A 57,671-nucleotide genomic window follows, 5' to 3' on the forward strand; every position below is an offset into this window, starting at 1 on the left:
AGGGTTACAGGCAGAAGCACAAGTGCCATAACTAGACATACTAGCAGTGTAATTAGGCCTCTGAGCTTTAATAGTGGTTTACCCCGACGTAGCTTGAGCTGTACATTTCCGATGGAACTCACCCCTTTCTACTTGATATTAAGTCTCAACAGTTCAACATGCCTATACAAAAATGGTTATGTATGTGTTTACGTGAAATAAAAAAAGGAACTATCCCGCAATTGCGGAATAGTTTCCTTTGATTCATGGTTGAAGCTCCGCGATTCCTAATTGGGCTTAGTCGCCTCGGAAGGCGCGCTTCACACGGTCAAAAAAAGACTGCTCATTCTCATGTGTCTGCTCTCCGCTAAGCGAAGAGAATTGACGCAGCAAATCCTTTTGTTCCTCACTCAGCTTACTAGGCGTTACCACAACGACCTTAATATGCTGGTCACCCTGACCTACGCCACGCAGTTTTGGCACACCTTTTCCTTTAAGACGGAAGTAAGTACCTGTTTGCGTACCTGCTGGAACTTTCAGCTTCACTTTCTCGGTCAACGTTGGGATCTCGACTTCATCTCCCAATGCTGCCTGTGAGAACGTCAGCGGAATTTCACAGTAGATATCGTCTCCCTCACGCTCAAAGAAGTCGTGCGATTTCACACGGAACACAACGTACAAGTCACCTGCTGGTCCTCCGTTGACACCGCCTTCGCCTTCACCGTTAATACGCATTTGCGCGCCGTCATCCACACCCGCTGGAATACGAATATGAATTTTACGTTGCTTGCGTACACGACCCGAACCGCTACAAGTCGTACATTTTTCTTTAATGATTTTACCGGAACCGCCGCAATTGGAGCAGGCGCGTCGATTAACCATACGACCAAACGGTGTATTCTGCACCACTTCTTCCTGTCCGCTGCCGTGGCAGACGGAGCAGGTTTGTGGTTGAGTACCCGCTTTGGCTCCCGTACCGTGACACGTATCACATGTTTCCGTACGTTCAATATGAATGTCGGTTTCTTTACCGAACACCGCTTCCTTGAATTCAATCGTCATCGTATATTGAAGATCGTTCCCACGCTGCGGTGCATTCGGATCACGTCGACCATTGCCGCCGCCACCAAAGAACATATCAAAAATATCGCCAAACCCGCCACCGAAGTCGGCGCCACCACCGAAGCCGCCTCCCATGCCCTGGTTCGGGTCTACATGACCATACTGATCGTATCTTGCCCGCTTCTGACCATCGCTGAGAACATCGTAAGCTTCTTTCACTTCTTTAAATTTAGTTTCCGCGTCCGCAGCCTTGTTCACGTCCGGATGATACTGACGCGCAAGCTTACGGTAAGCCTTTTTGACTTCTTCATCCGAAGCGCCCTTCGCGACGCCCAGCACCTCATAATAATCACGCTTATCAGCCAATGTTCCACCCCCATGCCTACAACGTGTCTGCACTACATATAAAAGGAAAGCCAAAGGCACGGGATGACCCGGCTTTGACCTTCCCATCATTTCAAGGCAGTACAACCCGTAATATGCTTATTTATCTTGGAAATAACTGTTACCCTTCGGCTAATTGTTATTTATCAAGGCAGCTACGCTGCAATTACTATTCAGTATATCATAACGCATCGGTGTACCGTAAAGCTACCACTACCCGATCCGTAGCTTAGTCTTTCTTCTGGTCTTCGTCAACAACTTCATAGTCCGCGTCAACCACATTGTCGCGGCCTTTGCTGTCTGCTGCGCCATCTTGAGCTTGTTGAGCCTGTGCTTCTTGAGCAGCTTGCTCATATAGCTTCACAGACAATTGCTGAACGATTTCAGTCAGTTCTTCAGTAGCTTTTTTGATGTCTTCCAGGTTGTCGGTTTCCAGCGTTTTTTGCAGATTTTCTTTAGCTGCATTTGCTTTTTCGACTTCGCCTGCATCCGCTTTTTCGCCCAGATCTTTAATCGTTTTGTCTACAGAGTAGATCAGTTGATCCGCAGCATTTTTCGCTTCTACCAAATCTTTGCGTTTTTTATCTTCTTCCGCATGCAACTCGGCATCCTTCATCATACGTTCTACTTCCTCGTCGCTCAAGCCGCTGGAAGATGTGATCGTAATTTTTTGGCTTTTGCCTGTGCCTTTATCTGTAGCGGATACGTTCACGATACCGTTCGCATCCAGATCAAAGGTAACTTCGATTTGTGGTACACCACGTGGTGCTGGAGGGATATCTCCCAATTGGAAACGACCCAGTGTTTTGTTGCCTGCTGCCATTTCACGTTCACCTTGCAACACGTGAATTTCTACGCTAGGCTGATTGTCGGCATATGTCGAGAATACCTGCGATTTGCTCGTAGGGATCGTCGTGTTACGATCAATCATTTTAGTAAACACGCCACCTGCGGTTTCAATACCGAGGGACAGTGGAGTTACGTCAAGGAGAACGACGTCTTTCACATCACCAGTCAGTACACCCGCTTGAACTGCCGCGCCCAAAGCTACCACTTCATCAGGGTTTACGCCTTTGTGTGGCTCTTTACCTGTCAGCTTTTTGATTGCTTCTTGTACAGCCGGAATACGTGTGGAACCGCCGACCAGAACGATTTTGTCGATGTCGCTGGCACTCATGCCTGCATCTTTCATTGCTTGACGAGTAGGTCCCAATGTACGTTCTACCAGACCTTCAGACAATTCTTCAAATTTCGCACGAGTCAGGTTCAACTCCAAATGCTGTGGAACGCCATCAGCTACTGTGATAAACGGCAAAGAAATCGTCGTTGTCAGTACGCCGGACAGTTCTTTTTTCGCTTTTTCCGCTGCATCTTTCAGACGTTGTACAGCAGCTTTATCTTTGCTCAGGTCGATGCCTTGATCTTTTTTGAACTCATTTACGAGGTAATCAATAATCACTTGGTCAAAGTCATCGCCACCCAGCTTGTTATCGCCGCTTGTTGCTTTAACTTCGAAGAAACCGTCGCCCAGTTCCAGAATGGATACGTCAAATGTACCGCCACCCAAGTCATACACGAGGATCGTTTGGTCTTCGGATTTTTCCATACCGTATGCCAATGCAGCTGCTGTTGGCTCGTTGACAATCCGCAGAACTTCCAGACCAGCAATTTTACCTGCATCCTTGGTTGCTTGACGTTGACCGTCATTGAAGTAAGCTGGAACAGTAATAACAGCTTGAGTAACCGTTTGTCCCAGGTAAGCTTCAGCATCGGATTTCAGCTTTTGCAAAATCATAGCGGAAATTTCCTGTGCGGAATATTCCTTGCCGTCAATGCTTTCTTTATGGTTTGTACCCATGTGACGTTTGATGGACATGATTGTACGATCCGGGTTCGTAATTGCTTGGCGTTTTGCCGTTTCCCCTACAGTACGTTCTCCATCTTTTTTGAAACCAACAACGGAAGGGGTTGTGCGTGCGCCTTCCGGATTTGGAATAACGACCGCTTCGCCGCCCTCCATAACAGCCACACAAGAGTTGGTTGTACCTAAGTCAATACCGATTACTTTGCTCATCGGACAATTCCTCCTTCTGTATATACGAGGCCCGCAGGCCAGAATGGTTGAATCAAAATGATGTATTTCTAATGTATATTGAAAAAGCTACATGCTCACTTTTACCATCGCTGGACGAAGCACCTTGTCCTTCAGCATGTATCCTTTTTGTACCTCTTCAACGACGATGCCTTCCTCATGCTCTTCGCTCTCCACCTGCATAATAGCCTGATGGAAATCCGGATTAAACGGTTGTCCCACCGAATTCATGGCCGTTACACCCTCTGCCTGAAGCACACTCTCAAACTGGCGGAAAATCATTTCCACGCCTTTGCTGAATGACTCAGACTCCGCTCCTTGCGGTGCTGTTGCCAGCGCACGCTCGAAGTTATCCAAAACAGGCACCAACTCGGTAACCAGCTTCATAGATGCATATTTGGCAAGGTCTTCTTTTTCTTTCAGCGTACGACGGCGAAAATTATCAAAATCCGCCTGAGCGCGTAAAAACCGCTGTTGATGCTCTTCCGCCTGTGCGCGAAGCTTAGTCAGCTCTGTTTCGCTTTCTTGGTCTTCCAGTGCTGCCGCTTCATTAACCGGCTCTTCCTGCTGGCTCGTTTCGGCGGCTTCCTCTGTGCTTACATTTTGTTGTTTTTCTTCTTGGAACGCTTGTTCTTCCTTCAAAATGTTTCACCTCCTTCAAGTCATAACTACCTTTACAAAAACACGCAACAATGCACCCGCGCAGGATACAAACCGTATCCCGGCGCGGAACATGTAGTACCGCAACCTATGCGGTCTTGTTCTATTTAAACCGTTGCGTTAGCATTGCGGTCAAATCCTTAGACAGGATACCCAAAATATTAATAACTCTCGCATATTCCATCCGTGTCGGACCCAGTATGCCTATAGTGCCCAACGCTTCTCCATCTACTGCATACGTAGCAGTAATCAGGCTGCAATTGGCAAACGCCTCATGATCATTTTCAGTGCCGATGCGGACTTGAATTTCAGGTGCCCCGGCAACAGGTGTCATTAGTTTAAGCAGCGTTGGTGTTTCCTCCAGCAGATCGAGAATATGTTTAACCTTTTCTACATCTTTAAATTCAGGTTGATTGAGCATGTTCGTCGCACCGCTCAAATACAAGCGCTGATCCGATTCATTATCCAGTGCTTTATCCAGCACCTTCATAGCGTCCTCAAAATGAGACACATGCTTCTCCATCTCCTGACCAAGTGCGGTGTAAAGGCGTGATTTAAGCTGATAAATCGGCACACCGACCAGCTTGCTGTTCAGTAAATTCACAACCTTCTCCATCTCGGAAATCGAAATTCCCGGTGGAATATCTACCGTTTTATTCTCCACCTGACCGGTATTGGTCACGATAATCGCTACAGCCGTCGTTTCGTTGAGCGGCAGCAGCTGAAAATGACGCAATGAAGTATGAAAAACCTCCGGCCCAAGCAGGATGGAAGTATAATTGGTCATATGGGACAAAATGCCTGACGCATGCTGGATCACTTGCTCCATTACATTCAGCTTTTCGGCGTAAAAGGCTTTCAGTTCCCGCATTTCCATAGGCTTCAGTGTATTCAGTGGCACCAAATGGTCCACATAATAACGATAGCCTTTATGAGACGGGATGCGTCCCGCAGAAGTATGGGGTTGCTCCAGATAGCCCTGTTCCTCCAAATCCGACATTTCATTACGGATCGTGGCCGGGCTGAATCCGACATCCTGCCTTTTGGATATGCTGCGGGAACCCACTGGCTCAGCCGAACGAATGTAGTCATCAATAATCGCATTCAGAATGAGCCTCTGACGTTCGGTTAACAAGCGAATCCCCCCTTGTTGTTTATCCATAATAGCATGATTGTTAAATGGAATCATTAGCACTCGTTCGCGATGAGTGCTAACCGATAATACAAAAATACCAAACCGACCTGATCATTGTCAAGTCAGATCAGTATTTTCAATAAACAAGATTTATTACAACAGTTTAGTTTACTGCAGCAAATGCAAACCGTTTACACTTTTTTGCGAAAAATCTCATTATTCATCGTATTAATACCGTATTTATGTATAGAGATTCATAAAACAGAAAATTCGTTCGAGACTATGTCTTCATACCGTTACATCTTCTTTGTCCTTGAGGAGGAATTATATTTGAGAACTAATCGCCGCAACCTTTTATACGCATCGACCGCACTTTTACCTACAATTTGTATGTTTCACATTTTAATCAAGTTGTTTCCGTATACAGGACTAGGAAGAATAGTGGCTTTGCCATTGGTTTTCACCCTGAATGCAGCCCTTATTAATTCAGCCATCCATTTAATTCGTAAATTAAGCCCCCTGTGTTGTGCCTTAATCTTGGTTCCTACAATACTTTTAAGCATATGGAATACCATTTTGTTTTACCCTCAAGAATTCAGTCCAAGTATTCCCAAGCAAATAAAATACAGTATATCGGCAATACAACATTACGATGATTTAACACTAGCCGATTGGGAAGGATATACATATAGTCCAAGCAGAAGCGGAGCGTCTGAAAGATATGTTGTCGCCTTGTATAAATATAAACACCGAGTTCCATTAGACGGCACTTCATACTTTTATAATGATACTGATTATCATAAGGACCATCCCATAAGAAGCCTGAATGGAATACCTTCCGAACTGGAGCCTCATCATCAATTCATTTGGTGGTTGCTCAAAGCATATGAGAAATGAACCAGGATTAAACAATGTAGGCTGTATAACAAACGCACGATTATGGCCTGATGAAAAAAGAACTGACCTCATTATTGACAGGTCAGTTCAGTACTTTCAACACTGCGATTTCATCACAATTGTTTTGTTTACTACAGTGAATGCAGTCGGTCCATACCTTTTCAGGGAAAATCTCTTTACTTACTACATCAAAACCGTTTTTTATAAAAAAGGAGACCTCGTAGGTCAATGCCATAATTTTAGGAATACGTTGCCGCCGTGCTTCTATAATAAGGCCCTCCACGAGCTTGGAGCCAATACCCATACCTTTATGTCCCTCAGAGATGCCAAGGGAGCGAATCTCTACCAGATCAGCGCCCAATTTGCATAAAGAACCACAACCAACAACTTCGCCGTCCACCTCTGCAACAATAAATAGCTCCAGTTGGCGCGTAAGCACTTCCCTCGAACGTGGCAGCATAATCCCCCGCTCTGCATAGCCGCTAATCATTTGATATAAAGGCTCCACATCCTCAGGAACCGCACTTCTGCACAATACATCTTTACACACTGAAGCCATCTTGCTCTCCTCCTGCCGCTTGCCGCATATAATGAATAAATATACAACATCACGCATAGAATCGCAATACTCCATTTACCCTGCTTTGACAGAATGTTGTTATAAAATGATTGTCCCAGCTTACGAAGTTGAAACGTACTGTATTGAAGCCTACGACTTACGACTTATGAATTTACCGTGATTGAACCGATGAACTCTGCAAATACATCATTTCCGAATAAAATGCCGCGTTCACTCAAACGATAACCGTCCTCAATTGATTCGATTAACCCCGCATTGAGCATTTTCCCGAGAGGAGCAGTAAACGTATCCTCCAATGCCTGACCGAATTGAGCTTCAAAGCGGGACTTGGATACGCCCTCTAGCATTCTCAAACCGACCATAAGAAAATCCTCCATGGCTTCCGCCGCCGGCACCTCAAAGCTATCCAGACGTGGTAAACCATTACGACTAGCCTCCACATAAGGGTTAATGCCTTTAATGTTCATATGACGCTCTCTGCCAACATATCCATGTGCCCCAGCGCCGAGACCGTAATAGTCCTCATTTCGCCAATAGGTCATGTTGTGCTTGCTCCCCAAGCCTGGTTTTGCGAAATTACTAATCTCATACTGCTCATACCCCGCTTCTTTCATGCGACGCATGAGGAGTAAATACATTTCCAGTTCGTCATCCTCATGTGGAAGTGGCAGCTGATTTTTCTGGTACAGCGTATGGAAGAGTGTGTTTTCTTCAACCTTCAAGCTGTAGATAGAGTAATGAGGAAGCTCCAGCTCTAGCGCTCTACTGACGCTTTCATGCAGCATCTCCACCGTTTGGTTCGGCAAACCGAACATCAGGTCAATCGACAGGTTGTCCAAGCCAACCTTACGGGCGTTTTCCAAACTGCGATATACGTCATCTGTACTGTGAATACGACCTATGCCTGTGAGTAGCTCATTCTGAAAAGCCTGTACACCAAAGCTGAGTCGATTGACGCCGCCTTCTTTCATCACAGAGAGTTTTTCAAAATCAGTGGTGCCTGGATTGGCTTCCATGGAAAACTCAATATCTTCCGCCCAATTTGGGAAATAGGTTCGGACGCTCTTCAGGAAATATTCCATTTCTTTCGGGTTTAGGGTAGTTGGTGTTCCGCCCCCGACAAAAATGGTTTTAATCTCTCCTGGCGGGTGAAGCTTGACTGTATGTTCCATCTCCCGTTCCAGTGCATACAGATATTCCATAACAGGTTGATCCTTGAGCACATAAGAGTTGAAATCACAGTAAAAGCATTTATTCGTGCAAAAAGGTATATGCAGGTAAACCGCTTGAGGCGCGGATGAATGTTCATGTTTTTGTATGGATGCGGTCATACCGATCCTCCTTGTCAATTCAGTGTGTGGTGATTGAAAAAAATGGCGAAGAGGGGGGAGAACGCTCCGTGGATGGATCATTCTTCCGATCGCTGTTACCCCCGGATTTTTTCTTTGTAAATAAACTTAATAGGGTAAAATCCGGGGATAAAGGCGAACGCTAACGCTTCTTCAGAACGATTCCATCCACTCTGCTGCTGCCCACCACCATCGGTCATTTTTTGTGATGTAGGTGTTGCAGTAAGAGTAAAGTATCTTTAGAAATACGCTAAAGATACTGTTGTTATACTATTTTTGCAACTGAGATAACAAATACTCCATCTCTGGATAGCTTGCTCAAATAAATAACGTCCATTCTCCATGCACGGCAAATGCCCCATGAAAGAATGGACGAATACTTCAAGCAGCTTTACTCATCTATTTTCAGTACCGCCATAAATGCTTCCTGTGGTACTTCTACGTTACCGACCTGCTTCATACGCTTCTTGCCCTCTTTTTGCTTTTCAAGCAGCTTCCGTTTACGGGAAATATCGCCGCCGTAGCATTTGGCCAAGACGTTTTTACGCATCGCCTTAACGGTTTCACGCGCCACGACCTTTGTTCCCACAGATGCCTGGATTGGCACCTCGAACATTTGACGCGGGATTAGCTCGCGCAGCTTCTCACAGATAATACGTCCGCGATGATAAGCCCGATCTCTATGCACGATGAACGACAGCGCATCGACCTGCTCGCCATTCAACAAGATATCCATTTTCACCAGGTTGGACTGGCGATAGCCTGAAATCTCATAATCAAAGGAAGCATAACCTTTGGTACTTGATTTAAGCTGATCGAAGAAATCATATACGATTTCAGACAGCGGAATTTGATACGTAATGGTTACCCGTGTCGTATCCAAGTATTCCATATTTACGTACTCACCACGTTTGGTTTGACAAAGCTCCATCACCGTACCTACGTAATCATTAGGGACGATAATACCTGCTCTTACATAGGGCTCTTCCACATGTTCAATCCGTCCGATTTCCGGATAATTCGATGGATTGTCGATCTGGATCGTTTCCCCATTCGTCAACTTTATGCGGTAAATAACGCTTGGTGCCGTTGTAATCAGTGGAATGTTAAATTCACGTTCAATCCGTTCCTGAATAACGTCCATATGAAGCAAACCAAGGAATCCACAACGGAAGCCAAAACCCAACGCGCTTGATGTTTCCGGCTCAAAACTAAGCGAAGCATCGTTCAGTTGTAGCTTTTCAAGCGCCTCACGCAGATCGTTATACTCCGATGTTTCGATTGGATACAGACCGCAATATACCATCGGATTAATTTTCCGATAGCCTGGCATCGGTTCTAATGTTGGATTTTTTGCATCTGTCACCGTATCCCCGACACGCGTATCACCCACATGCTTGATACCAGCAACGATAAAACCAACATCACCGATGTTCAGCTCGTCCACGATGCTCATACGTGGCATGAAGGCTCCTACCTCGATAACCTCAAACGTTTTATCGGTCGCCATCATTTTAATTTTGGAACCTGCCTTGATGCTACCATCTACGACGCGGACATACACAATAACGCCTTTATATGGATCATAATGCGAATCGAAAATAAGCGCCTTCAGCGGATTATTCGGATTCCCTTGCGGAGCAGGTACGCTTCTGACCACCTGTTCCAAAATTTCCTTGATACCGATTCCAGCTTTGGCCGATGCGTGGACAGTCTCGCTCGTATCCAAGCCGATAACATCCTCGATTTCCTGCTTCACCCGTTCAGGATCGGCACTTGGCAAATCAATTTTGTTAAGCACCGGCAGAATTTCCAGATTGTTGTCCAACGCCAAATATACGTTAGCCAATGTCTGTGCTTCAATACCCTGTGCCGCGTCTACAACTAGCAAGGCCCCTTCACAGGCCGCCAAGCTTCGGGAAACCTCATACGTAAAATCGACGTGTCCCGGTGTATCAATCAGATTCAAAATGTACTCTTCGCCGTCATCGGCCTTATAAGTGAGTCGCACTGCCTGGAGCTTGATTGTAATCCCGCGCTCCCGTTCCAGATCCATCTGATCAAGCACTTGCTCCTGCATTTCACGGGATGTGAGTGCACCGGTGTATTCCAAAATCCGGTCAGCCAGCGTGGATTTACCGTGGTCTATATGTGCAATGATACTAAAGTTCCGAATTTTACGTTGTCTTGCCAATATGTCAGTCATGCCTTACCCCCACACAATGCCTAGTGTCAATCAGCTTATTATAGCAGTTGTATAGGGGGTCAGCAATATTTCTATTCTGTCACTCCGTCAAAAACAGACACAACCCATCGAATCCCCTGTCTTGATAGGTTTTGCAGCAGCCCAGCCGTTTTGTCCGCCATGGTATCCACCGAAGCTTGTTGTCCCTTGACGGATAACAGTTCACGCGGTGTCTCCAGGTCCTGAGTATTGACATGCTGCGCAGTCGTCGAATACCACCTGGATGCCCCGAGTTCCGTCTGCTCCTCATTTTCTTCCCTTCCACTAGCTTCATTTATACCCGCTCCCGTTTTCGGCTCAACCTTAACATTTCCACTTGTGCTATACGTACCGCTATATGCACGAGCGTTAGCTGCGGGTGTATCCTCAATAACCGTCTGTTCATATCCGACTTTCTGTTGATTTGCCGATTGAATCGTATCCCCGTTCCATTCCGGTCCATACACTGAACGCAGGCCAGATCCTGCCAGTTGCATACCCAGTAGAATACCTGCCCCCATGAGCAATACAAATCCAAGTGCTTTCTTACGAAAATGTCCAGACATTACCTTTCCCCCTTACCGCTACCTCATTTAATTGCCGCTGTTGCTCTTTTTTGTATCCGATACGTTAGTGCCCGCTTTCTGAGCTTTCTGATCTTCCCAATACACTTCGCCGATCATGTCCGCCAAAACGTCTGAGGTGCGTTTCAACTCCTCCTCGGTGTTGTCAATACCCCCGATTTCAATTAAAATGCTATGCGAAGATAAGCTTTGATTGTATTCACCGTTGTTGCCTTTGCCACCATCTTTCCCCCATACACCACGTGATACGCCATGATACGATTTTTCCAGCTTTTCATGAATACGAGCAGCAAAAGCTTCATTTTCGCGCCAATTTTTGTTGTCATGTCCGATAATAAAATACACCTTGGCATAAGAGAGTCCATTAATGGTTGCTGTTGTTTTTCCGTGACGTTGTGAATCTCGATGAATATCAAGCAAATAAGTTAAACCTTTATTTCCAGCTAAAGCTTCCTTGACTGTTTCGCGTGAATATTTATAGGAATAGTTCCAATTGTAATTTTGAACTGTAGTGGCATAATCCTTGTTTACATGCAGTGTGGATATCCCTTGCTTTTCCAGCCTCTTCTTTACGAAGTCCCCTACCCTTGACACATTGGCTGATTTAGAACCTGAATTGGGGTTGGAACTGGTTTTGCTGAGTAGTGGGTTATATGCTTCTCTGGGATGAGAATGGTAGATTAATATACGCTTGTCCCCTTTGGCCGTATCACCTGGATGATCTTCACGTGCCGGATCTGTTTGCGGTGTTGTCGGAATATCCGGCGTAGTAGTCGGTGGGTTCTCAGATGCATCTGAGCCACCAGGGGCATCCGTCGTTCCCTGATCGGGCTGATAATCCGTAGGACCCTCTACCTTTGTGTTCCCCGAACCCTTGCGCAGCAAGACAGGCGCTCCCGCAGACATGCCAGGAATTTCACGAGAAATGAGACTTTTGGGATCCTGCGGATTAATACCTGTAAGCATCTGAAAAACAAAAGGCGACCATTGTTCACCCGACAACGAAGATTGCTGCTTCTTTTGTGCCAAATGAGGTACTTCCATACCTAGCATATCCGCAAAAAAACCGCTAGACACCGAACCTGCCAATCCTTTCATCGAAGAAACAGGAGATGTTTGTAGACGATTTTCTGCCAATCCCCCTAGCCCCAAAACGACAAATAAAAGCGCCGAGCCCATGATCAGCAGCACAAGCGTATGTCCCATCGCCAAAATTTCGATACCTTTTCTTCTCCATCTTCCGACGTTCCAGGTCTGAATTTTTTTCATGTGAGCCTTGTCCTCCTTCGTCCCGTCGAAACCCGCTTTATATTCTGAACATAGGGTTCCTATCTGCTGCGGAAATCTCTTATACTTCAACTCTATGAACGGAGAACAATTGCTAGAACACAAAAAATCTCTACCACAGGTATATCACCTCCCTTTTTGAAAGAGATTAGATTCCTGTTAAATAGAGACTTTTGGTATAAAATATGATTTTACCAACCCTTGATTAATGCGTATAGGCGGCGACATTGCCAGGATCAACAGCTTCATGCAGAGCAGCGTTCAATCCAGTAGCAATGATGTTCGCGATATCTTCAATAAATTCATCGATCTCTTTAGGAGTCACAATCAGATCATGCCCCAGCGGCTGCAGTACCTCTCTCACCAGCCCAAGTCTCTCAGGTTCTGAAATATCGTCCAACATCCCCAGGATTGCTTTTGTAGAAGCCTTTTCTTTGGTAAAATGTGTTTTCATCAGTTCGATTACGTTATTGACAATGGTAGAAGCGTAGCATACCGTCGGAACGCCGATAGCGATACACGGAACACCCATAATATCCTTGGTGATACCGCGCCGCTTGTTGCCAATACCTGAACCTGGATGTATCCCGATATCAGCCACCTGAATGGTCGTATTGACGCGCTCCAGTGAACGTGACGCCAGAGCGTCAATTGCAATAATCAGTTCTGGCTTTGTGCGATCCACGATGCCTTGAACGATTTCACTGGACTCGATCCCCGTAATACCCAGGACGCCCGGTGCAATTGCGCTCACATCTCGATAGCCCGGGTTGATTTGATCAGGTGTCAGTTCAAAAAATTGACGAGTCACCATCAAATTTTCAACGACAAGCGGCCCCAGCGAATCGGGAGTAACGTTCCAGTTGCCCAGACCTACCACCAGTACCTTTGCCGTATTAGAGATCCCTATTTTTTGTATAAAATGCTCCATTTCTTTTGCAAATGCAATAGCTACACGTTGCTGGAGCCCCGTGTCGCCTTCACGCAAGCCTGGTACTTCCAACGTGACGTAATGCCCTTGTACCCGCCCAATACGGTTGGCTCCTTCTTCATTCAGTACGTCCAGCCGTGTGATTTTGATTCCGTTATCTTCCTCCACGTTCTCACTTATGCCCGACAGAGGTACAGGCTGATCCCGTTCGGCCAGTTCTCTTGCCTCTAATGCCAAATCCGTGCGTACCGCATACTTCTGCAAATCCAGATCCATCTTTTAAGCCTCCTTGGATACCATCTTTGACTATAGTGTGCGAGACACCCAACAGGTTTATGCACATCCATTTTCATCCTGTAATTCGCATCGCCTCAGAATGTTTTCTTATTGCAATTTGAGGTGTGGCATGCTAAAATATTTTAAGTTGTGAAACGTTTGTGTTCATAAGTAATGCCTTTACAGGAGGTGAATGTAATGCCAAACATCAAATCCGCTATCAAACGCGTTAAAACTAGCGACAAACGCCGTGCGTTGAACGCTTCCCAAAAATCCGCGCTTCGTACAGCAGTAAAAGCTGCCGATACAGCGTTGGTAGGTAACGAAGCTGAAACTGCTGCTGCTGCTTTCAAAGTAGCTTCCCAAAAGCTGGACAAGGCTGTAACTAAAGGTCTGATCCACAAAAATGCAGCTGCTCGCAAGAAATCCCGCTTGGCGAAAAAACTTAACGCTCTTACAGCTCAAGCGTAAGCAAGAGCTACTTTCATACGTTAATGAAAAAAACCTGACCAGCCTTGGCTGATCAGGTTTTTTTAGTTTATAACTTTTGTTAATTTATAGAGTCAGCTTTCCACGCTACATGAGCTGACTCTATAACAGCACATGGGGGGATTAGATTGAAGCCCCCGCACCCATTTTCATCAAAAATAGCTCCAGTCCCAGTACCTTGTCAACGACACCTGTTTTCATATGATAATCCAGCTCGCCCAATTCGTAGAGAAGCTGACGCAGCTGCTCAGGGCGGAACCTCCGCGCTTGGTCCCCTGCAACTTTCACCCCATAAGGATGCAAACTAAGCTGACTGGCAATTTGTTGCTGGGAATAGCTTTGACCTGCCAGCTCTTTGACCTGCAACATAATACGGAACTGTCGCGTGATCAAAGCGGCAATCTTGATCGGTTCCTCTTTTTGCTTAAGCAACTCATAAAAAATACTAAGCGCCTTATCCAGCCGCAAATTAGCCAGATCCTCAACCATCGCAAATACGTTTTGCTCTGTGTTACGAGGCACCAGGGATTCTATATCAGCGGATGAGATCGTTCCCTGTGCTCCTGCGTACAAGCAGAGCTTGTCTATCTCGGCAGCCAAGGATTGCAGCCCGGTACCTGTAAATTGAATGAGGCTTTCAGCAGCTCCTGCAGCCAATTGCACTTCTCTTTCTCCTGCACGCTTATGGATCCAAGCTATAAGATCATCTCCACCCATTGGAGCAAAAGCAATAACCGAAGCATCACTTTTCAGCTTTTTGACAATCTTTTTCCGTTCATCCAACTTTTCAGCCTGAACCGTAAAAACGATGACGCTATAGTCAGTCGGGTTATCCATATAAGTCAACAGCGTCTCAAGCCGGTGCTCTATCTTACCGCTATCTTTGCCTGCTGCAAATACACTGGTATCCCGTACAATAATCAGCTTCTTTGGCACCAGAAAAGGCGCTGTTTCCGCCTCCTCCACGACCACCTCAATTGGCGTTTCGGTTAAATCATAAGGAATGATGGCGAAGTCACGATGCTCCTCTTCCACCACTTTCTCTTTAAGCATCTCAACAAACTGCTTCATTTGATATTTTTCACTGCCGTATAGCAAATACACTGGCGAAATGTCGCCTTTGCGAATAGCCTTAGAGGCTGTTTTTACATCCATTTTCCGTTCCCCCCACCCACTGATCGTACCCGACATCCGACCGGAAGGCAAGTCATGATACAAACGAAGGGACCCTGCCTATAGACAGGATCCCTTCACCACCATCTATATCAACACGGCAGCAGAAAGCTCTAGAAACTTTCGGCCGTCGGGATACGACGTCGGTTCATATAGTATATTCTCTGTTTTTAAAAGTGTGCCAACTTACGGAAACTATTTTCCAGTGCTGCGCGGGACGGTGTACGTATATTTACTTGCTGTCCCATCCTGCTCCGTCTCATACATAAAGGTCTGGCTGTCTTCTGACCAGCTTCCTTTGACCCAGGCACCTTTTAGAGTACGGACTTCCAGTGTTGTTCGGTCTACACCGTTATCGGAAAGCTTATACACTTTCAGCTTTTTGCCCTCAATAGCCACCGCATAGCTACCATCTGGCGAGTTGAGCTGATCTGTAGAGCCAGATTGGGCACTATAGCTGGAAGCATTATTGTTGTCCGGAGAGACCAGTGAATTAGATACAAATCCTTCTTTACGAACCGGGTCTTGCGACACGGATGATTGCTGATCATCAGAAGCTGCATTGCTGCTATCCGTTCCTAAGGCATTGCCCGAATCCTTTGTGATACTTTTGGAAGTCGTTTCTTTCGACGTTTCATTTGACGCAATTCGATCCTGTACCTTCAAATCCTGACTAAGCGACGAAGAAGAATCATTCGTACTTGTGTTACCATTATTATTGTCCTGAGCGGTACCCGTACCCGCTAGGGGTGCTTTTTCCATTTTCGGTTCCAACTGTTCAGCAGGAGCAATCGTGGATTGATCAGATTTTTCCTGACTTAACTGTTTGTCCTCAGATTTAGGAGCATCTCCAGCAGACGGATTTTCCTTTGTCACCTGACGATCCGTACGTAGCTGCCCCTGCCCTTCATCCTGACGAGAAGAATGTTCAGCTGGTGCAGACTTCGTCGAATCTTCCTCCCCAGCCCGCTGATCGTCACGTTTCCCAGCATCCCGTTTGGAAGAGTTCTTTTCATCGTTTGCATTGGTTGCACCTTGTTTGCTCAGGTCAGGATCTTTATCCGCAGGTAGCTGAGATGCATCCGTTCCTTGCCCCTGCTCTGACGGCTGCTGTGTAGAATCCGAACCAATGGCTGCATCACGGCCTCCACTGCCATTGGCTGTACCTGGAAGAATTTCCGTCTGATTCTGCCGATTCGTCACTTCGGGCGTCTGGGTTGTAAGTATGCCTTCCGCATCCTGCACTGTTTTAGGCTCGAAGTTAAACACTACAATCCCCAGTACAACAGCAGCGGCAGCCACGCCCATGGCAGCGCGCCCAGCCATTCGGTTCCACCAAGGTGTAGGCTGGGTACTTTGTCTAGGCACTGGTCCAGGTTTTACAGCCACAGGCTGCATTTCCTGAAGCGCACTTCCCTGCTCTTCACGTGCACGGTCAATGGCATCAAGCTGAGGCATGATGGAATCCACCAGGCTGAACGCCGGGGAAACCGTAGGCAATTCCTCCAGCTCGCGAGAGAGTGTCTGAAGAATAAGAAATTTTTCCGCACAGTCCGGGCAAGTCGCAATATGGTTCATTAATTGGGACGTCTCTTCTTCGCCCAGCTCATGATCCACATAACGCTGCATCCAATCCATCACCTCTTCCCCACACTTCATCCTGATACACCACCTTTCTGATATTCCTGAAGTAGCCCTTGCAATTGCTGTCTTGCACGATATAAGTATGACTTGACCGTATTTAGCGGCAAATCCAGAGAATCTGCAATCTCGTTATAGGAGAAATCCTGCAAATATCTTAAGACAATTACCGTCCGGTGGTGCTCCGGAAGTTGTTGTATAGCCTCACGAACATCCTGTGCCATGTAAGAGGTCAACACCTCGACCTCCACGTTTTGGGGATCGTTGAATATCATGTCGTGCTCGTCAATGGAAACCGAGGGCTTCGTTCTTCTGAATTTGTCGATGCATATATTCGTTACAATGCGTTGGACCCAGGTTTTAAACTGCGCTTTTTCCTCATAAGAGTTAATTTTGGAATAGATCCGTATGAGGGCTTCTTGTGAAGCATCCATCGCGTCCTGCTCATTGTTTAGAATGTAATATGCCGTACGGTACACATGCTGTTCTATCTCTCTTAATAGGGTAATGAGAGCGTCGCGATCGCCCGATTGAGCGGCTCGAATGAGTCCCTGCTCTACCACAAAGGATCCCCCTCTCCCTGCAATATTACAGACGTATCCATTTTGCAAATTGTTGCAGGATAGACGTCTGACACTAATTTTATTTTTTCAACAAAAAAAATTATACCAAAAAGCCCAGAATCCCCAGCGTATCCTCCCTTAGAATAACAGAAAAAGGGAAGGTAGTCACCTTCCCCTAGCTCCTACATACATCTAAATGCTAGCCTATCGAGCTGCAAGATCATATTGTTACTTCTTGGAAACCAAAAAATCAGATATGAGTTCTAATTGATAAGTCAGAGCAATCGGATCTTGAAAATAAAAATCGTCGATTGAGTATTGATATACTTTACCTGATTTAACGGCAGAAAGGTTATTCCACACACTTTTAGATAAAATATCTTTTCCTTGGTCTGTTCCGTCGCCTCTAATACCCAACATTAAATAATCGGCATCGCCCAGCATCTCCGGTAAAGCCTCTATTGAAATGCTGGCCCATCCCTTCTCGAACGCTGCCTTTTCTACCTTCTCAGGAGCATGAAGTCCCAGCTCATCATAAAGTATGGCTCCTCCACGTCCATAAGATTTTCCATATAGATATAATTCTTTTCCTGTAATCTCAAAAATAGCGATTTTTTTGCCCGAATCAATGACGTCAGACAAAGCCTGTTTCTTCTCAGCAATCTTGGTTGCAAAATCAGCCAGGCAATTCTTCGCTTCCTGCTCCTTGTTTAACACTTTGCCCAGCTCCATCAGACGATCCTTATATTGATATTTACCATATGGAATATATACTGCAGGTGCTATTTTTTTCAGATTTTCATACGCTTTCTCATCATAGGTAATGATCAAATCCGGCTTCAGGGTGATTACCTTTTCAAGGGACAATGCGGAGCTGTCACCGATATTTGCAACACCATTCAAATATTTTTTATAGTATGGAGCATCAAATACAGTGTCTGGAGCCCCTACAGGTGTAATACCGAGTGCTAGCACATCACCTACATAATCATCGACTGCCACTACGACACGCTGGGGATGCTCAGGAAGAGTAATTGTACCTTTATCACTTTCATATGTACGTGTGGCAGCTTCATCTCCAGTTGATGTGGTCTGGGCGGCAGCAGATTGACCGCTTACCGTTGCAGTCCCACCCCCACTTGTAGCGCATGCACTCAATACCAGCATTAACGAAATGATGAACAAACAAGCTGATGCTCTGAATTTAAAATAACTCACAATATTCCTCCCATTAATAATGATTCTCATTTTCATTACTCATATGATTCTATCAAAGCTTACAGCTACTGTCCATGCAGATTGGATTCAAAGCAAACAGCTCACTCCTGAGAGTGAGCACCCGTTTTAGTGTGTTGTTGTACTGATAAAAAAGGATCGAAAAAACTATTTGCGTTGGTACCGCACACTCAGTTTTCCTTGCTGCGCTCGAATCTGTATCTCTCCCATCGTATCTGTTCGATATATAGCAGAATTAACTGCCGATAAACGTTCCAATACCGCTTCATTCGGATGTCCGTAAGTATTGGTCGCACCGACCGAAATAACAGATACTTTCGGTCGCCAGTAGGATAACCACTCTTCCGAGGTGGAGTACTTGCTGCCGTGATGTGCTATTTTCATGACATCTATAGCTTTCCTTACAGCCCCCGTTGCTCCCTCATCTTTCACACTTGATGAAAAACGAGTTAATTCAGAGAGCAACGACGACTCTGCTGCATCATCCATATCTCCTGTGAACAAAAAAGAGGCTCCCTCCATCTCCAATATCATGGCAACAGAGTAATGATTCTGTTCCTTCATAACAGGCAACTGCTCAGATTCGTTCTCCGGTAGTGTAAACGGATAGAGAAAGCGGATTTTCGTAGCCTGGTCTGGTTCCCATTCCATACTATGATGTGCACCATACAGCTTGATCTGCTTGTCTAAAGCCGTGTTCAACAGCTTACGAAATGGGGTTTTATCTGTCAGGGTACCGTTAAAAAACAAGGTATATACAGGAATCTGGTCAAGCACAGCCTGTAGTCCTCCGGCATGATCATGATCTCCATGCGTTAAAATGACAGCGTCCAGGCGATGCACACCTCGTTGCTTTAGCAAGGGTACAATCGTATCTTCACCTACCTCGTAGGGATCTGCACGCTTGCGCCAAGCATTTTTCCCTGTCGCAAAATCCATTGTACCCCCGCCATCAACCAAGATATGTTTCCCGCCCGGCGTTGTAATTAAAATGCTGTCACCTTGGCCCACATCCAGATATTGAACAATTCCCGTATTTCCCTCACCAGGAGATTGGTAACCTGTATACAATATTCCAAGCCAAGCAATAACACTTAGAGCCAGTGCCAAATGACGATAACCATTCCACTGTCGACTTGCAAATTTCCCTGCTCCCTCAGGTTCAGGAGCCGTATGCAATATAGCCGCCCATTCTGGAGAAGCTGCTAATCCTGTATATATAGGTGATGAAATGGCAGTAGAATTCAAGACGGTAATGTCGTTCGTTTGCCTGCGGGATGTCAGCCACCTTTTGAGCCAGTACAAAACACTGTACAGAGCTGCGTAATACGCCATGACCCACAGGATGGAAGAAGACGGCCAAATACTCACATAAGCATCATCTACATTCAGCCATTTCACTAGTAAAAAGGTCAAATCGTTCAATTGCTCTGCCGGCCACGCAAGAATACGAGCCCCATCCCCCCACAAAAAGGAAAGCCCCATCGCCACCGTACCTAATGGAAGCACGATATATGTAATAAGGGGTACAAGCACAAAATTGGCCGCAAATGATAACAACGAAAATTGATTAAAGTAGAATACCGTCATTGGAAACGAAACAAGCTGTGCCGTAATTGTAATCGCAACTTCACCGCCGATTAGGAAAGGCCATTTGGCGAAAAACGGCTTCATAAGCGGCATATAAATGAGCAACCCACCTGTCACCAAAAAGGAAAGCTGAAAGCTGACGCTAAGTAGATAATATGGATTCCAAATCAGCATGAGCAACGCGGATATACTTAGAATATTAAGTCCGTCTTTGAGCATACCTCGTCGGGCTGCAAACAAGCCGATCATCGCCATAATTCCCGCCCTCACAACAGAGGGAGAAGCACCTGTCAGCAGGACATAAGCCGGAATGAGTATCATCACGACCGTAAGAGATGTCTCGCGGCTAACTCTTAGTAGCTTGAGTAAATATAATAGTGTAGCTGCATATACCGCCACATGCATGCCCGATATTGCTAAAATATGCGTTAAACCAAGCTGCGTAAACTCGTTATACGTTGCTGGGTCCAACTCATCTGTTACCCCAAGTACCAGTCCTTTCATATATCCTGCGTGATGAAGTGATGTAAATGCCGATTCCATTCTCTGCCCTAGCTGCTCCCTAAGCTGATCATTCCATCTGAACAAAGTGTAGCGGTTCCACAGTGAAGCTTCCTGCTTCTGTAGCGAGGCTGCCCCATCGCCTTTGAAAAGCCAGTGGATTTCCTGTGTGTGCAGGTATTCACTGTAATCAAAGCCACCAAAGTTCCCCGCTTTTGCAGGAGCCTTTAAGGTGCCACGCAGTAGGATTGCATCTCCACGTTGCCACGCTGCCGAAAGTTGCTGTTCCTGCTTGGCAGCCAACTTGATATGAACAATGACCTGTTCAGAAATTAGTGCACGATTCTCGTCCTTTTTCGAATGACTTCCGTAGTGATTGATTGAGGTGACTCTCATCTCAAACTGTGTTCGATCACCATCTACCTGTACTTCAGAAGCGATAAGCCCTGCTACTTGAACAGGCATGTCTTCCAACATAGAAGACGATACATGAAGAGCATCGGGAATACTGCTAACATTATGCGTATCATGCCAATACCAATGAAATCCACCCCCGCTGATTGCAAGCCAAAGTAATACCATATGCCGGATGGGGATTTTCATCCATAAAGCTATAAGCGGAAAGATCAGGGTAACCCCCGCCCAGAGCAACAAAAGCATCCGTCCAGAATACAGACATGCTCCCGCACTTCCTGTAATCCAACAAACAGTAAGGGTCAATATAGGTCTAGTTAACACAAGCTTAGCTTGAATACAATCACCTTCCGGTAGCAAACATTGCTTTTTGTCCAAAATAAGCAAAACAAAAAGAACCTCTGACAAAATAGCATTCGTCAGAGGTTCTTCCTCGTTTACTTTTTAATTCATTACATCCATCAGCGTTTCTTTCGGTGGATGATAGGTCTTCAGCATACGAAAGGCGATTCCCTTTTCCTCCATCATAGCACGAACCTTGTCGGCATCTTTGGGATAAGGTCTGTGGTATACAATCTCCACAATACCGCTGTTCGCCAACATATTGGCACACGTCCAGCATGGCTGGTCAGTGACATATACTGAAGAGCCTTCACGATCAATTCGGTCAGTAAACAGTAGCAGGTTCTGCTCCGCATGAATAGTGCGAATACAACGCTGCTTCTTAACCATTTCCTCGCGCCCATCACGGTGAACGACCTCATACTCCTCTGAGATCATACAGCCTGCCTCAGAACAGTCAGGCACCCCGGATGGTGCTCCATTATAGGCCGTCCCCAAGAGCTTTTTACCTTGTACAAGTACGGCTCCAACATGACGCCGCGCACAGCGCGAACGGGTGGATACCATATAAGCGATATCCATGAAATAGGTGTCCCAGTCCTTGCGTACATCTGCACTCATTTCCATCTCTCCCGTATAAACAAGTTAAAACGTAAACCATATCCGCTACCGCCGTTCTCAGGGCCTGTACATTGTAATCTTATATAAGTTACAAGCTGACATACGGCTTCATTTTCGCCAACATTTTAGCTCCGATTCCCTTTACATGATCCAAATCGTTCACACGTTTGAACGCCCCATGCTGATTACGGTAGTTCAAAATAGCCTCGGCTTTTTTAGCCCCAACCCCTGGTAGCTCCATTAACTCGGCAGCAGTCGCCGTGTTGATGTTTACCTTTTTTTCGCCGGAAACGGGTGTAGTAACCGAATCACTTACCGTATTGGTCCTACTCGTCGTTGCACCACTCGAACTAACAATACCTGTGTCTGAGCTCGGATTCGCAGCAGCAGATACACCAGTAGAAATCTGCACAGTATCACGTTTCACATTGTCAGCGGCTTCGGCATTCCTACTGCGCTCAGCTTTGTCTGAGGGTTCTTTTACAGCAGGCTTTTTCTGGGCATAGTCACTGCTGCGCTGCGACTCATTTGGCTCTGAATCCATCGCCACAGCCTGCTCCACCTTATGGTTAAGTAAAGTCCACTCTTCTTGCGGCTCAGAGCGCTGTCCTCCGGCAAATAAAATAAGTCCACTCCCGATTACAGCAAGCGTTATCGCTGTTCCTGTCCATACGCGTTTCATTTCCGTATCGTCCCCTACTCCACATGGATTTCGGGAAATTGAGCCGACTGAAAACACCGTCTCAATCAAACAGAGCAAGTCTGTTCAATTCCCGTTAAACCGGAGGGTGCAAACAACCTCCATACGGTCTCGCTGTGAGCATTTTTACAAAAAAGTGGTACGACCCCGGGCACGATCTAACATGCTCAGACATAAAATTCGTCATGTCGGCCAAGACCAGGCGCATACACTAAGAAGAATGACAGCTGACAGCACAGCGTCTATACCGCAAAGTATGAAAGGAGGACGTTGAACAATGAAAGTTGGATTTATCGGGACTGGCAGCATGGGAAGTCTGCTAATTGAGTCTTTTATTAATTCTAACGCACTCAAGCCGCAGCAAATATCAGCAAGCAATCGAACGCATTCCAAGGTAACCGAGCTAGCCCGTCGTTATCCAGGTTTGCATGCAGCCCAAAGCAACCGTGAAACGGCAGCGGAAAGCGATGTTTTGTTTATCTGTGTGAAGCCGCTGGAATCAAAAGCCGTAACGGATGAAATACGCAACGTCATTACAGAAGAGCAAATCGTCGTATCTATCACAAGCCCGGTGCAGATTCGTATTTTGGAGCATGCACTGAAAGCCAAAGTGTCCAAAATTATTCCCAGTATCACCCACCAAGTGGGCAGCGGAGCCTCACTATGCATCCATGGAAGCCGGATTACAGAGGAGGACCGCACCCTTCTGGAAGAGCTTATGTCCCACATCAGCAGGCCGATTCGGGTTAAAGAATCTTATACTCGAATCACGTCGGATTTTTCGAGTTGCGGTCCTGCTTTCTTGGCCTTTTTTATGGACCAGTGGATTCAAGCCGCAGTTCAAGCTACAGGTATAGACCGTACGGAGCTATGCGCCCTGGCCGGTGAAATGATCATCGGCACTGGAAAGCTGCTCACGGAAGGCGGGATGACACCAGCCGAGTTACAGGCCAGAGTGGCGGTTCCCGGAGGTATTACTGCCGAAGCTCTCGCACTGTTGGACATCAGCCTGCATAGTGTCTTTCCCGAGCTGATACAGGCCACGCACAACAAGTATGAAGAAGACATGCAAAAGGTGGATGTCTCCTTCGGCTTAAAGCCAATTAACCGGCAACAATATTAACCAGCTTACCTGGTACAGCAATTACCTTGCGGATCGTTTTGCCGGCCAGTGCCTGCTGAACATTGTCCAACGACACAGCGAATGCTTCCATCGCTTTAGCATCAAGATCCTTGGCAATCGTTGCACGCTGCACAATTTTACCATTCACTTGCACAACAATTTCCACTTCGGCGTCCACCGTCCATGCTTCATCATAAGCAGGCCAGGCCGCGTAGGTAATGCTATCATTGTGCCCCAGCAGCTGCCACAATTCCTCGGCCAGATGGGGTGCAAGCGGCGACAGCATTTGCACGAAGTTTTCCATTGCTGCACGCGGCAGAAGGTCTGCTTTGTATGCATCGTTGGTGAAGATCATCAGCTGGCTGATCGCTGTATTGAAGCGCAGTGCATCCAGATCTTCGGTTACTTTTTTCAGCGTTTTATGCCAAGTACGATTGAACTCATCGCTACCGCCGTCATTTGTAATTTTATCGTTCAGGCTACCATCCTCGGAAACAAACAGGCGCCATACGCGGGACAGAAAACGATGTGCTCCCTCTACCCCATTCTCATTCCATGGCTTGGTCGCTTCCAGCGGCCCCATAAACATCTCATAAATACGCAGCGTATCGGCGCCAAACGTATTGACAATATCATCAGGATTAATGACATTACCGCGTGATTTACTCATTTTTTCATTGTTGTTGCCCAAAATCATACCCTGGTTGACCAGCTTATAAAAAGGCTCTTTCGTTTCCACTACGCCGATATCATACAGTACCTTATGCCAGAAACGGGCATACAGCAAGTGAAGAACCGCATGTTCCGCTCCGCCAATATACAAATCAACAGGCATCCATTCACGTTGTTTCTCTTTGGATACAAGCTCTTTGTCATTTTTCGGATCAATAAAGCGCAGGTAATACCAGCAACTGCCTGCCCATTGCGGCATTGTATTTGTCTCGCGGCGTGCTTTCATACCTGTCTCAGGATCAATGGTTTCGATCCAATCTGTTGCGTTCGCCAGCGGGGATTCACCTGTACCTGAAGGCTTGATATTGTCCATCTCCGGCAGTACGAGCGGAAGTTGGTCCTCAGGAACCGTTTTGATCGTTCCATCCTCCAGATGAATTACCGGAATCGGCTCGCCCCAATAGCGTTGACGGCTGAACAGCCAGTCACGCAGGCGATAGGTGACTTTGCCGTGTCCTTTGCCCTCGGCTTCCAGCCATTCAATCATCTTCGGAATCGCTTCCTCGTTGGTAAGTCCATTCAGCGGGCCGGAATTGACGTGCGGTCCATCCTCAGTATATGGCTCATTAGCCACATCTCCACCTTGGACAACCTCAATGATATTCAATCCGAATTGCTTGGCAAATTCCCAGTCACGCGCATCGTGAGCAGGTACAGCCATAATCGCTCCAGTTCCGTAGCCTGCAAGTACATAGTCAGCAATCCAGATCGGCAGCTTTTCGCCGTTCACCGGGTTCACTGCATAAGCTCCTGTGAATACGCCTGTTTTATCCTTGGCCAGATCCGTACGCTCCAGATCGCTTTTACGAGCAGCTTGTTCACGGTACTGTTGTACAGCATCCTTTTGCTCAGGCGTAGTGATAATATCCACCAATTCCTGCTCTGGTGCCAGCACACAGTAGCTTGCGCCGAACAGTGTATCTGGACGGGTTGTAAATACTGTGAGTTGCTCGTCATAGCCTTCAATTGGAAAACGAACCTCTGCCCCGGTAGACTTACCGATCCAGTTCCGCTGCATATCCTTAATACTCTCAGACCAATCCAGTTCCTCCAGATCCTCCAGCAGACGATCCGCGTATTCCGTAATTTTCAGCATCCATTGACGCATTGGTTTACGGACGACCGGATGACCGCCACGCTCACTCTTACCGTCAATAACTTCTTCATTCGCTAGCACCGTTCCCAGCGCCGGGCACCAGTTCACAGGTACTTCAGCTACATATGCAAGACCGCGCTTGTACAGCTGGATGAAGATCCACTGTGTCCATTTGTAATAATCAGGATCCGTCGTGCTGATTTCACGATCCCAGTCGTAGGAGAAGCCGAGCGATTTGATTTGACGGCGGAAGTTATTTACATTTTTCACCGTAATTTCGCGTGGGTGCTCCCCTGTATCCAGCGCATGCTGCTCGGCAGGCAGACCGAAGGCGTCCCAACCCATCGGATGCAGTACGTTGTAGCCGCGCATTCTTTTATATCGTGAAACAATATCCGTAGCTGTGTAGCCCTCTGGGTGGCCTACATGTAGGCCGGCTCCAGATGGGTACGGAAACATATCCAAAGCATAAAACTTCGGTTTGCCCGGCTCTTCCCCGGTACGGAACGTCTTGTTCTCATCCCAATATTTCTGCCATTTTGGTTCAATACTTTGCGGTTGATAGCCGTGCTTCGGCTGTGTGTCTGTCATTGTCTTTTCCTCCTCAAACGGTATGCAACAAAAAAACCTCTGCATCCCGTAGCGTGTCAGCGCTAGGGACGAGAGGTTATATTCCCGTGGTACCACCCTAGTTAGCAGAAAGCGTTCTTCGCGTTCTACTCCCTTTGCACCTGATAACGGAGGTGATCCGATGCGGGTTAATAACAGGATACAAGCACCTGTATAGGGCGTTCCTGCGTTGGACGCATATCTCCGAGGCGAGTTCACTTTGCACTGTCAACCGGCTTGCACCACCCGCCAGCTCTCTACATGTCCAGACAAAGCTACTATTCCTCATCAGCGATTGTTTAACCGTTAATAATGGCACTATTATATTGAAAACCGCGAAAAAAGTCAAATAAGGACTACCTTTGGTGTTAAAGACCCTCTTCATACTAATTGTTCATGACACATGCATACGAATGTTTTATAATGATTTCGAATTAAATCGCTTCAAGTTGAGATGAGTTGAGATAAGAAAGGTGAGCTGAGAAATGGCACAGATTAAAATTTACGGAATAAAAGAAACTCTAAATCCAATCAAAAAGCAACTTTCAGAGGTGATTCATTCTGCTGTGGTGGATGCGTTCAAATATCCTCCTGACAAGAGGTTTCAACGTTTTTTTCCTATGGATCAGGAAGACTTTATATATGCCGATGGTCGCTCTGAGGCGTACACCATTATTGAAATCAGTATCTTTGAAGGCAGAACGACAGAAGCTAAGAAGCAACTCATTAACCTGTTATTCCAAAGAATTAACGATCTTTTGGGTATTTCTCCACAGGATCTTGAGATTACTATATTTGAAACACCCAAACAGAACTGGGGCATTCGGGGTGTACCGGGTGATGAGCTTCAGCTGAGCTACAAAGTGAATATATGAGTGCAAAAAGACGCCCTTCATGTCATCATGAAAAGCGTCTTTCTTTTCCCATACTCGCTAAATGAAGCCTTGCTATTTTACAGCAACATAAAACAGTCTCGCCGCGTCATCTTCTGCTTCTACCCATTCAAAATCCGCATATACCTTCACATCACGAAAACCCGCTTTGGACAATTCTGCCTTCATCCAGTCTGGGTCATAGGCACGTTGAACATGTATTTCCTCGAAACGCTGGTATAGATCGCGTCCTTCTTGTTCTGCTTTCGCAAAGATACTAAGATGATGCTCAATTTCACAACGGGGAGTGTCCAACGCACATGTCCAGATATACGAGATAGAGCGTTCATCCAGTACGAATGGTTGCTCTTCATCATAGCGTAAAAACGTCTGCGGATGATGTACATCGAACAAGAAGGTTCCGCCAGGCTTTAGACCAGCATGCGTTCTGCGAAAAGTAGAAATTATATCTTCTTCCTCCAACAAGTAATTCAAACAATCGCAAAAAGAAATTACAGAATCCACAGGCTCGGGTAAAATCCATTCTCTCATATCCTGCTGTATCCAGCGAACGCTTCCCTCACGAAACAATCGCTGTCCCTGTGGAGTGGTTTCCATTTTGCGACGGGCTACTGCCAGCATGTCAGAGGATAAGTCGATTCCAGCCACCTCGAAGCCCGAGTTAACCAGGGGGATCGTAATTGAACCCGTTCCGCAGCCCAGCTCGGCCACCGTATGCGGCATCCCGTACTGATCCCAAGCCTGCCGTGCAAAGCGCAACCAGTCCGGGTACGGCATGTCCTGCATCAGCTCATCATACACATAGGCAAACTTCCGGTAAGAAGCCATTTTTTATTCCCCATTCCCGTCCTTCGGTTTCGGCATTTTCTCCACCAGGTAGGTCCAGTTTTCCTTTTGTGTAATCATTCCTTCCTTCATCAGCTTGCCCATTGCACGCTTGAAGGCGGATTTACTGATACCAAACCGTTGCTTGATAATATCCGGCGGTGTTGCGTCGGAATAAGGCATGCCGCCGCCCGGACGCTCTTTCAGAAAAGCAATCAGCCGATCCGCATCCTCATCACGGCCTACTTCCTTGCGTGGTGACATCGCCAGATTGACCCGACCGTCTTCCCGAACAAGCGTGACCCGTACCTTGACCTCTTCGCCCAAGCGAAGCATCCGGTTACGCTCCGAGGAATGAATCATTCCAATCGCTCCAAAACCAAGCACACCTCCGTCCACCAGGACGAATGTGCCCATCTGAAGCGGCTTGTACACAGTCGCCTGCACCCATGTATTTAACCACGAATCAGGGGCGTGGAAGCACAACGGAGCCAGCTCCTGTTCCCCTGCCAGCTTAGCCCGCAGTCTACCTTGCTTGTCATGCTCCATAATGGCATATACGTAGTCGCCCACCCGAGGATGTAAATCTCGGTTTTCTGGCAACTCACGAATCGGCAGCAAAAGCTGACGACCCAATCCCATCTCCAGGAAACAACCCAAACGCGGATGCACATCAGCCACTTCAAGTTTTGCCATTTCGCCCAACGACAAGAACGGCTTTTTCATGGTTGCGGCCAAACGGTCCTCTGTATCGTGAAAAATAAATACCTCCAACCGTTCACCAACTTCGATTTCACGTGTCAGCTCCGTATAATGCAGCAGCACATCCTGCTCACCAACAGTGAGAAAATAACCGAAAGGAGATACCTCACGATCCACCATAATGGTGACATAAGTACCGGCGATCAAACTCATACCTTTTCCACAACCTTAGCATCCGACCAGAGTCGTTCAATGTTATAGTATTCGCGCTCGTCGCGATGGAAGACATGCACTACGACATCCCCCAAATCCATTAGAACCCAACGGGCGGAATCCATTCCTTCGATTCCTTTGATGGTTACACCTTCATCATGAGCGCGTTTGCGAATTTCTGTTGCAATCGCCTGTACCTGTGTATCCGAATTACCGTGGCAGATGACAAAATAATCAGCTACTAGTGATATTCCCCGCAAATCCAGTGCGACAATATTCATTGCCTTTTTATCATTTGCAGCATCAACCGCTGTTTGCATTAATTGCTCATTAGTTAGGGTCATTCATGAACCTCCGTTTTTCTCTGTTTTAGTTGTTGAATCAAGTCATTGCGCGACAAGACTGTCAGTGGAAAAATAACCTTTTTCTTTTCCAGCAACAATGTAATCGTGGAGTCAAATCCAGCGATAAGGCCCTGCTCCAAGCTTTTCTTTGCCTGTTTACGGATATGCTCAACCCCCGGAAAATCCCGTCCCGGTTCGATGTAATCAGCGAGACACACGACTTTATCCAGCAAGCTCATACCTACGCGTCCTGACGTATGCCAGCGGATCGCATTCCTTATTTCCGGATCATCCACTCCGTAATCTCTTGCTGCAACGCAGCATCCTACCTCTGAATGCCAGAGCTGCTTGTCATGTTCCAAAAGCTCCTGATCACATTCGGGATGACTGCGAATCACCTCTTCCATCTGCTGGACAGGCCAATATTTCGCTACATCATGCAAAATAGCCGCCAGTTCGGCCTTATCCGGATCTGCTCCATATCGCTGCGCAAGCTCAACTGAGGTATGCATAACACCTAGTGTGTGCTTCCAGCGCTTTTCAGGCATTTGACCAGATACGGCTTCCATTAATTGCTCACGGCTGTACTTCATACAAACCGCCCCTTGTAATATAGTCATGCACACGATCAGGCACAAGATAACGGATGGTACGCCCTTCGGCAGCACGCTCTCGAATATCCGTCGACGAAATGTCCACCACTGGCATATCCGCCAGCAGTACCTTGTCCTGCAAATAATGCGGCAACTCATCCAACGCAAGCTGGAACCCTGGGCGCCGAACACCAATAAAATAAATTCGCTGCGCCAGTTCCTCAATTCCCTGCCAATGAGGCAAGTAGTTCACCATATCCGCACCAATAATAAAATAAAAATCCACAGCAGAGTGCAACTCCTGAAGCTCCTTGATCGTGTCAATGGTATAGGATACTCCCCCGCGAAGCACTTCAATATCCAGCACTTCAAAAGCAGGATGACCCGCTACCGCTTCACTCGTCATCTCCAGACGCTCCTTACCGCTCGCCCCCGCCTGATGCTTGTGCGGAGGAATATGAGAAGGCATAAACCATACTTGATCCAGACCATAGGCATCTCTTGCCGCTTCTCCAGCCAGCAGATGTCCAATATGAATTGGGTCAAATGTACCACCCATAATACCGATTTTCATAATTTTCTCCCCGCGTGTTATCCTCTAGGCAACTCGATTTCCTTATGATCACGGGATTCTTTGTACAAAATAATAGTGCTCCCGATGATCTGAACAAGCTCAGAACCTGTCTCCGCGGCCAGTTCTTCCGCAATTTCATGTTTGTCGTCCAAACAGTTGTTCAAAATTTGCACTTTCATCAGCTCACGCTTTTCAATCGCATCGTTGATGTGACGCATAAGATGCTCATTCGTACCGTTTTTGCCTACTTGAAAAACCGGGTCCAAATGATGCGCCATTGAACGCAAATATCTTTTTTGTTTACCTGTTAACATGTATATTTAACCCCTTCGTCGCCACATATACAATGCAGCATTTCCATAATTTTAATGTACAATCTTACTTACGACAGGCTACTCAGCACAGCCGCTCTCATTTGCTCTACAGCAGGGACAACCCCTGTAAAATACTCAAAAGCCACAGCCCCCTGGTACACGAACATGCCCAAGCCCCCATGTACAGTGCAGCCGCGCTGTTCACGGCTTTCCCGTAAAAGTCTCGTTTCCAGCGGATTGTAGATCAAATCACTCACAATGATTCCCTCCGGAATCAAGCTCGTTTTCAGTGGAAGTTCATCCGATAAAGGGGACATTCCCACCGAGGTTGTGTTAATCAACACATTCACTGTGGCGAGCACGCTCTTGGCATCCTCGTTGGAATAACCCCTCACTGGGATCGCCTCCGTCGTCCACTCTAATGCCAGTTGCTCAGCTTTGTCACGTGTTCGGTTCAAAATAATAACCGATTCCGGTTGCTCCTCCAATAGAGCATGAATTACGCCACGAGCAGCCCCTCCGGCTCCAAGAACAGCAATTCTTGCGCCCTTCAAATCGACAGAAGTCTCTTCTTTGAGGGAACGTACGTAGCCAATTCCGTCCGTGTTATAGCCCTTGAGCCGTCCATTGTCATTCACTATCGTATTGACAGCGCCAATGAGTCTGGCCCCTTCATCAATCTCATCCAGATATTTCATAACCTCGACTTTATGGGGAATCGTCACATTGACTCCGCGGAAATGCATAGCGCGAATCCCCTTCATGGCATCTTCCAGCTGATCCGGTTTGACATGAAGAGGTACAAAATCTCCTTCAATCCCTGCTGCCTGTAAAGCTATTTTATGCATAAGAGGCGATTTGGAGTGCTTGATCGGATCACCCAATACGCCCAATAGTACAAGACCTTGTTCGGTCGCTTCAGACTCCCCGCTGTTCATCGTTGCTCTCCCCCATATTGCAAAATATTAGGCCGCACAAATACATGAATGGCGGCAGGAACCAGTACCTGTTCCTTGCCGCCCTATAACATGGTTACAGCAACGTTATATCAACGCAGGCCGCAAAAGCACACGGACTCCCCGAGGAGCATGAACCGCAACCAGAGCTCCGTTCTCGCTATTCACTCTGATCCATCCCAAACCGGAAATGTAGATGTCCGATGGAGATTTGCGTGGAACGCGGAACTCATGTCTTGTCCATTCCGGCATTTCTGCCAATTGATCGCGTGTTGGCGGAGATAACAATTCCCCGGCATGATCAGCGAACAACTGATCAGCCCGCTCCAGCTTCGTGCGATGTATTTTAAGACCACCGTTAATATAGCAGGTAAATGATTGGTGCTGACCCTCCACAAAATCAAATCGGGCCATACCGCCGAAAAACAATGTTTGTCCGGCATCAAGCTGATACGCAGCAGGCTTCAGCGGCTTGTCCGGCATAATAGCACTCAAGTCCTGACGGGAGACGATCTCACTGAATCGCCAAGGGTATACAATACCCGGAGTATCAATAATGTGCTTGCCGTCGTCGAGCGGAATATTCACCATATCGAGTGTAGTCCCCGGGTAACGGGACGTTGTAAGTTCCTGCTCCATATCGCTATAATCACGAATCAAGCGGTTAATGAGCGTGGATTTACCCACATTTGTCGCTCCGACCACATATACATCGCGGTTACCACGGAGCTCAGATACCACATCCAACAGACGGTCAAAGCCCTGATTTTTTTTAGCTGAGCACAGAACAATTTCTTCCGTGCGAAGTCCTTGCTCCTTCGCTTGCTTTTGTACCCAGTTACGTACCTTGTTCCAATTCGTTACCTTAGGCAGCAAATCGGTCTTGTTCACAGCCAGTATAACCGGATTGGAGCCTACAAAGCGTTGCAAACCGGAAATCAAGCTACCTTCAAAATCAAAAATATCTACAATGTGGATGACGAGCGCATCCTTGTCCCCAATCTGGCTGAGCAGCTTCAAGAACTCATCTTGATTCACCGTCACTGAAGACGTCTCATTATAGTTTTTGATCCGGAAGCAACGCTGACAGATGACAGGTTCGCGAGTAAGCAATTTTTCAGGAATATATCCCGGAAGCTCCGGGCTAGTGGTCTGCACGGTGATACCGCAACCACTACATTTGACGGCAGTGCCGCCGTCAGGTCTTTCAGTCATTCTTCTTTTCCTCCTCAAGCCATAAGCCTTTCTTACGTAACCTTGTGAGCGCGATTCGCTCCAACCGCCGATTAAATCGGGTCATGACTCCTTCATCATGAATGGATATCGGTAGCACCAACACCGTATGCAATCCCAGTCGGTTACCTCCCAATACGTCCGTCAACATTTGGTCTCCGACCATAATAGTCTCTTCCGGAGTCAGCCCCATCATACGGATGGCTCTACGAAAAGACGAGTTGGAGGGCTTCCGTGCGGCATGTATAAATTCAATGTCCAAAGGCGTAGCAAACACGGATACACGGTCCATATTGTTGTTAGACACGATGACAAGCTTAAAACCCGCCTGTTTGACCTTCTCAAACCAGGCCACCAGCTCGGGAGTCGCATTCGGCGCTTTTGCGCCGACCAGCGTGTTATCCAGATCCGTAATAATGCCGCGATATCCTTGAGCATACAAGCCTTCGAGATCAATATCAAAGACGGTATTCACCCGTAATTTGGGCATCAGCATTTCAAACAACGTCGGTCACCTCAGTTTCATACGACAAACTATACCATATTACTATGGCTTAGTAAAAAGCTATCCGCAACAAACGGACAGCTTTTTCACTAAATATAGCTAAAGATTAAAATAGACGGCAAATTGAACCTAATCAAAAATAGACTAGTCTTGATCCTTCTGATCCGTCGCAGCTTTTCTTCCAGCCCATCGTTTTATCCATCCTTCTTTGTGTAACAGAGAGGCCTGCTGGCGAACCATATGCCAATCTTCTGCGGTTACGGATGAGGGACTATAACGCGCTTGTTCAAATCGTCCAAGCAGCTGATGTAAAATAGAAGCTTGTTCCGGTACTTCTAGCGACCATCTATCAACTGATTCCCTTAGCGTCTCGTGACTGGCGCGGACAAATCCCTTTCTTCGCATGTACCTTAACCAGTGCTCAGTTTCCACGACCACCTTTTCATCCGGGGTCAGCGGCTTACCTCTGCGTAAACGCAGCAGGTAAAAGTGAATGTCTGCCCGATTACGCCAGACGATATAAGCAGCCCACAGCAGCAGAATTGCAGCAGCAGAACCTATGATTACAGGATGAATCTTTGAACCTTCCTCCGGATCAGTCTGCGGGTTCTGCTCAGGCTGTTCTGGTTCAGGCTGATCTTTAACCTCTGGGGCTTCTGGAGTCTTTGAATCCTCCTGTTCCGTAAGCAGCGGCATATCAAAGCCAGGCGTAGCTTCTACAGGAACCCAACCGTATTCACCTAAATATACTTCCGCCCAGGAATGAGCATCCGCATTTGTCACGGAGTAAGAGGACATATTTTCATCACCTTCGCCCGTTGTTGCATCATCTGAAAACGTCTGCTGACCAGGTGCATACCCTTTAACCCAACGGGCTGGAACCCCAACAGAGCGAGCCATCATGACTAATGAGGTGGAATAATAATCGCAATAGCCCTCCCGAATCTCAAACAGAAAGGCATCCACAAAATCTCTGCTTCTTTTCCGTGAGAGGTCCGGGTTGTTCGTATATGCATAATTTTGCTGCAAATACTGCTGTAGTAATCCGACTTTTTCATACGGCGTTTTCGCCGTTGACGTTACGTTCTGAGCCAAATCACGAACCCGCTGTGGCAACTCATCTGGAATTTGTAGATAGGCATCCTGTTTGTTTTTTCCGTACAACTCATTAAAAGTTTTTGTGCGTAGCTCTTTCTCAGGGATCACAGGGACATGTGATACCAGAGTATACGTTTTAGGATAAGCAGTTCTTCGGGAGGATGGATTCCAAAGCAGTTCCGCCTGTTCCGGGTTCCAATGTAACCCATCTGCCCGTGAATCTCTGTCCACCGATTGAACACGCTGCACCGAATAGGCGCCAAACAGAACAGGATAGCTCTGGTCATTTTGCATCGTAATGGTCTGAACGACCTGCTCAGTCGAATGCCGCGTTTCTTGTGTGTTTTCAAGCTCTGCGGTCATCGGCACATCATTTAGCGTTTGATCATCGTTTCCCCCGTCACTCCAGCCTGTACCGGAATAGGTTCGTTTCGTTTCCCCCCGCCAATAGCTTCGTTGAGTGGTCGTGATGGTCATGACAGGAGAATAATCAAAATTAAAACCTCCACCCAACCGATTATCCTGGCGACTATACCCTGATGCGGTGTTCATCCGCTGATTCAGTGCCCCAGATCCATTGCTAATCCCGGCGGTGGTTGAGCTATTTCTCTGGGTCCACGCTGTATAGGGATCCGTCAAAGCTGGCTGTACCTCGGGCATATTGACACCAGCCATAATAATGAGCGCAAAAATGACCGCAATATTGGCTGCTATTTTATATGGATAGCGTCGAATATGCTTCCACCCTTGAGGATAATGCTGCCGAAAATACTGCAGATGCTGTGTCACTAGCCAACCCATACCAGCAAAGACGATCCAGGCAACCTCCTCCCACAGCACAGTTGGCGTAAAGGAATCAAGCACTGCCAGCGCGGCGATATTAATACCCACAAAAACAAGAATCCGCTGTTTCGTTGTAACGATGAGCGGCACCATTTCAATAACTAGCCAAGCGATGAGGGAAAACCAAATATAAGGAGACATATTGGATATAAATTGGTCCAGGCGATTGGCTACCCCTCCGAAGGGGATAATGATGGAGTAAGACACCAATGTCCGATACAAAATAAAAAACAGCGCCGCCGCCTTAACAATAAATTCAATCCAAGGACGAAATGGTAGTACAATCTTCACCAGAGCCAGCATTGTAATGGTCATCAGTACAAGTGCTCTTGTCTCTTCCAGCCATAATTCGGAAGCAAAAGAAACCCATTGCATGGCAATAATAATAATCCATAAAAATGTAAAAGCGGGGGCCCAGGAACCCTTTAACGATTGTAACCAGCTCTTCATAGTGTCCCTCCCCCCATTACAGCCGGGAGCTCTTCAAGGCTCTCAACATCGTAGCCCTTGATTCCCCTTGCACGAAGCATGCTCATCCATTTTTCAGCTTCTCCCTCAGCAGAACCTTCTCCGATATAGACATGGCACGGAGTCATCCCTCGGGTATCGGCCCAACGAAGAAGCTCCATCGCCTGATAATCATTCAGCGGACTAATCAGTATAAAATAACAGCCTTGCGGAAACTGGCGCACACTGCTTTCTACAGCGGATTTCAAGCTACCTTGTGAAGTTGTGTGTATGTCTACCAAGTGATGCATCATTCGTTGTCGTTCCATTGTCTGCTCACTTGGCTGAAAGACAGTGCCTTTTTCTCCAGCTGTGCACAATCCAACCCCCATTCGCTCCCGTCCACCATATTCCAGCAATGAAGCGGTGGAGGATACAGCTAGCTCAAACTGTTCGGCGTTTACATAATGCTTCATGTGTACGTCCAGCACAAGCATCGTTTTTGGAACGGTCTCATGCTCAAATTCCTTGGATTTCCAGCTACCTGTACGAGCCGTCGCATTCCAATGGATGCGCGAAAACCGATCTCCATATACATAGTCCCGTACACCGTTAATTTGTGTCGTCTCACGCCGCGTTCGAGTTTGAACGGTCTGCGGTCCAGACATCCTTGAGCGACGGTCATTCATCTGCCAATACGGAATGAATACCGTTCGGGGCAGCACCCGAAATTCACCGCGTGCGTTCAAGCTGCCTTTGTGCTCCAACAGACCGAAGATGTCCTCACTCACACATTCAGTTTCCTCAAAGTGGTAGCTTCCTCGCTCTAAAGCGGGAGTCTGAAATGTAAGCTGACCGCCCCCTTTTAGACTAGGAATGACACTGTCCTCAAACGACCAGGATTCACCTGTATGCCGCTTGAGGACCTCACGGACAATGACATAGGGTAACGGAAGAAAACCAGGAATGCTGAGGCTCAGCTTTACATGCACCTGATCTCCCGCATGCAGCAGTTCTCCAAACTCCGAGCCTTGCGAAAGCTGCCGGGAGCCTTGCACACGGCGAACTCCACTCAGACCAACGATCCCTAAATAAACGATTAACAGCGTAACCATAGACAACAGCATGACCGACGTCTTGCCGCCCTGAAACAACAAATACAGCAGGCACACCACCCATATGACCACCAGAAGCCAGATGCGGCCTGACAGCCGGGGAAGCCTGCGCTTCCTTTTGACCATATTCATTCCCTAAGGACGCTCCATTCGTACGGGTACATGAACCTGCCGAAGGACAGCTTGGAGCACGGACTGGGCATTGGAACTGTCCAGACGCGCCTCGGGACGCAGCAACAAACGATGCGTTAGCACATAAGGTGCCAGCGCCTTCACATCATCAGGCAGCACATAGTCACGGTTGTCCAGAAAAGCGTATGCCTTCGCAGCCATTACAAAAGCAAGCGCCGCCCGGGGGCTAGCTCCCAGCAGCACGGATGGATGTTCTCTTGTCGCACGCACGATATCAAGTAAATAGGACGTCACTGCTTCGTCCATATAAATTCCTCTAATTTCCTGCTGGATGTCAGCAACCTGCTCCATATGAGCTACAGCCTCCAGACGGTCTGCTGGCTGGCCTGCCTGATGATGAAGCAGCATGTTTCGCTCCGTCTCCATGTCAGGATAACCCAAGCTGATTTTGAGCATAAAACGATCTAACTGTGCTTCCGGCAGCATATAAGTGCCTTCAAAATCAATCGGATTTTGTGTCGCACACAGCATAAAAGGATGAGGCAACATATGAGTGTCCCCATCCACTGTCACACTGCGTTCCTCCATAACCTCCAGCAGAGCCGACTGGGTTTTCGTCGTCGCTCGGTTAATTTCGTCCGCCAGCAAAATATTAGTCATCACAGGACCCGGACGGAAATAAAAACGCTCGTCCCGTGGATGAAATATGGATACCCCTGTAATATCACTCGGGAGAATATCAGGATTACATTGAACACGGCGGTAATCACCGCGCATGGATTTGGCAAGCGCCTTGATCATTTGCGTTTTCCCCGTACCCGGAACGTCCTCGATCAGAATGTGTCCACCCGCCAGCATAGCCGTAAGCAGTAATTTTATTTCAAAGGATTTACCTAATATACATGATTCCAGATTAGAACGGATTGCAGATACAATCTGCACAGATTCTTGACGTACGGGCATAGCTCTGTAAACCTCCTAGATAGCAACATGTTTCCTATTATTGTACATGAAGGCGGGCACAGAGTACACTTAACCCCCTGCCCGTATTATTCAAACTCCATCCTTCTTTCGATCTTTCATGTGCAGAACAATTAAAAACCCTTCGGTCATTAGATCCGAAGGGCACATGTATATAATCATTTATTTTTATGTCATTTCTAAAGTACGCTGCTTTTATATGCTTCCTTTTGGACGAACAAACAAGCATGCCAGAAAAGAGAAAATAATCGCAGAGGAAATTCCTGCACTTGTCAGACTAAAGATCCCTGTAATGACACCCAACCATCCGTCCTTCTCCAATTCGGTTAATGCGCCGTGTACAAGTGAGTTACCAAAACTGGTAATTGGAATGGTCGCACCCGCCCCTGCAAATTTAATAAGCGGATCGTATATCCCAACAGCATCAGCAATTGCACCTGCAACTACCAACGTACTCATCGTATGTGCCGGCGTCATTTTGAACACATCCATCATCAACTGGCCCACGACACAAATGGCACCACCCACTAAAAAAGCCCATAGAAATATCATACCGTTCCTCCCGCTTCAAAAGCTACAGCATGTGCAACACAAGGAATGCTTTCACCCTGCTGTGTAGTCAAAGGAGATAATAACGCTCCGGTCGCCACGACCAGTACCTTTTGCAGCTCTCCTTTTTCGATCCGCTTCAACAAATGCCCGTAGGTTACAACAGCCGAGCAGCCACAACCACTGCCTCCTGCAATGACTTTCTTTTGCTTATTAATATCGTAAATCAGTAAACCACAATCATTAAATTCCGTCTGATTCATATCGAATCCATCTTTTTTGAGCAGCTCCTTGGCAATCGGTAGCCCCACTGAGGCTAAATCGCCCGTTACAATGAGATCATAGTAACCAGGGTCACGGCCAGTATCTCGAAAATGAGACAACAACGTATCCGCAGCCGCGGGAGCCATGGCTCCCCCCATATTAAAGGGATCTTTAATACCCATGTCCATTACACGTCCAATGGTAGCACAATCCACCACCGTCCCTGACTTGGCATGTCCTACAATTGCGGCGCCTGAGCCGGTAACAGTATACTGAGCCGTAGGGGGCTTCTGTGATCCGTATTCATTAGGATAGCGGAATTGTTTTTCTACAGTACAGTTATGGCTGGTCGTACCCGCCATCACGTAGTCACCGGCCTCTGAGTCCACAATAAGTGCGGCTAAGGCTAAGCTTTCCATTGATGTTGAGCAGGCTCCAAAAACACCCAAATAGGGAATGGCCAGCTTGCTAGCCGAGAAGGAGCTACTGATAATCTGATTCATCAGATCACCACTAATAAAAAACTGCACTTCTTCTTTGTTTAAATTGGCATTAATTAGCGCCAGCTCTGTAGAATGCTCAATCAATCTACGTTCCGCTTTTTCCCACGTTTTCTCGTTGATTTCTATATTGTCATAAATATAATCAAAATCCGTGGACAACGGTCCCTCTCCTTCATCCGGGCCCACAACAGTGGCACTTCCAATGATGCGCGGTCTTGATTCAAACTTCCAGGTTTGTCCTCCCTGTCTTCTCATAAGTGATTGCCTCCCACACCAAGGATGGCATATATAACGCCTACGATAAATGCGGCCACCACCCCGAATACGATAACTGAGCCTGCCAGTTTGAACATATTCGCGCCCACTCCGAGCACCAGTCCCTCAGAACGATATTCCAATGCAGCCGAACACATGGAGTTAGCAAAGCCTGTAATTGGCACAGCGGTTCCCGCGCCCGCCCATTGGGCAACCTTATCGTAAACCCCGATACAGGTTAATATGACCGCCAGCAAGATCATCATGGATGAGGTTGGCGGGGCGGCCTCCTTGGCTGATATGTGCATTCCTGCCATAAAAGCCTCTTGAATCGCCTGTCCAATCACACAGATCCCGCCTCCAACCAGAAAAGCGCGCACACAATTGGCAAATACTTTCCTCGAGGGTTCATGCTTTTGTGAAATATTCTGATAGTCCTTCTCATTTATGGACAGCGGCGACGTATTGGTACGAAAACCGCGCTGCCCTGATTTAGCTGGCATCATTCACCACCCCTTGTCTGTAAGTTTTCGCGCTTGGCGGTTCGAATTGCTTGGGTCTTTTTCATTATGAGCTTTTTGGAGAAATGTTATGTCAGGAAAATGATATCGTGGACATTCGATACAAATCCATTCATACTGAATACATGACGACCACTGGTTAATTAATAAGGAGTGAGGTATACATCATGGAATCAAAAACATTGGAATTGTTTAAAACCTTAACGGAGTTTCCTTCCATTCCTGGACATGAGCGTGAGTTGCGGGCATGGGTTAAGGAACGGATATCCGGTTATACCGATGAAATCGTGCAAGATCGATTGGGGAGTCTTTTTGGGGTGCTACGCGGTCAAGAGAGTGGACCACGAGTAATGGTGGCAGGCCATCTGGATGAAGTCGGTTTTATCGTGAATGGTATTACGGAAAATGGAATGATTCGTTTTCAGCCGGTTGGAGGCTGGTGGAGCCAAGCCATTATGTCACAACGTCTTCAAGTATTAACTCCAAAAGGCCCAGTTATCGGTGTAGTTGGCTCTGTCTCGCCTCATTTGCTGGATGAATCGCAACGCAGCAAACCTATGGACATCAAGCATATGTATCTGGATATCGGCGTAGACAGCAGACAAGAAGCGCAAGATCTGGGGATCGTACCAGGAACGGCCATTGCGCCGATCTGTGATTTCACTCCACTGGCAAATCCTAAAAAAATCATGGCTAAAGCGTGGGATAACCGCTACGGTGTAGGCTTGGCTATTGAACTACTTGAAGCGTTACATAAAGAAAAAGAAAAGCTTCCCAATACATTGTATGCGGGGGCCACTGTTCAAGAGGAAGTGGGACTGCGTGGTGCACGCACAGCGGCCAATCTGATTCAGCCGGATATATTCTTTGCACTGGATTGCAGTGCGGCTAACGATATGGGCGGCGACCCGAATGCTTACGGGCACCTCGGTAAAGGCGCACTGCTGCGGGTATTTGATCCGGGTATGATTACACATCGCGGAATTGTGGAATACGTGCAAGACATGGCGGAAACTCACAAAATCAAGTATCAATATTTCATCTCCACAGGGGGAACCGATGCAGGCCAAGTACACTTGAGCGGAATTGGCGTGCCATCCACCGTCATAGGCATCTGTGGACGATACATCCATACTTCCTCGTCCATTATTCACACTGATGATTATGATGCAGCCAAAGAGCTGATCATCAAGCTGGTTCAAAATCTGGATCGTACAACGCTGAATACCATTATTGAACGAGCCTAAGGTGTAACAGAGAATCGCAATCTATAAAAAAACAGTCAAGACACGTACAACGTGCATTGACTGTTTTTTTAATTTAATAGAAACAAAAGATAGAACATATCAAATCAAATGCTTATAACGAAGCAAAGCAATCACTACAAGTACAGTAGTTAAAGCAACGCAGACGTTTTCTACCTTAGCTCCCTTCCGGGTTCCAGTACTCATCAATTTAAATCGCAGCTTCCATTTAAACGGCGGCAAAGGTTTAATTCCATTATTCGTCAAGGAATCTGCCAGTAAATGCAGCAAGTACGCCATACCTCCAGCCAACCATATGCTGTCACCGTGCAAACGTGTCGTACCATAAAGCAGCGCAGTCCATGCGACGGTTCCGTATACCGTATGTGTCAGCCCCCGGTGTGGGACTAACGTACAAATGATCAGCAGACACCCGGCGATATAATTCCAAGGTGCATATGATTCTCCATACCAGGCTAGGCCGATACCAATTAAAAAGATAATAACCTTGCGCATGGATCGTGAAGGCATAAAAGAAGCACTGATCATCAGCAAAGCCAACACAAGATTCCATGGCGGTGGAGCCAAACGGGTGAAAAACACCCAACCAGCAGCCCCAATCATTAGAAGCTGTACGAGCCTAAGCATTTTGGTTGGTAGCGCTCGGCTCACGAGCATGGAGTTAGGCTCGTCAATATCCGGCAACAGTGAACCGACCACAGCAGCTGCCACGGCAGCCGGGGTCACTTCGTATCCACTTAGAGCTAATACCGACAGGGAGACCCCGGTTCCAATAATCAAATGGGCTCTTCCCATCATGGTGCAAAACATCCTTTCGTTGCAGCATACAACAGAGTTCAACATCACTCCATTTGAATCAGCATGATTCGATTGTATACGACAAACAAAAGGAGAACAATAGTTCGCTTATTCTATTTAAAAGACTTCATTCAAAAGTCCTAGTTTCGTCCCCATTATTAAACCCCTCCTCTGTGCTTACTCTCCAGTCAGCCCTGCCCTCTGTTATAAGGCTACATCTTCCTGACCTTATCGCGGCTGCCCTGCAAACTTTCTGCGAAAAAGAGCACAGTTCAACCATTTCCCAAAAAACAAGACATATGGCCTATGAGTATGTTGACAAACATCTTCAATATTTTCTTTTTGCCTCAAAGTCCTATTGTACAATTTGAAATATTAGGTAATATAGTGTTTATATTTACTATATGAAACTATTAAATGAATAAGGAGGAAATGATTATGCAAAAAAAATCGACGTTCCGAAAGTTCAAAACCATCGGTCTGACATCGTTGCTAAGTCTTGTATTATTCGCCCTTCCCGCTTCAGCTGCTTGGAATGATACATACACGGGGTACGCCACATATACGGGATCAGGTTACTCTGGAGGGGCATTACTGCTTGATCCCATCCCTTCGGATGCCAAAATTACAGCGCTTAACCGCACACAACTGAATTATAACGGAATCAAAGCTGCATTAGCTGGAGCCTATTTGGAAGTTCAAGGTCCCAAAGGGAAAACAACCGTATATGTAACTGATCTTTACCCTGAAGGTCCAAGTGGCGCGCTCGATCTGTCCCCAAACGCGTTCAACCTGATTGGAAATCAAATAGACGGAAAAATCAATATTTCATGGAAAGTTGTCAAAGCTCCGGTTAACGGCAATGTCTCCTACCGCATTAAAGAAGGCAGCAGCCAATGGTGGGCAGCCATTCAAGTACGCAATCATAAATATCCGGTCTTGAAGATGGAAGTCCAACAAAACGGACAATGGCTCAATCTCGAAAAACAGGATTACAACCACTTTCTAGGTACTAACTTAGGAAAACAACCTCTGAAAATACGGATTACGGACATTCGTGGTGTCGTGCTGAACGATACAATCCCAGCTCTAGCGGAAAATGGTACAGGCGGAGCCTATGTCGTTAAAGGTAACGTTCAATTTCCTGACTAATTGTAGTACTGTCATCTTTCCTTCTTTTATTTGAATAGACAAACCCGGCCGGGAACCGACGCAATCCAATGCGTATAAGTGTTCCTGGCCTTTTTACGAAAAAATTATTATATTTTCACAAAGAATCGGTTTGTTCACTGTCCTGTTCACAAGATCACACGTATAATGAATACATAAATAGGGTGTACTTTACAGCTACGTGCACACAGACAGGAGGCCTGTTCATATGAGCAATTTCAAAAAGCATCACAAGCTTCACAGCAAATTGCTGGTCAGCATTACGTTATGTATTACGCTAACGTTGCTGGTATCCACCACTGTGTATTATTTTTACTATATTCGCGTGGAAAAGGAGCAGGCATTCGAGGCTAATCACAACAGCTTGACGTTGAGAAGCAGAGAGGTTATTAACATGACATCTATTGCTCAGTCGTTGGCATTCCAAATGTATCGCAGCAGTACCCTGTCCAAGTTGTTGTATTATCCAAAACCTAATGTATATGATGTAACCGCTGCCATGACCGAATTGAACAATTATCTTAATTCCATGCCGTATATCGAATCCATCTACGTGTTTAACCCTAAAAGCGGCACCTTCTACATTGCGTCCTCACAAGGTCAAAACGGGTTATTCAGCAAACATGAACTAGCTGATACAGATATCATTCGCGTGCTGGATCATTATCAGGACTATAAACCCTTTACGCCTATTCCACGCACGTATCCGCTGCTGTCTGCCTCAGACTCCAGAGCTGAAGTAGAGCAAGCAAGCCCAGATATCGCAGCCTATACGTATTTATGTTATGACGCAATTAACTCGAACGAAGCGATAAATTCGGCTGTGATTGTGAATGTGTCGGCGGCATGGATGAACAAGGAAATGGCGGCGAATCCAATCTCAGGCGGGACCGCTTATATTTTAGACGATCAAGGTAGACTGTTGTCTGGTACAACACTGACAGACGAAACTTTGAACGAAAAAGAACAGCTATGGCTGCACACGAGAGTCAAAAAACAAGAAACAGGCTATTTTGTAGAAGACTTTCATGGTAAAAGATCCCTCATTTCCTACACCTCTCCAGATGGACTAGGTTGGCAGTATATTAGTGTCACACCATATGAAAGCGTTATCAAAATGGCAAGTGTTATTCGTAATGCGATGTTACTGATAGCCGCCATCATTGCATTGGCAGGATTCGTGGCTTCGTGGCTGCTATCCAAAATGCTGTATACGCCTATTGGCCAAATTGTTGTGCATATGAATTCACTGGAATCAGAGAAACGAAACAGTATGTACACGATCCGGCAAAACATTTTAAGAAATGTGATCCGGGGAATCCGAAATCTTCCTGCTGGGGAAGAACCGGAACGATTGCGCGAGCTTGGGATTACGTTCCAGTTCGACAAAGACTACCGCCTTGTGCTGCTGCGCATAGATGAATATACCCGATGGCAAAGCGAACGTGGACCTGATCTGCTACCCTATAAGTTTGCAATCATGAACATTGCTTCTGAAATATGCGGACAGACGTACCAGGTGGAGACCGTTGATATGGATGAGGACAGTGTACTGCTGATGCTTAACATTCTCGATCCCGCAGAACATACAGACACTGTACTGCTAGAAACCTTATTACGCCAAATACGTGAAGCTTGCTTTGAATATTTGAAGCTGAGTGTTTCATTAACTTACAGTGCCATCACGAGTCAACCAGAACGGCTGCATCTGCTGTACCGCCAAGTACAAGACGCATCTATGCACCGATTTTTTCAGGGGCACAGATGCATTATTAATGCGCAAAACACTACAGAGGAGGATATCCAAAATACTTACGTATATCCAGCCGATAAAGAGAAAAAAATGCTAGATATGCTACTGTCTGGTCATACGGAGGATGCACACAGTATGTTCAAAGAATTATTGATGCATATGGAAAAATATCCTTTTTCCTCTGTTCAAGTGGCGATATCCCGGCTCATCATGAGTGTAAATAATGCTGTTCGGCATATCAGTGAGCTCAATGGATTTGCTATAGAATCTAAATCTGAATTACCATCCGCTGATCGGTTAGAGACCGCTGAGAATCTTATTGATCATTATCAATTGGTCTTTGATCATATTCGCTCCAGTCTATCGGAAAAACGAAACACGAAGCAGGAACGACTGGTACGGCAAATTAATGAACGAATGGAGCAAGCCTATACGGATCCCAATTTTTGTCTCAATCAGATTGCGGAAGAACTGGATATGTCGCCGATCTATGTCAGTAGGCTATATAAGCAACAGACCATGTCAACTATCGTGGACGTCATCCAACAACTTCGTATTCGCAAGGCCTGTGAGCTGCTGGAACAGACCGACTGGTCCGTAGCTGACGTAGCAGAACAAACCGGATTTGCGAGTAGCTCTTATTTCCATCGTATGTTCAAACGTAGCTTGGGTGTAACACCGACAGATTTTCGCCGTTCTAAAGCAAATGCGCAATAAGTAAACTGCTCTACACGCCTGCTCCGAGAACGGAACATTGCTCCCAAAAAATAGACTGACATTAAAAAAGCAAGCCTCCAACTTTCTGGAGACTTGCTTTTTTCTTTATCACAATTCTTTATGTTTTATTTAATCCCCTTCTCCTTTACATAGGCTTCCCATTGTTTTGTATATTCGGTTTGAATTTTCTCCAAACCAGCTTGGTTTGCCTTTTGCAAGAAGGTCTGCAAGCCTTGATCTACATTGTCGATCAGTCCAGCTTGGAGCGGATACAGATATTGCTTCTCAACCTGTTCTAGAGCTGCTTTTTCTGCTTGATATGTCGTGTAGTCCTCTGCAAAGCCTGTAAACAGGTCAGGCTTCTGGATTTTATCCAGCTCGGCAAAAATTTTCTTCACACGGTCAAAGCCAGAATCAAACAGCATGTATTCCGGGTTACGCCAAGCCCAACTATTCATACCTTCGCGTGAAAATCCATTAGTACTGCCGCTACCTATCATTTGGTAGTAACCATCTTTGACTTCGTAGTTTTTGCCTTCAATACCATATTGCGTGAGCAGGTTATAGCGTTTGTCCGTCACCAGCTTTTCATAAAAGGCCAATGCGCGCGCTGGATTCGGGCTGCTTTTTGGAATCGCAAAGCCGTTATGAATCGGATGCACTGGAGTTGCATAACCTGTCGTCAAAGGGAATGGGTAGTACTCGAGCTTCCAGTCCGGGTGAGATGCTTTGAGCTTAATGACCATATCATTAAACCGGGTTGGATTGTCACCGAAAATACTCGCTGCTTTACCAGAAGTCACTTGATCCTGAAGCGTATCTTTTACGTTTAATACGTTTTTGGGAATGAATCCTTTATCGGCCCAGCGTTTGTAAGTGTTCAGCTCTTCCTTTTGTTCATCCGAGCCCCAAAATTTATATACCTCTGTTGGTTTTTCGTATTTAATACCGATACCGTAAGGCAGTGTGCCCACACTCTTCGTTACTAATTCGGTATATCGATCATGCAGATTTCCCTTAATATCGCTGTTCAGAGATACGGTTTTCATATTTGGCTCATGCTGACGTATCCCATCCATATAAGCCTCATAACTTTTCATATCTGTCGGTTTAGGCAAATTGTACTTCTCACGTAAATCCTCACGCCATACAAAACCGTTTGTGACATATTCTTTATACGTGCCAGGCACGGTATAAATTTTGCCTCCGATTTTAACTCCATCCCACATGTCCTGAGGCACAAATTTTTGCAAGGCAGGTGCAGCCTTAGGCAGCAGATCGTCTAGCGGCAGGAATGCGCCCTTTTTGGCATAGGCCTGATACTGCGTCCAATCTGCAGTGAAGATCAGGTCGATAGGCTGACCCGAAGACAATAACAGCTTATATTTTTGATCCCAGTCTGTCCACGTCGTATAGTTAAATTTGACGGTGGCATTCAGATCTTTTTCCGCCAACTTATTGATCTCTGTCTCAATGGTAGGCAAGTCCTTAGGAGCATCCCCCAGCATATAAAATTGCAGCTGTACTTTCTGGGATTTATCATCCTCTCCATTTGCTTTTTGAGCGCTGTTTCCACTACCTCCTCCACATCCGGCTAATAGCGCCGTGATGACCATTACTGCAATCAGGATGGACATGCGTTGTTTTCTTTTCTTTGTGAATGTCATGTGAATCCTCCCTTTGAAATGGTAGTCTGATTAAATAAAACGCTTACAAAGAGTGCTATTTAGATGGCACAACGTCAGCACGTCATGCCATCACAGTCCTTGAGTGCCACTTTAGCCTTTTACCGCACCAATGGTCAATCCCTTAACAAAATAGCGCTGTACGAACGGGTACAGCAGCAAAATAGGTCCGGTAACCACGATAGCCATTGCCATTTTGGTCGACTCTGTCGGCATATCGTTGGAAAGGGTTACGCCAGTACCTGCACCCATTTGAGCGATAAATTGCATGGAGTTAATTACATTATACAGATAATATTGCAACTGGTATTTATGCGGATCGTTAATAAAGAGTGAGGATGAGAACCAGTCATTCCAGTAAGCCAAGGCCAGAAACAGTCCCACAGTGGCAATACCCGGTGTAGATAAAGGCAACACAATTCGATAGTAAATTTTAAAATCACCCGCACCGTCAATTTTAGCGGACTCGAACAGCTCTTCCGGCATGGAGGAACGAATGAAGTTTTTCATTAAAATGATCAGAAACGGAGTCATCAATCCCGGGAAAATAAGCACTGTATACGTATCAAGCAATCCTAAATACTTCGTCAGCATAATGTACCAAGGTACCAAACCGCCTCCGAACAGCGTCGTAAAGTAAATATAGAATGAAAACGCATTACGGTATTTAAAATCTTTGCGTGCCAGCACATATCCTGCCATCGTCATCAGGAACAGGCCCAACGTCGTACCTACAACCGTGGTAAAAATCGTCACCCCGTATGCCCTTAACACCTCTTCAGGAAAGGTGAACACCGTCCGGTAACCTTCCAGTGAGAATTGCTGTGGTATAAAGTGATATCCATCCCTGATAATCGATTCATTACTGGTCAGTGAAGCCGAAATAATAAGTAGAAACGGGAGTAAACAAGCAATGGAAGCAATAATGATAATCACATAAGAGATAATTTTAAAAATTCGAGTGTATACATCCTCTTTGATCGCCATCCGTTTGGGTCCTCCTTTCTAGAATAAGGCATACTCGTCGTTCAACTTGCGGATGATATAGTTCACGGTCATGATCAGTACAAAGCCGAACAATGATTGGTATACGCCTGCCGCCGAAGCCATCCCCACATCAAAAGTTACTTTCAGCGAACGGTACACATAAGTGTCCAAAATATCCGTCGTATTGTACAGCACCCCATTGTTTCCGATTAACTGATAGAAAAGATCAAATTGTCCTTTCATAATACTACCAAGCGCAAACAACAGCAGCACAACGAATGTCGATTTGAGCATAGGAACGGTAATGTACCAGATTCGTTGAAAAATGTTGGCCCCATCCATTTTAGCTGCCTCATAATATTCGTCACTGATACCTGTAATCGCTGCTAGATAGATCACCATACTGTAGCCGAGATTTTTCCATAAATAGAACAGGATAATCAGGAAAATCCATACCCATGGTTTGTTGTATACATCCACGCGTTCACCACCAAATTGCAGCAGCAGCGTATTCAGGAAACCATTATCATAATTAAATATGTTATACACGATAACACTTAGAATAACGAAAGAAACAAAATAAGGCAGGAACATCACGGATTGAGCGATCTTTTTAAAGTAGCGGCCTCGCAGCTCATTCAGCAAAATAGCGAGAACAATCGCTAGCACGTTACCGAGTAAAATAAACGCTGCATTGTATCCGACCGTATTCAATGTCAGTTTTGTCAGCGTGCCGGATTGCCATAGAAAGCGAAAATTTTGGAGTCCGACGAACTTGGCATCAAACAGGCTGGTATTAAAGTCGAACTGGGTAAATGCATAATAAATACCCACCATAGGAATGTAGGAATTAATGAAGAAAAAAATTAAAGTGGGCAACAACATCAAAAATAATACCCGATTGCGGAACAGTTCATAGAAGAACCCGTGTTTCCTACCCGTTCCCAGCCTCTTACCGTTCAGGCGGGAATCCGTTGTAAGCATTGCAGAATTTTTGGGCATAGGCTGATTCAATGTGAGTCACTCCCCCTCTGTATACGTTACCGACAGCAAGGTTTGTAGCACCGCCGTCGTATAACTATATATTATGTAAGCGCATTCAAAATGAAAAGTGAAGCCTCTCATGCTTCATGAACAAAGGAGTGTCCTGAGGAGTGAACAATTCGGATATTTGTGAAGTTTTGTGTAATATGAGGCGTCTAATCGACGCCTTAAGCCTATTCATAAAGCATATTTGAACGATCTAATCTACTCCTTTTGCCCACCCTGGAATGTGGTTTCATCCTGTTTTACCCAAAATCCGATTTTCTTTGCCTGCTCCAGCAGCTCGGCGGCGTTATCCTGCGGCTTATATCCGATTTGTTCTTCCAAGTAGCCAATGTCATAATAATTATCCGTATTGGCTGACGTACCGTACAAATTAAGATAACTCATCTCCGGACGAGCTTCGATACAGCAGACGGTCAGACGGATCATATCGCGATCAGAGATCCAAATATGAGCGGCGCGCTCCGAATGGGGCCGATCATCTCCAGGAAAATTTCCGATACGGATATTCATTGAAGATATTTTGCCCTGATCGGCATACAGCCGGCCTAACAGTTCAATGTAGCACTTACTCAATCCATAAAAACTGTCGGGTCGGTAGGGATCTTCTACATCTATGCTTTCGCCTACTTTATAAAACCCTGTGGCATGATTGGAACTGGCAAAAACAATGCGTTTTACCCCATTTTTCACCGCAGCTTCATACAGCTTGTAGGCTCCACTAACATTGCCAGACAGCACTTTGCCGAGGAAATCCCCTTCATCCTTGATCCATGCAAAATGCAGTACCGTATCCACTCCGCGTGTAAGCTCAGCCAGTCGTGCAGCATCATGTATATCCATTTCCACAATCCCTGCCTCTTCATCCCTCTTCACATCAGCAGCGATTATTTCATATTTACCTTCCGCTTTTAGCCCTTCATACAATACTTTCCCAATTGTACCTGCTGCACCTGTAATCAACAATTTTCGTGCCATCGTCCGCATCTCCCTTCTTTGCTTGGTTGTATGCTGTCATCCATATCATAATCTTAACCAACTCCCCAGGGAGGAAACCCCTTAAACTCTCGAATTAGGCAGGTCAAAGCCCACGTTGCTGTGTCTCCTGTCGGCATATAAAAAGGGACCCTGCTACTGTGCAAGAGTCCCTTGTTGTTACTATAGTTTCAAGTTCTATCTTTCAATCTCTTGGTTTCAACTACTACGCTCAAGCTTGTCGTACTACTCTCGCTCTGCGATTAACCAAATAAATGCTAAGCCCGATTAAGATTAACCCGATAAGCAGGAAAGCCGTAATCGCTTCGCCCAGCACCAACGAGCTGACAAACACCGAGATCACAGGCACCAAAAACGTATAAGACGCAACCTTACTCGCATCCCCTGAATTAACAAGTGTGAAATACAGCAACCAGGAAAGTGAAATTCCCAACACCGTGCCGAATATCAGCCCTGACACATACGGGACATTCCATACGATATCCGACCAGTTTTCCGTCACCGTTCCAGCTCCCGTCAGCACGATGCCTCCCAGTGTACATTGGAATGCAACCAGCCACAGCGAATCCACACGCTGGTTTACCTTTTTCACATATACCGTTCCCAATGCCCAGCTCACGGCTGTAATAATGGCGATGATTACACCTGCCACAGCCACATGCCCTGAAAATCCGCCTACACTGACAGCTGCAACGCCCAAAAATCCGATGATCAATCCAATCACCTTGAGTCTGGACATCGCTTCCCCTAGCCACATCCATGCAAAAATACCGACCAACACAGGCTGGAGATATACCAGCACAGAAAACAAGCCGGAGGGGACGTACATCAGTCCCACTGTTTGCAGGCCATAAAACAGTACCACGTTAAAAATACCTGAAATAGCATACACCCGCCAATTTTCTTTCCAACGAATGCGATTCCATCTCGGTACTAAAATTGCTCCTAATAGCAGACCGCCCAGCAGTGTACGTAGCCCTGCAAACAACAATGGAGGTGTGAATTCCAATGCCACTTTATAAATGGGCCAAGAAATGCCCCATAATACAACCAGCAGCGCGATCATCATTATCCGCTTGGCTGTCGTTAACTCTCCCATGACGCTCTCGCTCCTCTATGAAAAAAATCACTAGACTTTATATACTACGCCTACAGAACAACTTTATCAAACAAAAAATATGTATTGGAAAGCTCCACCTTTCATGCCCGCTTGTTCATCGAGGTATGTCTTCGGACAGAGGAATCCAGTCATTTTCCTATGTTACAATATACCAAAAAGATAGATAAAGCTTATAAGGATAGGAGGTTGTCTGCACTTGATTTATATCATCAAATTTTTGTACAGCTTTGTGCTCCCTCCCGGTTTGTTCATCCTGGTGATGGCAGGGCTCGTGATCTGGCTATGGAAAAGGGCACGTATACCTGCGGTCGTATTGCTTCTTGTCACATTGCTGCTGTATGTTTCCTCGACCAATTTGGCTGGAGATTTGTTAATCAGTAGCCTGGAAAAACAGTACCCACAACCCCGTACCGTTCAAGGCGATGTCATTGTCGTACTTGGGGGCGGAGCCACACAGGGAACCCCCGACATCAATGGACAAGGCAATCTGCTAGGATCTGCGGCTAATCGACTGCTCACTGCGGCCCGACTGCACGAAGCAACAGGCTTACCCATTCTTTTCTCCGGCGGGCAAGTGTTTGGAGACAGTGGTAATGAAGCAAATATTGCGCAGAGGCAGCTACTAGGACTCGGTATTCCGGCAAAGGACATTCTGATCGAAAACCGTTCTTTGAACACACAGCAAAATGCCGTATATACATCGCAAATTTTGGGAAAACATCAACTCACTAGACCTGTTCTGGTGACCTCCGCTTTCCATATGCCACGTGCTGCACTGGAATTTCAGCGTGCAGGCATGCAGGTCATAGCTTATCCTACCGACTATCTGGCAAGTGAAAAGCTGGCACTGTATGCTGGCAAGCTCTCGCCGTCTGCTGGGGCCATGTCTACAACCGGAACAGCCCTCAAGGAATACCTAGGAATTCTTGCATTAAAGCTTAAATAATGTGATGTCTAATTGTATAGCGGCACACAGCACAAACAAGCGTCTTGCGCTCGCAGGTATAAGCCTGTAAGCTAGCAAGGCGCTTGATCTACCATTTCATATTTAATCCAAGAAAATATCCGATATTTGTTCTTCCGATATGACCTTAAAGCCTTCCTTTTTTAACAAAGCCGAGGTTACCCCGTTACCTGCTATTTTACGGTTTTCGAATGACCCATTATATATTGCTGCTGATCCGCAGGACGGGCTATTTTCTTTTAAAACAACAAATTTTGCGTTAACCTCTCTGGCTATATTCAGGGCTTCGTACGCACCTCTAATGTACATATCGCTGACATCGTTGCCTGAAAACTCGACCACCTTGGCTGTGCCGTTCAGCACATCCTCCCCTGTCCCTCCAACAATCTCAGCAGGCTCTCTCGGAGTCACAAAGCCCCCCAAAAGCTCAGGACAGATTGTCATAGCCTTCTTTTCCTCTACCAACTTCTGAATATGTACATCCAGGCTATCCGTCCCGTTATATCGTACCTTCATGCCCGCCAAACACGAACTTACCAGAATCATTAGTTCCACCTCATATCCATTGCATTCACTATTAAGTAGTTAAAGTATAAACAAATTTTCTCGTAGAGTCATCGTGCGAAAATTTAGACTCGCCACTACGTCCGCGTTCCGTAAGGTTATTCGTCCAGCTGATGTCATAATCATGATCCTGCGCTCTACCCATACCCTTTTGAATTCTGTTCGAAATACAAGTAATGAAAAAAGGCCCTGATTAGGGCCTTCAAATACTGCGGGAGTTCAACGGATCTCCTTTGTCATTTATCCCTTCTGTTTGACTTTCAATGGCCTTGATCAGTCCGATGGTACCGAAGGATATGAGGTCCTCCAAATCTTCACTGGTTTATCAAATTTAAGGAAGGCGGAACGTGTACTCATCCAAAATAACCTGATAAAAACAAGCCGGAGGCGCATGTTGGGCAGCACTACGGCTTAATTTTATTGTTGAGGTTCACCCTGCTCGTAAGTAAGATAAATTCACTCTTGCTATAAGTCGTAATTTAAGATATATTATTAATTAAATAATCAATCATTTAATTAATAAAAGTTTAGTTTAGAGAGAGGGGAATACATTTGGCAAGACCCATCAATGAAGAAAAAAGACTGGAGCGGCGTAAACGTATCCTAGAAGAAGCTGTTGTCCTGTTCGCAGAAAGTGGATATTCTAATACCACAACGGCAATCATTGCGCAGAGTGTAGGAGTGACTCCTGGAACCATTTTTCAATATTTCCCTAGCAAAGAAGCTTTATACTACGCCGCTGTTCTTGAGCCGCTTGCTGATATTCAGGCGAAATCGCTTGCTTGTCTACAACAAGAGGAGACGCCGGGCGTATTGATTAAGAACATGGTGGCAGAACAATTCAACCATATCTACTTCTATATAAATGAATTGCGGCTTGTTCAATCTGTCTTAGGACAACGAATAAGATTCCCTGAACTTACACAGAAGGTCCTTGAAAGTATAAAGGTAATGACAGATGCGATCGAATGCGTCTATGCCAAGGGACAGTTAATGGGAGAATTCAACAAAAGCTTTTCTCCAGCAATGATCTCTCGTGCCTATATCTCTTTCTTAAATGGAGTGGGCTTAACTCTTGCAGAAAGTATTATTCATCATCCCGAGTGGGAAAATCTGAAGGGGCATGCCTTTTATTTGTTCGCACCCATACAACCTAAAGAAAAACTGGAGGAGTCTGAATGAGTCAGGCATCATTACAACCCGATCTGACATTTAACGTTCGTGTAAAAAAACGAAAGAAAATTTTATGGAGCCTAGGGATCGTGCTTTTGCTTGTGATGGCTCTTATATTTTTTATATCTTATAAAGTAGTAGACACCTTGTTGCACCATCCTAGAGACACTAATGTCAGCTACGGATTGAATATCGATAAAACTCCCTACGAAGAGGTCGAGTTCAAGAGTTTGAAAAATGATAATACGATTAGAGGCTCCTTCTTTCCTGCAAGTGGTCTTTCTAGTAAAGAAAGTAATAAGACGATTATTGTCGTCCATGGATATACGAGCAATCGTTTAGTCAAAGGGCGGACCCAAAAGTTAGTAGAGCATTTCGTTCCGAAAGGCTACAATGTATTGGCATTTGACCTCAGCTCACAAGGTAAATCCGATGGTGATTTGATTACACTGGGCCTCAATGAAAAATACGATTTGCTAGGAGCTGTAAGCTATTTAAAATCGAGAGACCATACGGGTGATAACATTGGAGTTATTGGCTTTTCAATGGGTGCTGCTACTACTTTGCTGGCCGCAAATGAAAATGATGACATCAAAGCCGTAATTGCAGATAGTCCTTTTCGTAATGCTGGTCTATTTCTGAGAGAGGGTTTGCCCTTCTTTTCAGGTTTACCTGCGTTTCCATTCAGTTATACATCGACATGGATGGCAAGTTGGGCCTTTAAGGTTGATCTTGATTCCATATCTCCTATGGATGCGGTAAAAAAGATGAAAGACAAGCCAGTTATGCTTATTCATGGTACTGGAGATCAGCAAATTAGTTATAAAAATACAGAAATTATTTACGAGTCCTTAAAAGATAACCCAAAAGCAGAAGTATGGTACCCGCAAAATACGGAGCACATCGATGCCATCAACCATTACCCCACTGAATATTTCAAAAGAGTAGATCGCTTTTTGGATGAGTATGTAGGAAAATAAATTCAATCCAAGAGAGCCAACTAGCGAAGGAGCTTGTCCTGATGAAGTGAAAATACCCAATATATCAAGCATTTTTATCCTGTAGTGTAGAAAAACACTACAGGCTTTTATTTGCGTTTTAAATGAAAATACATAGCAAAATAGTTATTATTTAAGCGAAAAAAAACAGTGTACGAGTACTGAGCATGTTGATAAAAACAAAAAGACAAGCGTATGCTGTTCACTGGTCAGGAGAAGATCCTTTTTAGAGATCATTTGAACAAAGACCCGGAATCGAATTAATGAACTAGAAAACAACGCGTTCTCTACATGAGCAACAAAGAATAGTTCATCTGATATTTCCCATCTTGACAGTATTAAAGATATTCGGGAATTAAAGCTTATTGAACGAGTAACCACACTTATAGAAAAATTGCCTAGCGCTTTTCAGCGTAAAGGAGCAGTTGTTTTTATAGGATAGCCTTATATAAGAATATTGGATGGGCAGAGGGGGATGCAATTTAAACACGCCTCTGAAAAGAAGCAAGTAATTGAACTATGAAAAAGACCTAAAAAGGCCCTGTTAAGGGCCTCAAGCGGCTTCATATATCTCCTTATCCATTACCCCTTCTGCTTGTAAAATTCATGGTACAGCTTCATTAATGCACGCTTTTCAATGCGGGACACATACGAACGCGAAATCCCCAGCTCTCTGGCAATTTCCCGCTGTGTTCGTTCCTCTCCTCCGGCTTCCAGGCCGAAACGGCCAATCACCACTTCTTTTTCACGCTCATCTAAAATATCCAGGTTGCGATAGATTTTACTCTTCTCGATTTTGAGTTGTACTTTATCTACAATATCGTCCGCCTCGGTGCCGAGGATATCAATCAAAGTAATCTCGTTGCCTTCCTTATCAGTCCCTATAGGATCGTGGAGTGATACGTCTTTGCGTGTTTTTTTCAGAGATCGCAAATGCATCAGGATTTCATTTTCTATACAACGGGCTGCAAATGTTGCCAGCTTGGTGCCTTTCCCGGTCTGAAAGCTTTCAATGGCCTTGATCAGTCCGATGGTGCCGATGGATATAAGATCCTCCAAATCTTCGCCGGTGTTATCGAATTTTTTCACAATATGGGCCACCAGCCGTAGGTTATGCTCAATGAGTGTGTTACGGGAGTGTGCATTGCCTTCGGCAAACAGCTTTAGGTGTCGAGCTTCCTCTTTCTCAGTCAATGGCTGCGGAAAGGCGTTGTTTTTCACGTAGGAAACGAGTAGCGTCAATTCCTTGATGAACAGAGCGATAGCGCTAAATAGTCCGGGCACGGATGACACCTCCTGAGGTAGTTGCGAACTTACCGGCCTTTGTTACTTACCGGGCTTGCGGTCTGTTTATTGTATGTAGGCAGGTGCCCATCCGTGCCTGTACTCCGAAAACTGCTCCGTAACAATTTGCCGGATATCTTTCTGGAGCAACCTCCAATACTTAATTCGAAGCATAGAGATCTCTTCGACACAAATCAACGCACTCCATATAGCCAGAGGAAAACCCGGGATACGCTTTACATTATTCATCACTTGGTTTCCCCATTTTCTTTCAGTAGAGTATTAACTTCTTTCTAGATATGACAATGGAAGTGGCGAATAGACCATTGTATCTCCATCTTCATCTCGTTTTAAAATAATAGCAAACTCAGCACCATTACTTTCATCGCCTCTTGGCAACGGAAATATCATAGCCGGACAACGCAACTCATAATTATGAGGAAATTCTTTTCGAAAGTTCTCTAAAGCATAATTCAGAATCGCATCTATTTTGTCGGTAAGCACATTAAATCCACCTATTACAAAATCATTATATTCTTGGGAAGCGGTGTACTTCTCAAATAATTTTCTTTTATATTCCTCAACAGTACTAAAACAAACTTCCCAATCCAAAGGGAAAATGCCATCTCCCAAATAATAAGTGTATAACTAGTATGCATTCCATCATCAAGGAATATATTCATAGAGAGTTTCATATAAATGATATGAATCAACCTTTTCGACACATTCAAAAATTAAACTTAAGGAGGAATTTCAACATGGCAAAATTCAGTCAAAATCCAGACGACTATACTTTTTCCGTGGATCCTGTTGTTATAGCAGAGGAAAATGTTTCAACGAACGGAGATTCTAAAAATACTTTTCCGAAAAATGTTTTAATCGATAATAATCTATATTGGGAAAGTAGTTTAAGCGGTAAAGGTGGAGAAATCATCTTCAAATTAGATACAGGTAAGACGATCAATGATATTCTTTTAGCTCAACCATCTTCTCGAGCTTTTATACTTTCATTTTCTTTTT

Annotated in this window: 55 protein-coding genes, 1 pseudogene and 1 other annotated feature (2 of these 57 only partly in view); of the genes and pseudogenes, 11 read left to right on the forward strand and 45 right to left on the reverse strand. The window is 45.8% G+C overall.

What is annotated here, in order from left to right; all coding sequences use genetic code 11:
* From dcuS to hrcA, 5 genes are all read right to left on the reverse strand, one after another.
* A protein-coding gene (dcuS, locus tag BM358_RS09285) for a DcuS/MalK family sensor histidine kinase (protein ID WP_071558461.1) crosses the window boundary here: on the reverse strand, positions 1–122 show its beginning. It extends 1,534 nt beyond the left edge of the window; only the first 122 of its 1,656 coding nucleotides appear in the window; the start codon lies at positions 120–122; the stop codon falls past the left edge of the window.
* Positions 123–276: 154 nt separating this feature from the next.
* The gene (dnaJ, locus tag BM358_RS09290) at positions 277–1,407 is read right to left on the reverse strand and encodes a molecular chaperone DnaJ (protein ID WP_023989511.1); all 1,131 of its coding nucleotides are present in this window, start codon (positions 1,405–1,407) and stop codon (positions 277–279) included.
* A gap of 247 nt (positions 1,408–1,654) precedes the next feature.
* Positions 1,655–3,499, reverse strand: a complete 1,845-nt coding sequence (dnaK, locus tag BM358_RS09295) for a molecular chaperone DnaK (RefSeq protein ID WP_023989512.1) — start codon at positions 3,497–3,499, stop codon at positions 1,655–1,657.
* 87 nt (positions 3,500–3,586) lie between these two features.
* The gene (grpE, locus tag BM358_RS09300) at positions 3,587–4,159 is read right to left on the reverse strand and encodes a nucleotide exchange factor GrpE (protein ID WP_013311172.1); all 573 of its coding nucleotides are present in this window, start codon (positions 4,157–4,159) and stop codon (positions 3,587–3,589) included.
* 121 nt (positions 4,160–4,280) lie between these two features.
* Positions 4,281–5,312, reverse strand: a complete 1,032-nt coding sequence (gene hrcA, locus BM358_RS09305) for a heat-inducible transcriptional repressor HrcA (protein WP_013372178.1) — start codon at positions 5,310–5,312, stop codon at positions 4,281–4,283.
* Between the two features lie 330 nt (positions 5,313–5,642).
* On the opposite strand from hrcA, the gene BM358_RS09310 reads away from it, so the two are divergent.
* Positions 5,643–6,209, forward strand: a complete 567-nt coding sequence (locus tag BM358_RS09310; RefSeq protein ID WP_231517115.1) for a hypothetical protein — start codon at positions 5,643–5,645, stop codon at positions 6,207–6,209.
* 82 nt (positions 6,210–6,291) lie between these two features.
* On the opposite strand, the gene BM358_RS09315 is transcribed toward BM358_RS09310, so the two are convergent.
* The 6 genes from BM358_RS09315 to gpr all read right to left on the reverse strand — a co-directional run bounded on the left by BM358_RS09315 (position 6,292) and on the right by gpr (position 13,440).
* On the reverse strand, positions 6,292–6,768 hold the full coding sequence (locus BM358_RS09315; protein ID WP_013311174.1) for an N-acetyltransferase: 477 nt from the start codon (positions 6,766–6,768) through the stop codon (positions 6,292–6,294).
* A gap of 164 nt (positions 6,769–6,932) precedes the next feature.
* Positions 6,933–8,120 (reverse strand): radical SAM family heme chaperone HemW, encoded by a 1,188-nt coding sequence (hemW, locus tag BM358_RS09320; protein ID WP_025723343.1) that lies wholly within the window; start codon positions 8,118–8,120, stop codon positions 6,933–6,935.
* A 409-nt stretch (positions 8,121–8,529) separates the two neighbouring features.
* Complete coding sequence (gene lepA, locus BM358_RS09325; protein ID WP_023989515.1) at positions 8,530–10,344, reverse strand: translation elongation factor 4; 1,815 nt, start codon at positions 10,342–10,344, stop codon at positions 8,530–8,532.
* Positions 10,345–10,415: 71 nt separating this feature from the next.
* On the reverse strand, positions 10,416–10,928 hold the full coding sequence (locus BM358_RS09330) for a hypothetical protein (RefSeq protein ID WP_028540445.1): 513 nt from the start codon (positions 10,926–10,928) through the stop codon (positions 10,416–10,418).
* Positions 10,929–10,955: 27 nt separating this feature from the next.
* Positions 10,956–12,215, reverse strand: coding sequence for a stage II sporulation protein P (locus tag BM358_RS09335; protein ID WP_023989517.1), 1,260 nt, complete (start codon positions 12,213–12,215; stop codon positions 10,956–10,958).
* 223 nt (positions 12,216–12,438) lie between these two features.
* Positions 12,439–13,440 (reverse strand): GPR endopeptidase, encoded by a 1,002-nt coding sequence (gene gpr / locus BM358_RS09340; RefSeq protein WP_023989518.1) that lies wholly within the window; start codon positions 13,438–13,440, stop codon positions 12,439–12,441.
* A gap of 198 nt (positions 13,441–13,638) precedes the next feature.
* Here gpr and rpsT point away from each other — a divergent pair, with 198 nt between their 5' ends.
* Positions 13,639–13,911: a 30S ribosomal protein S20 gene (rpsT, locus tag BM358_RS09345; protein ID WP_013311181.1), complete on the forward strand. Its 273-nt coding sequence runs from the start codon at positions 13,639–13,641 to the stop codon at positions 13,909–13,911.
* A 141-nt stretch (positions 13,912–14,052) separates the two neighbouring features.
* Here rpsT and holA read toward each other — a convergent pair whose 3' ends face one another.
* The 8 genes from holA to BM358_RS09380 all read right to left on the reverse strand — a co-directional run bounded on the left by holA (position 14,053) and on the right by BM358_RS09380 (position 22,692).
* Positions 14,053–15,084 (reverse strand): DNA polymerase III subunit delta, encoded by a 1,032-nt coding sequence (holA, locus tag BM358_RS09350; protein ID WP_013311182.1) that lies wholly within the window; start codon positions 15,082–15,084, stop codon positions 14,053–14,055.
* 213 nt (positions 15,085–15,297) lie between these two features.
* The gene (locus BM358_RS09355) at positions 15,298–16,761 is read right to left on the reverse strand and encodes an anti-sigma factor family protein (RefSeq protein WP_028540444.1); all 1,464 of its coding nucleotides are present in this window, start codon (positions 16,759–16,761) and stop codon (positions 15,298–15,300) included.
* Complete coding sequence (locus BM358_RS09360) at positions 16,758–17,306, reverse strand: RNA polymerase sigma factor (RefSeq protein WP_013311184.1); 549 nt, start codon at positions 17,304–17,306, stop codon at positions 16,758–16,760. The genes BM358_RS09355 and BM358_RS09360 overlap by 4 nt, the downstream gene beginning before the upstream one ends.
* A 228-nt stretch (positions 17,307–17,534) precedes the next feature.
* The gene (locus BM358_RS09365; RefSeq protein ID WP_028540443.1) at positions 17,535–18,524 is read right to left on the reverse strand and encodes an iron-hydroxamate ABC transporter substrate-binding protein; all 990 of its coding nucleotides are present in this window, start codon (positions 18,522–18,524) and stop codon (positions 17,535–17,537) included.
* Between the two features lie 165 nt (positions 18,525–18,689).
* The gene (locus BM358_RS09370) at positions 18,690–21,230 is read right to left on the reverse strand and encodes a DNA internalization-related competence protein ComEC/Rec2 (protein ID WP_231517129.1); all 2,541 of its coding nucleotides are present in this window, start codon (positions 21,228–21,230) and stop codon (positions 18,690–18,692) included.
* Positions 21,160–21,312 (reverse strand): hypothetical protein, encoded by a 153-nt coding sequence (locus BM358_RS26750; protein ID WP_226887754.1) that lies wholly within the window; start codon positions 21,310–21,312, stop codon positions 21,160–21,162. Before BM358_RS26750 ends, BM358_RS09370 begins: the two co-directional genes overlap by 71 nt.
* A gap of 179 nt (positions 21,313–21,491) precedes the next feature.
* Complete coding sequence (locus BM358_RS09375) at positions 21,492–22,010, reverse strand: deoxycytidylate deaminase (protein WP_025723414.1); 519 nt, start codon at positions 22,008–22,010, stop codon at positions 21,492–21,494.
* An 88-nt stretch (positions 22,011–22,098) separates the two neighbouring features.
* Entirely contained in the window at positions 22,099–22,692 is a 594-nt protein-coding gene (locus BM358_RS09380) for a ComEA family DNA-binding protein (RefSeq protein ID WP_028540441.1), read from the reverse strand.
* A gap of 295 nt (positions 22,693–22,987) precedes the next feature.
* Here BM358_RS09380 and comER point away from each other — a divergent pair, with 295 nt between their 5' ends.
* Positions 22,988–23,833, forward strand: coding sequence for a late competence protein ComER (comER, locus tag BM358_RS09385; protein WP_028540440.1), 846 nt, complete (start codon positions 22,988–22,990; stop codon positions 23,831–23,833).
* Here comER and leuS read toward each other — a convergent pair.
* Entirely contained in the window at positions 23,814–26,252 is a 2,439-nt protein-coding gene (leuS, locus tag BM358_RS09390) for a leucine--tRNA ligase (RefSeq protein ID WP_023989526.1), read from the reverse strand. The two genes, comER and leuS, sit on opposite strands and share 20 nt — an antisense overlap.
* Positions 26,253–26,313: 61 nt before the next feature.
* Positions 26,314–26,571: a binding site (T-box leader), on the reverse strand.
* A 184-nt stretch (positions 26,572–26,755) separates the two neighbouring features.
* Here leuS and BM358_RS09395 point away from each other — a divergent pair.
* Positions 26,756–27,145: a tautomerase family protein gene (locus BM358_RS09395; protein WP_028540439.1), complete on the forward strand. Its 390-nt coding sequence runs from the start codon at positions 26,756–26,758 to the stop codon at positions 27,143–27,145.
* Between the two features lie 72 nt (positions 27,146–27,217).
* Here the strand turns inward: BM358_RS09395 and BM358_RS09400 are convergent, their stop codons facing one another.
* From BM358_RS09400 to spoVAC, 15 genes are all read right to left on the reverse strand, one after another.
* Positions 27,218–27,991, reverse strand: a complete 774-nt coding sequence (locus BM358_RS09400; RefSeq protein WP_023989528.1) for a class I SAM-dependent DNA methyltransferase — start codon at positions 27,989–27,991, stop codon at positions 27,218–27,220.
* 3 nt (positions 27,992–27,994) lie between these two features.
* Positions 27,995–28,903 carry a CvfB family protein gene (locus tag BM358_RS09405; protein ID WP_028540438.1) on the reverse strand — a complete coding sequence of 303 codons (909 nt, stop codon included), beginning with the start codon at positions 28,901–28,903 and terminating at the stop codon, positions 27,995–27,997.
* Positions 28,900–29,247 (reverse strand): ribosome silencing factor, encoded by a 348-nt coding sequence (gene rsfS, locus BM358_RS09410; protein ID WP_013311194.1) that lies wholly within the window; start codon positions 29,245–29,247, stop codon positions 28,900–28,902. The genes BM358_RS09405 and rsfS overlap by 4 nt, the downstream gene beginning before the upstream one ends.
* A complete protein-coding gene (yqeK, locus tag BM358_RS09415; protein ID WP_049828336.1) occupies positions 29,244–29,840 on the reverse strand; it encodes a bis(5'-nucleosyl)-tetraphosphatase (symmetrical) YqeK in 597 nt (198 codons plus the stop codon). Before yqeK ends, rsfS begins: the two co-directional genes overlap by 4 nt.
* Complete coding sequence (gene nadD / locus BM358_RS09420; protein WP_013311196.1) at positions 29,824–30,414, reverse strand: nicotinate-nucleotide adenylyltransferase; 591 nt, start codon at positions 30,412–30,414, stop codon at positions 29,824–29,826. The genes yqeK and nadD overlap by 17 nt, the downstream gene beginning before the upstream one ends.
* A 17-nt stretch (positions 30,415–30,431) precedes the next feature.
* Positions 30,432–30,728 carry a ribosome assembly RNA-binding protein YhbY gene (yhbY, locus tag BM358_RS09425; protein WP_013311197.1) on the reverse strand — a complete coding sequence of 99 codons (297 nt, stop codon included), beginning with the start codon at positions 30,726–30,728 and terminating at the stop codon, positions 30,432–30,434.
* Positions 30,729–30,796: 68 nt separating this feature from the next.
* Positions 30,797–31,666 (reverse strand): shikimate dehydrogenase, encoded by an 870-nt coding sequence (aroE, locus tag BM358_RS09430; protein WP_028540436.1) that lies wholly within the window; start codon positions 31,664–31,666, stop codon positions 30,797–30,799.
* 105 nt (positions 31,667–31,771) lie between these two features.
* Positions 31,772–32,899 (reverse strand): ribosome biogenesis GTPase YqeH, encoded by a 1,128-nt coding sequence (gene yqeH, locus BM358_RS09435; protein ID WP_028540435.1) that lies wholly within the window; start codon positions 32,897–32,899, stop codon positions 31,772–31,774.
* Positions 32,892–33,422, reverse strand: a complete 531-nt coding sequence (locus tag BM358_RS09440; protein ID WP_013311200.1) for a YqeG family HAD IIIA-type phosphatase — start codon at positions 33,420–33,422, stop codon at positions 32,892–32,894. Before BM358_RS09440 ends, yqeH begins: the two co-directional genes overlap by 8 nt.
* Before the next feature lie 144 nt (positions 33,423–33,566).
* A complete protein-coding gene (locus tag BM358_RS09445) occupies positions 33,567–35,813 on the reverse strand; it encodes a transglutaminase TgpA family protein (RefSeq protein WP_028540434.1) in 2,247 nt (748 codons plus the stop codon).
* Positions 35,810–37,057, reverse strand: coding sequence for a DUF58 domain-containing protein (locus BM358_RS09450; RefSeq protein ID WP_028540433.1), 1,248 nt, complete (start codon positions 37,055–37,057; stop codon positions 35,810–35,812). The genes BM358_RS09445 and BM358_RS09450 overlap by 4 nt, the downstream gene beginning before the upstream one ends.
* A 3-nt stretch (positions 37,058–37,060) precedes the next feature.
* A complete protein-coding gene (locus BM358_RS09455; protein WP_028540432.1) occupies positions 37,061–38,020 on the reverse strand; it encodes an AAA family ATPase in 960 nt (319 codons plus the stop codon).
* Between the two features lie 213 nt (positions 38,021–38,233).
* A complete protein-coding gene (spoVAE, locus tag BM358_RS09460; RefSeq protein ID WP_013311204.1) occupies positions 38,234–38,590 on the reverse strand; it encodes a stage V sporulation protein AE in 357 nt (118 codons plus the stop codon).
* Positions 38,587–39,609: a stage V sporulation protein AD gene (gene spoVAD, locus BM358_RS09465; protein ID WP_023989537.1), complete on the reverse strand. Its 1,023-nt coding sequence runs from the start codon at positions 39,607–39,609 to the stop codon at positions 38,587–38,589. Before spoVAD ends, spoVAE begins: the two co-directional genes overlap by 4 nt.
* Positions 39,606–40,112, reverse strand: coding sequence for a stage V sporulation protein AC (gene spoVAC, locus BM358_RS09470; RefSeq protein WP_023989538.1), 507 nt, complete (start codon positions 40,110–40,112; stop codon positions 39,606–39,608). The genes spoVAD and spoVAC overlap by 4 nt, the downstream gene beginning before the upstream one ends.
* 185 nt (positions 40,113–40,297) lie before the next feature.
* On the opposite strand from spoVAC, the gene BM358_RS09475 reads away from it, so the two are divergent.
* A complete protein-coding gene (locus BM358_RS09475) occupies positions 40,298–41,377 on the forward strand; it encodes a M42 family metallopeptidase (protein ID WP_023989539.1) in 1,080 nt (359 codons plus the stop codon).
* A 99-nt stretch (positions 41,378–41,476) separates the two neighbouring features.
* Here BM358_RS09475 and BM358_RS09480 read toward each other — a convergent pair whose 3' ends face one another.
* The gene (locus tag BM358_RS09480) at positions 41,477–42,193 is read right to left on the reverse strand and encodes a metal-dependent hydrolase (protein ID WP_028540431.1); all 717 of its coding nucleotides are present in this window, start codon (positions 42,191–42,193) and stop codon (positions 41,477–41,479) included.
* Between the two features lie 438 nt (positions 42,194–42,631).
* Between BM358_RS09480 and BM358_RS09485 the strand changes: the two genes are divergently transcribed.
* Both BM358_RS09485 and BM358_RS09490 read left to right on the forward strand, forming a co-directional pair.
* Positions 42,632–43,345 carry an expansin ExlX gene (locus BM358_RS09485; protein ID WP_028540430.1) on the forward strand — a complete coding sequence of 238 codons (714 nt, stop codon included), beginning with the start codon at positions 42,632–42,634 and terminating at the stop codon, positions 43,343–43,345.
* Positions 43,346–43,571: 226 nt separating this feature from the next.
* On the forward strand, positions 43,572–45,833 hold the full coding sequence (locus BM358_RS09490; RefSeq protein ID WP_028540429.1) for a helix-turn-helix domain-containing protein: 2,262 nt from the start codon (positions 43,572–43,574) through the stop codon (positions 45,831–45,833).
* 125 nt (positions 45,834–45,958) lie between these two features.
* On the opposite strand, the gene BM358_RS09495 is transcribed toward BM358_RS09490, so the two are convergent.
* The 5 genes from BM358_RS09495 to BM358_RS09515 all read right to left on the reverse strand — a co-directional run bounded on the left by BM358_RS09495 (position 45,959) and on the right by BM358_RS09515 (position 51,647).
* Complete coding sequence (locus tag BM358_RS09495; protein WP_023989543.1) at positions 45,959–47,500, reverse strand: extracellular solute-binding protein; 1,542 nt, start codon at positions 47,498–47,500, stop codon at positions 45,959–45,961.
* Between the two features lie 111 nt (positions 47,501–47,611).
* Positions 47,612–48,505, reverse strand: a complete 894-nt coding sequence (locus BM358_RS09500; protein ID WP_013311212.1) for a carbohydrate ABC transporter permease — start codon at positions 48,503–48,505, stop codon at positions 47,612–47,614.
* A gap of 18 nt (positions 48,506–48,523) precedes the next feature.
* Positions 48,524–49,519 (reverse strand): ABC transporter permease, encoded by a 996-nt coding sequence (locus BM358_RS09505; protein WP_023989544.1) that lies wholly within the window; start codon positions 49,517–49,519, stop codon positions 48,524–48,526.
* Positions 49,520–49,753: 234 nt separating this feature from the next.
* Positions 49,754–50,530, reverse strand: a complete 777-nt coding sequence (locus BM358_RS09510; RefSeq protein WP_028540428.1) for an NAD-dependent epimerase/dehydratase family protein — start codon at positions 50,528–50,530, stop codon at positions 49,754–49,756.
* Between the two features lie 229 nt (positions 50,531–50,759).
* Positions 50,760–51,647: a DMT family transporter gene (locus tag BM358_RS09515; RefSeq protein WP_028540427.1), complete on the reverse strand. Its 888-nt coding sequence runs from the start codon at positions 51,645–51,647 to the stop codon at positions 50,760–50,762.
* 217 nt (positions 51,648–51,864) lie between these two features.
* Between BM358_RS09515 and BM358_RS09520 the strand changes: the two genes are divergently transcribed.
* Entirely contained in the window at positions 51,865–52,614 is a 750-nt protein-coding gene (locus tag BM358_RS09520; protein ID WP_028540426.1) for a YdcF family protein, read from the forward strand.
* A gap of 102 nt (positions 52,615–52,716) precedes the next feature.
* Here BM358_RS09520 and BM358_RS09525 read toward each other — a convergent pair whose 3' ends face one another.
* Both BM358_RS09525 and BM358_RS26755 read right to left on the reverse strand, forming a co-directional pair.
* Positions 52,717–53,178, reverse strand: a complete 462-nt coding sequence (locus tag BM358_RS09525) for a 2-thiouracil desulfurase family protein (RefSeq protein WP_023989548.1) — start codon at positions 53,176–53,178, stop codon at positions 52,717–52,719.
* Between the two features lie 250 nt (positions 53,179–53,428).
* A pseudogene (locus BM358_RS26755) lies at positions 53,429–53,518 on the reverse strand (RNA polymerase subunit sigma-70); the annotation flags it as partial.
* Between the two features lie 230 nt (positions 53,519–53,748).
* Between BM358_RS26755 and BM358_RS09530 the strand changes: the two are divergent.
* Positions 53,749–54,378, forward strand: coding sequence for a TetR/AcrR family transcriptional regulator (locus BM358_RS09530; RefSeq protein ID WP_023989549.1), 630 nt, complete (start codon positions 53,749–53,751; stop codon positions 54,376–54,378).
* Positions 54,375–55,349, forward strand: coding sequence for an alpha/beta hydrolase (locus BM358_RS09535; RefSeq protein WP_028540425.1), 975 nt, complete (start codon positions 54,375–54,377; stop codon positions 55,347–55,349). Before BM358_RS09530 ends, BM358_RS09535 begins: the two co-directional genes overlap by 4 nt.
* 600 nt (positions 55,350–55,949) lie before the next feature.
* Here the strand turns inward: BM358_RS09535 and sigK are convergent.
* Positions 55,950–56,651 (reverse strand): RNA polymerase sporulation sigma factor SigK, encoded by a 702-nt coding sequence (gene sigK, locus BM358_RS09540; RefSeq protein ID WP_013311218.1) that lies wholly within the window; start codon positions 56,649–56,651, stop codon positions 55,950–55,952.
* Between the two features lie 282 nt (positions 56,652–56,933).
* A complete protein-coding gene (locus BM358_RS09550) occupies positions 56,934–57,263 on the reverse strand; it encodes a hypothetical protein (RefSeq protein WP_226887735.1) in 330 nt (109 codons plus the stop codon).
* Between the two features lie 146 nt (positions 57,264–57,409).
* Between BM358_RS09550 and BM358_RS09555 the strand changes: the two genes are divergently transcribed.
* A protein-coding gene (locus BM358_RS09555) for a discoidin domain-containing protein (RefSeq protein ID WP_023989553.1) crosses the window boundary here: on the forward strand, positions 57,410–57,671 show its 5' portion. It continues 248 nt past the right edge of the window; 262 of the gene's 510 nt are visible here — the first part of the coding sequence; its start codon is at positions 57,410–57,412; its stop codon lies off the right edge, out of view.

Source organism: Paenibacillus sp. cl130, from assembly GCF_900116035.1.
GTDB classification, from domain to species: Bacteria; Bacillota; Bacilli; order Paenibacillales; family Paenibacillaceae; genus Paenibacillus; species Paenibacillus polymyxa_B.

Excerpts from the sequence above, each read along its gene's own strand:
- dnaK (WP_023989512.1), bottom strand. The coding sequence starts at position 3,499 with ATGAGCAAAGTAATCGGTATTGACTTAGGTACAACCAACTCTTGTGTG.
- BM358_RS09315 (WP_013311174.1), bottom strand. The coding sequence starts at position 6,768 with ATGGCTTCAGTGTGTAAAGATGTATTGTGCAGAAGTGCGGTTCCTGAG.
- hemW (WP_025723343.1), bottom strand. The coding sequence starts at position 8,120 with ATGACCGCATCCATACAAAAACATGAACATTCATCCGCGCCTCAAGCG.
- lepA (WP_023989515.1), bottom strand. The coding sequence starts at position 10,344 with ATGACTGACATATTGGCAAGACAACGTAAAATTCGGAACTTTAGTATC.
- BM358_RS09330 (WP_028540445.1), bottom strand. The coding sequence starts at position 10,928 with ATGTCTGGACATTTTCGTAAGAAAGCACTTGGATTTGTATTGCTCATG.
- BM358_RS09335 (WP_023989517.1), bottom strand. The coding sequence starts at position 12,215 with ATGAAAAAAATTCAGACCTGGAACGTCGGAAGATGGAGAAGAAAAGGT.
- gpr (WP_023989518.1), bottom strand. The coding sequence starts at position 13,440 with ATGGATCTGGATTTGCAGAAGTATGCGGTACGCACGGATTTGGCATTA.
- rpsT (WP_013311181.1), top strand. The coding sequence starts at position 13,639 with ATGCCAAACATCAAATCCGCTATCAAACGCGTTAAAACTAGCGACAAA.
- holA (WP_013311182.1), bottom strand. The coding sequence starts at position 15,084 with ATGGATGTAAAAACAGCCTCTAAGGCTATTCGCAAAGGCGACATTTCG.
- BM358_RS09355 (WP_028540444.1), bottom strand. The coding sequence starts at position 16,761 with ATGAAGTGTGGGGAAGAGGTGATGGATTGGATGCAGCGTTATGTGGAT.
- BM358_RS26750 (WP_226887754.1), bottom strand. The coding sequence starts at position 21,312 with ATGTCTGTATTCTGGACGGATGCTTTTGTTGCTCTGGGCGGGGGTTAC.
- BM358_RS09375 (WP_025723414.1), bottom strand. The coding sequence starts at position 22,010 with ATGAGTGCAGATGTACGCAAGGACTGGGACACCTATTTCATGGATATC.
- BM358_RS09380 (WP_028540441.1), bottom strand. The coding sequence starts at position 22,692 with ATGAAACGCGTATGGACAGGAACAGCGATAACGCTTGCTGTAATCGGG.
- comER (WP_028540440.1), top strand. The coding sequence starts at position 22,988 with ATGAAAGTTGGATTTATCGGGACTGGCAGCATGGGAAGTCTGCTAATT.
- leuS (WP_023989526.1), bottom strand. The coding sequence starts at position 26,252 with ATGACAGACACACAGCCGAAGCACGGCTATCAACCGCAAAGTATTGAA.
- BM358_RS09395 (WP_028540439.1), top strand. The coding sequence starts at position 26,756 with ATGGCACAGATTAAAATTTACGGAATAAAAGAAACTCTAAATCCAATC.
- BM358_RS09400 (WP_023989528.1), bottom strand. The coding sequence starts at position 27,991 with ATGGCTTCTTACCGGAAGTTTGCCTATGTGTATGATGAGCTGATGCAG.
- BM358_RS09405 (WP_028540438.1), bottom strand. The coding sequence starts at position 28,903 with ATGAGTTTGATCGCCGGTACTTATGTCACCATTATGGTGGATCGTGAG.
- rsfS (WP_013311194.1), bottom strand. The coding sequence starts at position 29,247 with ATGACCCTAACTAATGAGCAATTAATGCAAACAGCGGTTGATGCTGCA.
- yqeK (WP_049828336.1), bottom strand. The coding sequence starts at position 29,840 with ATGAAGTACAGCCGTGAGCAATTAATGGAAGCCGTATCTGGTCAAATG.
- nadD (WP_013311196.1), bottom strand. The coding sequence starts at position 30,414 with ATGAAAATCGGTATTATGGGTGGTACATTTGACCCAATTCATATTGGA.
- yhbY (WP_013311197.1), bottom strand. The coding sequence starts at position 30,728 with ATGTTAACAGGTAAACAAAAAAGATATTTGCGTTCAATGGCGCATCAT.
- aroE (WP_028540436.1), bottom strand. The coding sequence starts at position 31,666 with ATGAACAGCGGGGAGTCTGAAGCGACCGAACAAGGTCTTGTACTATTG.
- yqeH (WP_028540435.1), bottom strand. The coding sequence starts at position 32,899 with ATGACTGAAAGACCTGACGGCGGCACTGCCGTCAAATGTAGTGGTTGC.
- BM358_RS09445 (WP_028540434.1), bottom strand. The coding sequence starts at position 35,813 with ATGAAGAGCTGGTTACAATCGTTAAAGGGTTCCTGGGCCCCCGCTTTT.
- BM358_RS09450 (WP_028540433.1), bottom strand. The coding sequence starts at position 37,057 with ATGAATATGGTCAAAAGGAAGCGCAGGCTTCCCCGGCTGTCAGGCCGC.
- BM358_RS09455 (WP_028540432.1), bottom strand. The coding sequence starts at position 38,020 with ATGCCCGTACGTCAAGAATCTGTGCAGATTGTATCTGCAATCCGTTCT.
- spoVAE (WP_013311204.1), bottom strand. The coding sequence starts at position 38,590 with ATGATATTTCTATGGGCTTTTTTAGTGGGTGGTGCCATTTGTGTCGTG.
- spoVAD (WP_023989537.1), bottom strand. The coding sequence starts at position 39,609 with ATGAGAAGACAGGGAGGACAAACCTGGAAGTTTGAATCAAGACCGCGC.
- spoVAC (WP_023989538.1), bottom strand. The coding sequence starts at position 40,112 with ATGCCAGCTAAATCAGGGCAGCGCGGTTTTCGTACCAATACGTCGCCG.
- BM358_RS09475 (WP_023989539.1), top strand. The coding sequence starts at position 40,298 with ATGGAATCAAAAACATTGGAATTGTTTAAAACCTTAACGGAGTTTCCT.
- BM358_RS09480 (WP_028540431.1), bottom strand. The coding sequence starts at position 42,193 with ATGATGGGAAGAGCCCATTTGATTATTGGAACCGGGGTCTCCCTGTCG.
- BM358_RS09485 (WP_028540430.1), top strand. The coding sequence starts at position 42,632 with ATGCAAAAAAAATCGACGTTCCGAAAGTTCAAAACCATCGGTCTGACA.
- BM358_RS09490 (WP_028540429.1), top strand. The coding sequence starts at position 43,572 with ATGAGCAATTTCAAAAAGCATCACAAGCTTCACAGCAAATTGCTGGTC.
- BM358_RS09495 (WP_023989543.1), bottom strand. The coding sequence starts at position 47,500 with ATGACATTCACAAAGAAAAGAAAACAACGCATGTCCATCCTGATTGCA.
- BM358_RS09500 (WP_013311212.1), bottom strand. The coding sequence starts at position 48,505 with ATGGCGATCAAAGAGGATGTATACACTCGAATTTTTAAAATTATCTCT.
- BM358_RS09510 (WP_028540428.1), bottom strand. The coding sequence starts at position 50,530 with ATGGCACGAAAATTGTTGATTACAGGTGCAGCAGGTACAATTGGGAAA.
- BM358_RS09515 (WP_028540427.1), bottom strand. The coding sequence starts at position 51,647 with ATGGGAGAGTTAACGACAGCCAAGCGGATAATGATGATCGCGCTGCTG.
- BM358_RS09525 (WP_023989548.1), bottom strand. The coding sequence starts at position 53,178 with ATGATTCTGGTAAGTTCGTGTTTGGCGGGCATGAAGGTACGATATAAC.
- BM358_RS09535 (WP_028540425.1), top strand. The coding sequence starts at position 54,375 with ATGAGTCAGGCATCATTACAACCCGATCTGACATTTAACGTTCGTGTA.